This window comes from Ruegeria sp. CL3 (genome assembly GCF_056536505.1).
Genome location: NZ_JBQFPT010000010.1, coordinates 173015 through 225886, shown reverse-complemented (window position 1 = coordinate 225886; position 52872 = coordinate 173015). Strand labels below are relative to the sequence as shown.

The window sequence follows — 52872 nt, the reverse complement described above, 5'->3', positions numbered from 1 at the left end:
CACCCTTACTAATCAGCGCAATCGGAACGCTGTTATTCTCATAAAAACCGCTATCCGCGGTCTTAATGTCCAAATCCGTAAACGGTTCTTTAATCGACATCAATTTCCTCCCATTTTCATGTTTCTTGTAGACGTTGCACGCTGGAAAATCCGGTTTGCTGTCAGCCTATCTTCTTAAAGTGCCAAGACGAGACGGTCCGATTTTGCCCTGGATACACAGGTGCACAGAAAGCCGTTCGACGCTTGCTCTTCGGGTGTCAGTATGCCGTCCCGGTGGTCCACCTCACCTTCGACGACGTCCACCATGCACGACCCGCACAAGCCTTCGGAGCAACCGAAATCCACATGAACCCCATTGGTTCTTAGGACGTCGAGAATAGTTTCATCCCTCGACACCTTGTAGACGGCTCCCGTCGACTGGACCTCGACTTCAAAGCTGTCATTGGGCGCGTGCTCGATATCGGAAACAGCCGCAAAACGCTCAAAGTGGATGGCCCCACCGCGCAGAGCGCTGCCAGACTCGAGGACCGCGTTCAGCATCGGTTCCGGACCGCAAGTGTAGACATCAGCGCCCATCGGCATGGATTGCATGACAGCGGTCAAATCGAACTGCCCGTCTGTGTCGTCGCAATGCAGATGGTACCACTCATCCAGACCCAAAGCGCGAAACTTGTCATCCATCGCGGCTAGATCGTTGGATCGGACCAAGTAATAGACCCGGAAATCTTGGCCCCGATTCAGCAGCTCACGCGCCATCGCGACCATCGGGGTGGCACCAATACCGCCCGCGATAAGGGTCACGTGGCGATCATGGCTTTCCAGTTTGAAATGGTTGCGCGGACCTCCGATGGCGAGTTCGACCCCCTCTTCCAAGGCGTGCATGGCCAGCGACCCACCGCGACCACCATCCTCGCGTTTGACGGCGACGTTAAAGGTGCGACCGTCCTGGCTCCAACTCCAGAGAGAATACTGACGCACCAGATCGTCACTAAGGTGGATATCCACGTGCGCGCCGGGTTCAAGTCCGGTGAAACGCCCCTGTTCGATTTCAAAGCAGAAATCAGAAGTGTCCGAACTGAGTTCGGTTTTTCGGATCAGACGCGCTTTCTGGGTGTTCATCGGGCTACTCATCTTATCTTGCGCCGAAAAGAACCGCAGAAACGCGGTCATTGTGTCGGCCTTGGTGTTGACTACTACCTGGCTTGGGTCGGGGCGCGCCTCGTAGGGACGGCAAAGAACTGCAATACCGCCCTTCGAGAAAGGCGGAACTTCATCGGGCGCAAAACTGCAGAAAAAAAGATAGTTTTCAATTGCAATATTTTTCGCACTCAGGTGAAGGTAGCTCAATCAAAAATCTCAGAGCCACGTATCCCTCATGTCGCGACGCCACTACAATCTGCCTCCGCTTGCCTCGCTTTCTGCCTTCGAGGCAGCCGCCCGGCACCTCAGTTTCAAGGTTGCTGCAAGCGAATTGTCCGTCACGCCCGGCGCTGTCAGTCATCAGATCAAAGCATTGGAGACCGAGCTGGCATCCCCGCTTTTCATACGTAAACATCGCGGCGTTGAACTGACCGAGGATGGCGCAGAGCTGCTAGAAGCACTGGGAAGCTCTTTCCTGAAAATCTCGAAAGTTCTTGAACAGATTCGCAGCGGGGATTCCGACAATCATGTCACCGTGGGGTCCACAACAGCGGTTGCCGCCTTGTGGCTTTCCCCGTCGGTCATTCGGTTTTGGCAGGAATATCCGCACGTAAAAGTGAACCAAATGGCCGAGGACACGTTTTTCGCAGATCGCTCTGACGTGGACTTTTTCATTCGATACGGCAAAGACCCGAACGCCTCTCTGCCGCATACCAAGCTGTACCGGGATATCCTGACACCGGTTTGCAGCCCCGAACTGGCGGAAGAGCTTAAAGGGGCCAGTCTCCGGGACCTGACAGAACACCGCCTGATTCACCTTGCAACCAAACACAGCAACTGGACCACATGGACGGACTGGTTTCAGGCGTTAGGGTTTAATGAGAGTATTCAGACGCAAGCGCGTGTAAGCAGCTATGCTCTGGCCCTGCAGGTTGCCAGAAAGGGCGCTGGAGTCGCCCTCGGCTGGAAGCGTTTGCTAAAACCCATGCTGGATTCCGGGAAACTTGTGGCTTTAGAGGACTTCAACATACCTGCGCCGCATAATTTCTATCTGGTTGAACGGGAAAACGATAGCCTGTCAGAAGGGGCGCTGGCCTTGAAAGAATGGCTGCTGAATGAGCTTGAGGAGAATTCGGTTTAGCTCCCCTCATCTATCGGTTAGGATTTTTAGTATTGAATGCAGGGCCTCTGCGCTGCCAATGGAGACCCAGAAAAACGCCAATTCAAAAGTCTTAGGAGTGACCGATGAACAAGCATGCACCGCTTTCGTCTGTTCTGACCCCGGTAAACACAGCAAAGGGGCTGCCGAACGCGCATTATATCGACGCTGAAGTGTTTGCCGAGGAACGCGACTCGGTCCTGTTTGCGAACTGGTCCGGGATCGGATTCGGCAAGGACATCCCCGAGGCTGGCGACGCCTATCCGATTGATTTCCTTGGCATGCCTCTGCTGATGGTTCGTGACCGCGACGGTCAGATTGGCGTGTTCCAGAACACCTGCCGCCACCGTGGCATGATCTTAGTCGACAAGCCTCAGAAAATCCGCGGCGCGATCCGTTGCCCCTATCACAGCTGGTGCTACGGCCTGAATGGTGAGCTGCGCACCGCCCCTCATGTCGGCGGCCCCGGTCAGAATACCCACGAAGATCTGGATTTCTCGGAACTGGGTCTGATCCGCATCCGGTCTTACGTCTGGCGCGACGTGATCTTTGTTAACGTTGACGGCAACGCCCCCGAGTTCGAAGAAGTTCATGGCGAGCTGATGGAGCGTTGGAAAGAGTTCGAACAGCCCATGTATCACGGCGGCGCTGGCGCGTCGGTCCGGCTTGAGCTGGATTCGAACTGGAAACTGGCGGTCGAGAACTTCTGCGAAAGCTATCACCTGCCCTGGGTTCACCCCGGTTTGAACAGCTATTCCCGTCTGGAAGACCACTACAACATCAACGAGCTAGGCAAATACTCGGGTCAGGGCACTCTTGTTTATCGTCAGTTCGAAGGGGAAGACGGCTCGAAACTGGCTGATTTTGACGGCCTGAGCGAGAAGTGGCACGAAGGCGCGGAGTATATCGTGGTCTACCCGAATACCCTGTTGGGCGTTCAGCGTGACCACGGTTTTGCCTTCATCATCGACCCAATCACTCACGAGCGGTCGAACGAGCGAATTGAGCTGTACTATGCTCAGAAACCCGAAGACAGCCCCGAACACGAAGGCCTGCGCGCGCAAAACGCGGCGCTTTGGAAAACCGTGTTTGAAGAGGACGTCTTCGTGGTCGAAGGCATGCAGAAAGGCCGCCATGGCATCAAATTTGACGGTGGTCGCTTCTCGCCCGCAATGGACGGCCCCACCCATTGCTTCCACCACTGGGTCGCAACGCAGATCGAAAAGGCACGCGCGGAGGCATGACCACTTTTCTGAACGACGGCTTGGCCAGGAATTTCCTGGCCGGGTCGTGGGTGGAGGGCGACAAGGGCGCCTCCATCGCGGTGGAAGATCCCGGCAATCAGGATCACGTGGCGGACTGCGCGCAAGCCGGTGAGGAATCGCTGGCTAAGGCGCTTGAGGCCGCACGCACGTCGTTCGATCGCGGGGATCTGGCAGACATGAAACCGGCCGAGCGCGGCCGTTTGATGATCCGCATCGCGCAGGAAATCCGCACCCTTGCGGATGAAGGGGCAGACTTGCTGTGCCGTGAAAGCGGCAAAACCCTGGACGCGGCTTGGGATGAATTCATCGAGGCGGCTCAGTATTTCGAATATTACGGCGGCGTCGCGGACAAAATTGAGGGCAAGTCAATCCCGTTGGGCCCTGACTATGCTGATTTCACCATATTTGAACCCTACGGCGTGTCGGCGCAGATCGTGCCGTGGAACTTCCCTGTTTCGATCGCCGGTCGTTCGCTCGCACCGTCTATGGCGGCGGGAAACTCGACCATCATCAAATCGCCCGAGCTGGACCCGCTGGCGCTGGCCATGTTGGGCGTCGCGCTGGAACGCGCCGAGGTGCCTGCCGGTGCGGTATCGATCCTGAACGGGATCGGCTCGGATCTGGGCGCGAAACTGGTGGCGAGTTCGCAGGTGGACCAGATCGTCTTCACCGGATCGGTACCGACCGGCCAGCATATTCTGCGCTCGGCCGCAGACAACGTGGTGCCTTCGTTGATGGAACTGGGCGGTAAATCCGCAGCCGTCGCCTTTGACGACGCGGATCTGGATACGCTGATGTCCAGCTTGAAAAGCGGTATTTTCTATAATGCCGGTCAGGTTTGCTCTGCCATGGCCCGCGTATTGGTGCATCGTTCGATCTACGATCGGGCCGTGGAACGTGCGGCTGCGCTGGCCAATGGCCTAAGCGTCGGTCACGGGCTCGAGAACCCCGATCACACTCCGGTCGTGTCCAGCCTGCAGCTGCAGCGCGTGGAAGAGATCACCTCGACCGCTCGTCAGGACGGTGCGCGGGTCGCTGCCGGTGGCGCGCGACTGGATCGCAAGGGGTATTTCATGGCCCCGACCATTCTGGCTGATGTCGACCCTTCCAGCCGTATCGCGCAGGAGGAGGTCTTTGGCCCCGTCACCTGCTTCACGCCCTTCAATACCGAAGAGGAAGCCGTCGCCATGGCCAATGGCACCGAATTCGGGTTGGTTGCAGGCATCTTCACACGCGATCTCGCCCGCGCCCATCGGGTGGCGCGCAAATTGCGGGCGGGTCAGGTTTTTGTCAACGAATGGTTCGCCGGTGGTGTCTCAACCCCGTTCGGTGGCGTCGGCAAATCCGGCTTCGGTCGCGAAAAGGGGCTTGAGGCGCTCTACAACTATGTTCGCACCAAAAACATCGCCATTTCGCTAAAGGTATAGCCATGGATCGCGAAGCCTTAGACCGTGAACTGCTAGAGGCACATGCCAATTGCGACCAAGAGGCGCTTGTGCGCCTGTATACGATTGCCGCCGATGAACGAGAGCAGGCCCAGGACATTGATGCCGCCTGTTTCTATCTAACCCACGCCTTCGTCTTTGCGCTGGAATCCGGCCACCCGGAGGCAAGCAATCTGAACAAACGGCTGGCTGATCATGGCCGCGCCCACAGACTGGAGTTCTGAGCAATGTCGGCAAAGTCTAGGTGAATTTGTACGCGGCACCCGGCGGTGCCCCGTATCCCAAAGAAGTGAATGCAGGCTGCATCTCTGGTCAAACAGGGTTCTCAGTTGACGCGTTTAGAACAGTTATGGGTCTGAATCGCCATATTCTTAACGAAAGACCGGTTCTGACATGACACAGCAAATCAGGAAGATGAAATGCGCGAAGAAGCACAGGCGGTAGTTATCGGCGGCGGGGTGATCGGTTGCTCAATCCTTTACCATTTGGCCAAATTGGGATGGTCCGATGTGGTCCTGCTGGAGCGGGATGAGTTGACCTCTGGCTCAACCTGGCATGCGGCAGCCAACATTCACGGTCTGCATGACAGCACCAATATCAGCCGCATCCAGCACTATACTATGAACCTCTATAACTCGCTGGAGGAAGAAACCGGCCAAAGCTGCGGTGTCTTCCAGCCCGGCTCGCTGTATCTGGCCCAGACCGAAGAGCGGGAACACCAGCTGAAACTGCAGGCCGCAAAGGCCAAGCTGTATGGAATGAATTTCTACGAGATCAGCATTGAAGAGGCGCAAAAACTGAACCCGCTGGTTAACTACGAAGGCATTCGTTGTGTGATGTTCGAAACCGATGGCGGCAATGTTGACCCGTCGGGCGTGACCAACGCCTATGCGGTCGGTGCCCGCCAGCGCGGCGCCGAAATCCATCGTTTCACGCCCGTCACCGCCACCGAACAGCAGGAAGACGGCACGTGGATCGTCAAAACGCCCAAAGGTGACATCAAAACGCCTTGGGTCGTGAATGCGGCAGGCCTCTGGGGCCGCGAAGTCGCCAAGCTGGCTGGCATCGAGTTGCCGCTACAGCCCACCGAACACCAGTATTTCGTGACCGAAGCGATGTCTGACGTCGAAGGCCACGGCACCCGCCTGCCCTCTGTCTCGGACCGCGATGGCGAGTACTATCTGCGTCAGGAAGGCAATGGCCTGCTGGTCGGGGCCTATGAAAAGGACATGAAATTCTGGGCCGAGGAAGGCACTCCGCTGGACTTCGCCCATGACCTGTTCCCCGACGATCTGGAGCGGATCGAAGAAAACATGATGAACGCGATCGAACGCCTGCCCGCCGTGGCTGAGGCCGGGATCAAGCGCGTCATCAACGGCCCAATGATCTGGTCTCCGGACTCCAACGTGCTGATGGGACCGGTGCCCGAGGTTGATGGATATTTCTGCTGCAACGGCATTATCCCCGGATTCTCGCAGTCGGGCGGCATGGGCCTGATGGCGGCGCAGTGGATCATCGAAGGGGAAACCCAATACGATATGTTCGCATGGGACATGGCGCGCTTTGACACCTGGGCCACCAAGGAATTCACCATGGCCAAGGTGCAGGACCAATACGCGCACCGTTTCGCCATTCACTTCCCGAACGAAGAACGCAGCGCAGGCCGCCCTGCCCGCGTGCGCCCAATCTACGAGACGCAGAAAGCCATGGGCGCTGTCTTTGGCCTGAACGTTGGTTGGGAACACCCGCTGTGGTTCGCAGATGAGCCGGGCGTCGTCGATACAAACGGCTTCACTCGTCAGAACTGGTGGGCCCCGGTTGGCGAAGAATGCAAGATGCTGCGCGAGCGGGCGGGCATCATCGATATTTCGAACTTTGCCAAATACATCTGCAAAGGCCCCGGCGCTGCAGATTGGCTGAATGCCGTCTTCGCCAACAATATGCCCAAGGCGATCGGCCGATCCTGCCTGACCCCGCTGATCTCAAAACGCGGTGGCATTGCCGGGGACTTCACCGTCACCCGCGTCGCCGAGGATGAGTTCTGGATCATCGGATCGGGCATGGCAGAGCGCTATCACAAGCGCTTCTTCAAACAGGTCCCTCTGCCCGAAGGCACCACATTCGAAAGCCACACCGAGGCTATGTGCGGCTTCAACGTCGCCGGTCCGAAATCGCGCGAGATCCTGCAGCGGATGACCAACACGTCGCTGGCGAATGAGGACTTCCCCTTCATGCGTTCCGCCAAGGTTGAGCTGGCAGGCGTAGACCTTCTGGCCCTCCGTGTCTCCTTCACGGGCGATCTGGGGTGGGAGCTGCACTGCAAGACCGAAGATCAGGCGCGCCTCTACGATGCTCTGCTTGAGGCGGGCAGAGAGTTCGGCGCAGGCCCTGTTGGCAGCCGCGCCCTGATGTCGATGCGCGTGGAAAAGGGTTATGGCTCGTGGAGCCGTGAATACAGCCCCGAATACTGGCCGCATGAGGTGGGTCTGGACCGTTTGTGCAAATTCGAGAAGGACTTCCTCAACAAAGACACCGCCCAGAAAGTGCTGGAGAACCCTGCGCGTGAACAGCTTGTCCTGCTACATCTGGATGAGGCCGACGTGACAGCCTCCAACGCGGACGCCACTGGTGGTGAACCGATCTTCAAGGACGGCGAAGGCATCGGTCGGGTCACATCGGGCACCTATGGTTATACCGTCGGCATGTCGCTGGCCTTGGCTTACGTCAAAAACGCCCAACCCGGAGACGAGGTTGAAGTGATGGTTCTGGGCCAACCCCACAAAGCCACCATCCTGCACGAGCCGCCGTTTGATGCGGCGGGCAAAGTCCTGCGGGGCTGATCTTCAGACAAGCAAATGGCCAGCACCCCAAATGCTGGCCATTTTTTGAGTGAGTGATAGGCCCGAAAACCTCACCGGTGAATCTCTTGTCTTGGACAAGTTATCAAGCGGGGACGGATCGGTGTATTGGGGGAATCCCGTAGATCATGCAGTTTTAATCATGTCTTGCGGGCAAAGCTTCGCAACAGTTTGAAGCGAAGGGAAAAACTGGTCGGATTTTCGCACCAGTGAGAAGGACCCGCGCCACTAAGGCGCGGGTCGTTTTCTTAGCCGATGATGGCGTTCAGCGTCGCACTCGGGCGCATTACAGCCGCTGTTTTGGCAGGATCGGTGTGGTAGTAGCCACCCAGATCGGCAGCCCCACCCTGGGCCGAGGCAAGCTCACCCAAAATCTGCTCTTCCTTGTCGGCCAGAGCAGTTGCAAGCGGGGCAAATTCAGCTGCCAGTTCCGCATCATCCGACTGCGCGGCTAGCGCTTCGGCCCAATAGCGCGCGAACCAGTAGTGGCTGTCACGGTTGTCCGGCTGGCCGACCTTACGGCTAGGGGACCGGTTGTTGTCCAAAATGCCCTGCGTTGCAGCTTCGGCTGCCGCACCCAGCACACCCGCCTTGGCGTTGCCCTTGCTGTCGGCGAGGAAGTTCAGCGATTCACCCAGTGCGCAGAACTCACCCATCGAATCCCAACGCAGGTGGTTTTCTTCGACCAGCTGCTGCACGTGCTTCGGAGCGGAGCCGCCTGCGCCGGTCTCGAACAGACCACCGCCGTTCATCAGTTTGACGATCGACAGCATCTTTGCCGAGGTGCCCAGTTCGAGGATCGGGAAAAGGTCGGTCAGATAATCCCGCAGCACGTTGCCGGTGATGGCGATGCTGTCATTGCCAGCGGTGATAGTCTCCAACGACTGACGCGTTGCTTCACGCGGGGCCATGATCAGGAATTTATCAGCAACACCAGCCGCTTCCAGCGCGGGCTTAACATATTGGATCAACTCGGCATCATGGGCCCGGTTTGCGTCTAGCCAAAAGATCGCCTCGGATCCTGTCAAGCGCTGACGATCCATCGCCAGTTGGATCCAATTCTCAATGGGCGCTTTCTTCACGGTGCAGGCCCGCCAGATGTCTCCTGCCTCGACCTCATGCGAATGCAGCGTTTCACCATTGGCCAGTACCACACGGATTGTGCCATCTGCGGGTGCCTGGAACGTGGTCGGGTGCGAGCCGTACTCTTCGGCCTTTTGAGCCATCAGGCCAACGTTGGCCACCGCACCAGCAGTGGCCGGGTTCAGAGCGCCATTGGCTTTGAAGAAGTTGATGGATTCGTCATAAACCGACGCGTAGCAGCGATCAGGAATCACGCAATTGGTGTCGCCTTTGGCTCCGGTTTCATCCCAGCCTTTGCCGCCTGCGCGGATAACGGCGGGCATCGAGGCGTCGATGATCACATCGGACGGGACGTGCAGGTTGGTAACGCCACGGTCCGAGTCGACCATATACATGGACGGACGATCACCCTTGATCGCGTCGATGGCAGCCACGATCTCGGCATTGTCCTTCACGCGGTCCAGCAGATCCCCCAGACCCGAGTTCGGGTTGACACCTAGGGCTTCAAGCTCTGCGCCGAATTTTTCGAACACAGGGGCAAGCCACGCGCGTACGGCATAGCCGAAGATGATCGGGTCGCTGACCTTCATCATCGTCGCTTTCATGTGCAGCGAGAACATGGTGCCGTCTTTCTTGGTGTCTTCGATGGCATCGGCCAGGAAGGCCGACAACGCTTTGACCGACATGAAAGTCGCGTCGGCAACGGTGCCCTCTTCCAACGGCCAGCCGTCTTTCAGCACGGTCACGCTGCCATCTTTGCCGACAAATTCGATCTTCGCGTCACCGGCTTGTGCTGCGGTGATCGTCGCCGATTTCTCATTGGCATAGAAATCGTTGCCGGACATCGAAGATACTTTGGTCTTGCTGTCCGAGACCCATTCCCCCATCGAATGAGGGTTCTTCTGGGCGTAGTTCTTCACCGCCCGCGCCGCACGGCGGTCGCTGTTGCCTTCGCGCAGAACCGGGTTCACAGCCGAGCCTTTGATCGCGTCATAGCGCGCGCGGATCGCCTTTTCTTCGTCAGTCGAAGGTTCTTCGGGGTAGTTGGGTATGTCGTAGCCCTGCGACTGCAGCTCTTCGATCGCGGCGACAAGCTGAGGAACCGAGGCAGAAATGTTTGGCAGTTTGATCACGTTGGCGTCGGGCGTTTTTACCAGATCGCCCAATGCGGCCAGATCATCGGTGATGCGCTGCGCATCGGTCAGCTTTTCTGGGAAGGTCGAAATGATACGGCCTGCAAGCGAAATATCCTTGGTGCCAACGCTGACACCCGCCGCCGAGGCGAATTTGCGAATTATGGGCAGGAATGAGGCGCTGGCCAGCTCGGGCGCTTCGTCTACAATGGTATACAATATGTCGAAGTTCGATTTATCTGCCATATTCTTTCACCTTTTTTAAGCCTTTAAGGGGCAATCGCTGCAAGAGTTCGGGCCGCTTCATTGCGGCGCGGGAGGGGCGCGAATGAGATAACACCCCTGAGTGACTCTGATTTGACAGGGCTTCCCTTAAATCAGGTTTGCGTTGGGATCAATCGTCTACTGGGGGCGCAAATTGCCACGGTTGGGGAAAAACACGCCAACGGACCTATGATTGCGCGCCCTTCAGCGCCCAACGCCCCAGGTATCACTTAGCCGATATCCGCCAGGCCATGGGTCATCCGGGTCCAGCATGTGCTGATGAACGCCGGTGATCCAACCTCGGCCACTGATCTCGGGGATGATGGCCGCGCGGTCCCCGACCTTGGCTTCTTCGACAATCCGGCCGGTGAAACGCGATCCGATGATCGAAACGGCCTCGAAAGATTGACCAACCTTCATCTGGCCCTTCGCGGCCATCAGGGCCATGCGCGCCGAGACCGCCGTTCCGGTTGGCGAGCGGTCAACTTTGCCGGGCTGGATCGCAACGGCGGATTTCCCTGTCAGTCCGGTTTCGGTTGTCTTCAAAGGCCCGCAAAACGCGCAGAAAGAGATATGGTTCCAAGCCGGGTTTTGCGGGTGGGTAAAGCCAAGCTGATCATTGGCGGCATTGGTGATGGCAACGCCCAGACGGGCAATATCGCGGGCCTCTGCCTCGACAATTTCGAACCCCAAGGCCTCAGCATCGACCACCACGAAACTATCCCCTCCGTAGGCTGTATCAACGGTAAGGGCGCCTACGCCCGGCACTTCCAGAGGGACCGCGATCTTGTCGGCAAAGCTTGGCAGGTTTTGCACATAGATACGCTGGGCTTTGCCGTCCCGACACTCCGCCCGAACGCGCACCAAACCGCCCGGAGCCTCAAGTGTCATGTGCGTTTCCGGCTCTTGCATGGGTATGATGCCGCTGTCCAAAAGGACAGTGGACACACAGATCGAGTTCGACCCCGACATGGGCGGCGTGTCCTCCGGCTCCATGATAATGAACGCCGCATCCGCCTGCGGATGTTTCGGAGGGACCAGCAGGTTGACATGGCGAAAGACGCCGCCTCGGGGTTCATTCAGCACGAAATTGCGCAAGCTCTGATCCTGCGCAATGAATGTGCGTTGATCCCACAGGGTTTCTCCGGGTGGTGGTTGCACGCCACCGACGATGACGTCGCCCACCTCGCCTTCCGCATGGGCCGAGATCACGTGGACGGTTTTGACGCTGCGCATGAGACCTCTCTACTCGAAATGAGTCGGGCCGACTGGCCTCGTTTGGACCAGTTCAGAGAACGACCCCGTTTCGGTCAAGCCTAAACCTGCGCTCAAGTCACCCCGGTTGAACTTGAATCGTTGCTACCTAAACCGAACGCCAGTCTCAGGGTCGAACACCATGGCACGTTCGGGTTGGACCGTGATCCCGATCTTCTCGCCTGTAGTGCTGCGTTGGTCATCCCGTTCTTCAACGATCAGCTTGTCGCCATTCGGGGTCAGAAGATAGGAATAGGACACGCCCCCAAGCGCCTCGGTCAAATCAACGGTGCAGGTGTCGGCACTGCGGTCGATCTGGATGTGTTCGGGCCGCATGCCAAGGGTCACCTTGTTTACCCCAGCCGGAACTTGGGCCGATACCGGCAACGGCTGACCAAGGGCCGGATGCGTGACGTGGCCGTCTGCATAGTCGCATTCGAGAAAGTTCATCGCTGGCGAGCCGATAAAGCCCGCCACAAACCGGTTGTCCGGATCGCGGTACAGGTCCATAGGCGCACCCACCTGCTCGATCCGGCCATCGCGCAACACGACGATTTTGTCGGCCATTGTCATAGCTTCGACCTGATCGTGGGTTACATAGATCATGGTGGCGCCAATTTCCTGATGCAGGCGCGCGATTTCGACCCGCATTTCGACCCGAAGCTCGGCATCTAGGTTGGAGAGCGGTTCGTCGAACAGGAACACCTCGGGACCGCGCACAATAGCGCGCCCGATGGCAACTCGCTGACGTTGACCACCGGAAAGGGCCTTGGGCTTGCGTTTCAGGTATTGATCCAGTTTCAGAATACTGGAGGCGTCCTGAACCTTCTGGTCGATCTCTGCCTTGGGAACGCCGTTCATGCGCAGGCCAAAACCCATATTCTCGGCGACCGTCATATGCGGGTACAAAGCGTAAGTCTGGAACACCATCGCCACGCCGCGTTTTGCAGGATCCATGTGGGTCACTTCGCGCGCGCCAATATGAATTTGGCCTTCCGATGTTTCCTCGAGCCCCGCAATCATCCGCAGCAGCGTGGACTTGCCGCAGCCCGAGGGACCGACGAACACACAGAATTCACCATCTTCGATTTCCAGATCGATCCCGTGGATCACCTGAGTCTGGCCGTAGCGTTTGATCGCCTGATTGAGCGTTACACCTGTCATGTCGATTGCATCCTGTTGTTCTGTCCATTCGGGCGGGTTTCAGGGAACCGCCAAGCCTGCGCCTCGGTCGCGATCTGGTCGGCAACGCGCCGCACCCGAGGGACCCAGGCCTCTAGTTGATTGAAATCCATCCGCCCGGTTGAACCGGTCACGGAAATTGCGCCCAAAACGCGCCCACCCGAGGTCAAAACCGGACAGGCAACGCAGATAATGCCGGGTTCATGCTCTTCGTCGTCGATCGCGTAGCCGCGGCTGCGAATCAGTTCCAGATCCGCCCGCAAAGCCGCCTCGGAGGTCAGAGTCTTGTCCGTGAAACGGTGATAGCTTTGCTGGGATACGGCGCGGTCCAGGGCAGGCCCATCCAGAAACGCCATCATCGCCTTGCCTACGCCGGTGCAATAGGCCGGGCCGACCTTGCCGGCTTGAGAATACATCTCGACCGGCTGCGCAGCGTTGCGTTTGTCGACATACAGAACCTGATTGGAATCCAGCTGCGCCAAATGCACCGTTTCCCCCGTCTCGGAACTGAGCGTATCCAGAAACGGCCGCGCGATAGGGGCCAGAGAGCTTTGCGTCCACGCCGTATGCGCCAGACGGACCAGCCGCAAACCCGGCGAATAGGTCTGCCTGTCAGGCTCATAGGCCAGCATCCCCTGATTGGTCAGCGATTGCAGAAAGCGATAGAGCGTTGCTTTGGGAAAACTGCTGCTCTCCAGCAGTTCCGCGAACCGCACCGGGCGCTCGAACGAGGCCACGTGCTCCAGCACATCGCATGCTTTGCCTATTGTTCCGTCACCAGCCACGGGTGTGTGTTCTCCTCCGTTTAACCCCCGTTCAACCACAGTGTTTGCACGAGGGTCTTGACAAGACTAGCCGAGTCGATGTGTAGTTTTCAATATATAAAACACGGTTTCACTATTTGGAACTAAAATGGAAGCTAAGGGAGGACACCATGCATTCCATGTTCAAGCGCACCGCTGCCGCACTGGCGGCGAGTGTGGCACTAGCTGCACCCGTTGCCGCCGAACTGACCGGCGAACTGCGCATCTTTCTTGACACCTCGAACCCGGCGCCACGTGCGACGATGGAAGCAATGATCGAACAGTTTCAGGCTCAGCACCCGGATCTGGCCATCGAAACCACAGTGATCGACCGCGAGGCGTATAAGACGCAGATCCGCAACTTCCTGACGGCTGACACGCCGGATGTTGCGACATGGTATGCCGCAAACCGCATGAAGCCTTATGTTGAGGCGGGTCTGTTCGAAGACGTTTCAGACCTGTGGGCCGAGCCTGAGATCGCCGAAAATCTGGCCTCGACCAAGGGCGCGATGACCCTCGATGGCAAGCAGTGGGGCGTGCCCTATACCTACTATCAGTGGGGTGTCTACTACCGCAAAGACATCTTTGACGAACTGGGCCTGACCGAGCCGACCACCTGGGAAGAAGAGTTGGCGAACTGCCAGAAGATCGTCGACTCGGGCCGTGCCTGCTATACCATCGGGACAAAGTTCCTGTGGACCGCCGGTGGCTGGTTCGACTATCTGAACATGCGCACCAACGGGTTCGACTTCCACAACCAGCTCGCCAATGGTGAAATCAGCTGGGAAGACGACCGCGTCAAGCAGACCTTCGCCAACTGGAAGCAGCTGGTCGACATGGGTGCCTTCATCGACAACCACCAGACCTATAGCTGGCAGGAAGCCCTGCCCTTCATGGTGAACGGAGACGCGGCCGCCTATCTGATGGGTAACTTTGCCGTTGCTCCTCTGCGCGAAGCGGGTCTGAGCGACGATCAGCTGGACTTTTACCAGTTCGTTGCGATCAACCCCGATGTTGAACTGGCAGAGGACGCCCCGACCGATACGTTCCACATCCCGGCCAACGCGTCGAACAAGGAAGCCGCGCGCGAGTTCCTGCGTTTTGTTGTGTCTCCGGACGTTCAGACCGAAATCAACAATGGTTCCAACCTGGGTCAGCTTCCGGTCAACGCGCAATCCTCGGTGGATGATGACAAGTTCCTGCAGCAAGGGTTCACCATGCTGTCCTCGAACAGCCCCGGCGGTGTCGCACAGTTCTGGGACCGCGACGCGCCGGCGGAAATGGCCAAGGTCTCGATGGAAGGCTTCCAGGAGTTCATGGTCAAGCCCGACAATCTGGACAAAATCCTGGCCAAGCTGGAACGCGCTCGTAGCCGTATCTACGACAACTGATCTGGCAGGGGCCGGGTAAACTCCCGGCCTACGCCTTCTTCAATTGCAAGGCGGGCTTCAACCCGCCTTCGCCCCCAGATCCGAGATAGCCCATGTCAGCCGTCGACACACCGGAACAGGAAAGCTGGTTCCATCGCAACCAACAACGCATCGCGCCTTGGCTCTTCCTTGCGCCGGGCCTGTTGTTCTTCATGGTCTATGTGATCATCCCGGTCTTTCAGTCCTTCAACCTGTCACTCTACGAATGGGATGGGCTTGGCGCCGCAGAGTATGTAGGGTTCCGCAACTACGAGGACCTGTACTGGGAGTGGGTTGACCGCGACGCGTTCTACATCTCACTCAAGAACAACCTGATCTGGTTGATCCTGTATTTGGCAGCGATTCCGGCGGGCCTGTTCATCGCCCTGTTCCTGAACCAGACGGTCTGGGGCATTCGACTCTACAAGTCTCTGTTTTTCTTTCCGTTCGTGATCTCTCAGGTCGTTGTCGGGCTGGTTTTCACATGGTTCTACGATCCGACATTCGGGTTGCTTAACGAATTCCTCAGTTTCTTTGGCCTTGGCCCGCTGAATGTGCTGGGGGATGAAAATCTGGTCACATACGGCATCATCGTCGCCGGCCTGTGGCCGCAAACAGCCTATTGCATGATCCTGTATCTGACCGGCCTGAACGCCGTGGATCCCGAACAGATCGAGGCCGGGCGTCTGGACGGTGCAAAAGGTGGGCGAATGCTGTGGCACATCATCCTGCCGCAACTGCGCCCGGCGACGTTTATCGCCTTTGTCGTGACGATCATTGGCGCTCTGCGGTCCTTCGACCTGATCTCAATCATGACGCAGGGTGGGCCGTTCGGGTCGTCCCGCGTGCTGGCCTATTACATGTTCGAGGTTGCCCTGTCCGAATACGGCTTCCGCATGGGATATGGCGCAGCCATCGCCGTGATCCTGTTCCTCATCATGCTGTGCTTCATCGCCTACTTCCTGTGGTCGATGTACCGCGAAGAAAGGGGGCACTGAGATGTTTCCCAAACCCATCGAAAAGCAACCCCGCGCGGCGCAGATCACCTATCAGGCCATGCTGCCCATTGCCCTGCTGTTGTGGCTCGGCCCCTTGCTTGCCGTCGCCTTGTTCTCAATCAAGCCCGAGGCGGATTTCACCAACGCAAACTACTGGGGCTTGCCGTCCCGGTTTGAGGGCGCGGTCAATTACGGGCAGGTCTTCTTCAACTCGGACATGCCGCGATATCTGCTGAACTCGTTCATGATCACAATCCCAACGGTGATCGGGGCAGTTGCGCTCAGCTGCATGACAGGGTTCGCGCTGGGGATCTACAAATTCAAGTCTAACCTGTGGATCTTCTTCATGTTCGTGGCGGGCAACTTTGTCCCGTTCCAGATCCTTATGGTTCCGGTCCGCGACCTTACTTTGGAGCTTGGCCTCTACAATACCAAAACCGGGCTGGTCCTGTTCCACATCGCGTTCCAGACCGGGTTCTGCACGCTGTTCATGCGCAACTTCATCCGCGCTCTGCCTTTTGAGCTGATCGAAGCTGCAAGGGTCGAGGGCATCAGCGAGGTCCGTATCTTTTGGTACGTGGTCCTGCCCCTGATGAAACCCGCCATCGCGGCGCTAAGCGTGTTGATCTTCACCTTCATCTGGAACGACTACTTCTGGGCCGTGGTCCTGACCCAAGGGGCCGAGAGCCAACCTGTGACCGCCGGGATCACCAGCTTCAACGCGCAGTACCGCGCGGCATATCAACTGATGAGCGCGGGTTCCCTCGTTGCCGCCTTGCCGCCCGTGGCCATGTTCTTCCTGATGCAGAAACACTTCATCGCGGGTTTGACCCTTGGAGCTGTTAAATAACGCCAAACGAGAGTTTTGCAAAATGACCAAAATCACCTTTATCGGCGCGGGTTCCACGATCTTTATGCGTAATATTGTGGGCGATGCGCTGCTGACACCTGCCCTCGCCGACAGCCATTTCGCGCTCATGGATATCGACCCGCAGCGTCTGGCCGAGAGCGAAACCGTGGCGCGGGCCATGATCCGTTCGGTCGGCACCGGAGCAACGGTGACCACCCATACCGACCGCCGCGCGGCACTGGAGGGGGCCGATTTCGTCATCACCGCCTTTCAGGTCGGCGGGTACGAACCCTGCACGGTGACGGATTTCGAGGTCCCCAAGCAATACGGTTTACGCCAGACCATCGCAGACACGCTCGGGATCGGAGGGATCATGCGAGGGCTACGCACCGTCCCGGTATTGTGGAGCGTGGCGCAGGATATGATGCAGCTCTGCCCCAATGCGACACTGTTGCAATATGTGAACCCGATGGCGATCAACACCTGGGCTCTGGCCGAGCAATTCCCGGACCTGAAGCACGTCGGCCTGTGTCATTCGGTACAGAATACTGTCGAAGAGCTTGCCCACGATCTGGACCTGCCCAAGGATGAGATCCGCTACAAGGTCGCAGGCGTGAACCACGTGGCCTTCTTCCTGCGGCTGGATCATCAGGGCCGCGACCTCTACCCCGCCTTGCGCCGGGGCTATGCGCACGGTGCTCTGCCGAAGCCACCTCTGTTGATGCCACGCTGCCCCAACAAGGTTCGGTATGAGGTGATGGACCATCTGGGCTATTTCTGCACTGAGAGCTCGGAGCATCTGGCAGAATATGTGCCGTGGTTCATCAAGGACGGTCGGCCCGACCTGATCGAACAATTCTCGATCCCGCTGGATGAATACCCAACGCGCTGTGTCGAGCAGGTCGCGGATTGGAAGGAACAGGCCAAGACGCTGACAGACGGGCGCGATGTCTCGGTTTTTCGCAGCCACGAATTCGCGGCGGATCTGATGAATGCCGTCGTCACGGACACGCCCTATACGGCCTATGGAAACCTGCCCAATACGGGTCAGATCCCGCAATTGCCCTTGGGCGCTGCGGTGGAAACCCCGTGTCTGGTCGATTCAAACGGCGTTCAGCCCTCGGTCGTTACCGACATTCCGCCGCAACTGGTGGCGCTGATGCGCACCCAGATCAACGTGCAAGAGCTAACCGTCCGGGCGCTGACCGAGCAAAACGCCGAGTACATCTACCATGCCGCCATGATGGACCCGCACACTGCTGCGGAACTGGACCTGCGCCAAATCCGAAGCCTTGTCACGGACCTTCTGACCGCACATTCGGACTGGCTGCCCGACTGGTGCCGCCCGCTCCGCGCCGCATGATCTTCAATTTATCACGAACCTCAATTCCAGCCCCAGCCAAAGAACCAAAGCCAGAATGACAAAGAAACGCCGCTCATCGCATTGGTACGGAAAACTCGACAAAGACGGGTTCATCCACCGTTCCTGGATGAAAAACCAAGGCTTCCCAGATCATGCCTTTGATGGGCGGCCCATCATTGGCATCTGCAACACCTGGTCGGAACTGACGCCCTGCAACTCGGGCCTGCGTGATCTGGCCGAAGGGGTGAAACGAGGCGTGTGGGAGGCAGGAGGCTTCCCGGTCGAATTCCCGGTCATGTCGCTGGGCGAGACCCAAATGAAACCCACGGCCATGCTGTTCCGCAATCTGCTGGCCATGGATGTCGAAGAATCCATCCGCGCCTATGGCATTGACGGCGTAGTTCTGCTGGGCGGATGTGACAAGACCACGCCAGGGCAGCTGATGGGCGCGGCCTCGGTCGATCTGCCCTCGATCGTGGTCAGTTCCGGGCCCATGCTGAACGGCAAGTTCAAGGGCAAGGATATCGGATCGGGCACTGATGTCTGGAAGTTCTCGGAAGAAGTCCGCGCAGGCGAAATGACGCTGCAGGATTTCATGAACGCCGAATCCGGCATGTCGCGCAGCGCCGGAGTTTGTATGACGATGGGCACGGCCTCGACGATGGCTTCGCTGGTCGAAGCGATGGGCATGTCCCTGCCCACCAACGCCGCCCTGCCCGCCGTTGACGCCCGCCGCATGGCGCTGGCGCATCTGACCGGCAAACGGATTGTCGAGATGGTGGATGAAGACCTCAAACCCTCGGACATCCTGACCAAAGAAGCATTTGAGAACGCAATTCTGGCCAATGCCGCCGTCGGAGGCTCGACCAACGCCGTGGTCCACCTGCTGGCTCTGGCCGGTCGGGTTGGTGTCGATCTGACGCTGAAAGACTTTGAAATCGGCTCGGAAATTCCCCTGCTGGTCAACTGCATGCCGTCCGGCAAATACCTTATGGAGGATTTCTGTTACGCAGGCGGCGTGCCTGCGGTACTGAATGAACTCAAGCCCTTCATGCGCCCTGCGAAAACTGTTCTGAACAAGGATATCTCGGCCCACTACGACGGGGCAGAGTGCTACAATCGCGACGTGATCAGGCCCTTCGATGACCCGGTGAAACCCGCAGCCGGTCTGCGCGTTCTGCACGGTAACCTGGCGCCGAACGGGGCGATCGTAAAACCTTCGGCGGCTACGGATGAGTTGCTGGAAACCGAGGCCGAAGCCTTTGTTTTCGAAAGCATCGAAGACCTGAAGGCCAATATCGACCGCGAAGACCTGCCTGTGACGCCGGAGACCATTCTGGTTCTCAAAGGGTGCGGACCCAAGGGCTATCCCGGCATGCCCGAGGTCGGCAACATGCCGGTCCCGGCGAAACTGGTGAAAGAAGGCGTGCGCGACATGATCCGCATTTCGGACGCGCGCATGTCCGGCACAGCCTTCGGTACTGTCATCCTGCATGTCAGCCCCGAGGCGCAGGCCGGTGGCACTCTGGCGCTGGTCAAGACCGGCGACCGCATCCGCGTCTCCGCCAGCAAGGGAGAGCTTGAGCTGCTGGTCAATGAGGCGGAACTCGACACCCGCCGCGCGGCCTGGCAACCGGAGGCACCGCATTACACCCGCGGCTACGCCCGACTTTACATCGACCACGTACTGCAAGCCGATCAGGGCGCTGACCTTGATTTCCTTGTCGGCAAAGACACACGCCTCGTTACAAGAGAGAGCCACTAATGGACCAACCTGCTCTATTCCGGGACCTGAAAGGGGCCTCAGTCTATATCACCGGCGGCGGCTCGGGCGTTGGCGCTTCGCTGACCGACGGGTTCATGGCGCAAGGGGCCAACGTGGCCTTCATCGGCCGCTCGGACGCAAGTGCCTTCGTAGAAGAAATGCGTGCCAAACACGGTCGCGCGCCCTTGTTCATGCAAGGCGATATGACCGATACGGAACTGTTGCATGCCACCATGCAAAAGGCCGCCGAGGCCCATGGACCAATCAAAGTGCTGGTCAATAACGCCGCCAACGATCAGCGCCACTCACTGGATGAGACTACCTCTGAATTCTGGGACTGGATGATCGAGGTGAACCTCAAAGCCTATTATTTCGCCTGTCAGGAAGCCGCGCGGCAGATGGAGAATGGCGGCTCGATCATCAATTTCAGCTCGATCAGCTACATGATGGGCAACGCGGGCTATCCGATCTACACGACATCTAACGCGGGCATCACCGGGATGACCCGCTCGCTGGCGCGCGAGCTTGGACCGAAACGCATCCGCGTCAACGCACTGGCCCCCGGTTGGGTTCTGACGCAAAAACAGATGGACATGTGGGCCACGCCCGAAGACCTCGCCGCACATTTGGATCGCCAATGCCTTAAAGAACATCTAAAGCCCGACGACATGATCGGACCCACCTTGTTTCTGGCCTCAGACGCCAGCCGCGCCATGACCGGACAATGCATGGTTGCTGATGGTGGCGTCGTGGTAACGGGGTAGAACGATGAAACCAGAATGGATCGCAGCGGACTGGGGCACCTCGCACTTGCGCGTCTGGGCGATGGAGGGGCCGACCCCTATTGACCAAGCCCAGTCAGACATGGGCATGGCGCGCGTCTCCAAGGGCGGATTTGAGGACGCCCTGTTGGCATTGATCGAAGGCTGGTTGGGCAGTGCCCCTTTGGACGTCGTCGCCTGCGGCATGGTCGGTGCCCGCCAAGGATGGGTTGAAGCGCCCTATGCCGCCGTTCCAACCGCGCCTGTACAGGGCGTTCCGATCCGCGTGCCTGCCACCGATCCTCGGATCCGCGCTTTTGTCGTGCCCGGTTTGAAACAGGTGTCCCCGCCTGACGTGATGCGCGGCGAAGAAACGCAGATCGCTGGGTTTCTGGATACACATCCAAATTGGGATGGGGTAGTTTGCTTGCCCGGCACTCACACAAAATGGGTGCAGGTCAGCGCGAATGAAGTGGTCAGCTTCCGCACCTTCATGACCGGAGAGTTATTCGACCTCTTACGCGTTCAATCGGTCCTTCGGCACTCGGTGACCGAAGGTTGGGACGAGGCAGCGTTTGCTGAGGCCGTCGAGGATACTCTGTCCAAACCCGAACAGCTTGCCGCCCGCCTGTTCAGCCTGCGTGCGGCAGATCTGCTGCACGGGCAGGATGGCAGCACGGCCCGCGCGCGTCTGTCCGGGCTATTGATTGGGGCCGAACTTGCGGCCTCACGCCCCTTTTGGCTGGGTCAGCAGATCGCGATCATCGGGGCCGAGGGGCTATCGGCCGCCTACGCGCAAGCACTGCAACCGCAAGGCGCGTTTGTCGAGATGGCCGACGCCACCACATCCACTCTGGCCGGGTTGAACAAAGCCCGCAATATGACAAGAGAAACCGTATGAGCCGCCCTATCATTGCCATTCTACGAGGGTTGACCCCCTCGTACGCCGAGAAAGTCGGTCGACTTCTTATCGAAACCGGGATCGACCGGATCGAGGTGCCGCTGAACTCTCCCGATCCTCTAGAAAGCATCGGCACTCTGGTAGAGGCGTTTGGCGATCGCGCCCTGATCGGTGCGGGCACGGTGCTGACCTCCGAACAGGTTGAGGCCGTTCGAGATGTGGGCGGCAAACTGATTGTCTCGCCCAATGCCGATCCTGATGTGATCCGGCGCAGTCGCGAACTGGGGCTGCAATCCTGGCCGGGCATCTTCACCCCGACCGAGGCCTTTTCGGCCCTCAAAGCGGGTGCAACCGGTTTGAAGCTGTTCCCCGGTTCCTTGGCAGGCCCCGCAGGTCTGTCTGCTTTGCGGGCGGTCTTGCCAGAAGGCACGCAGGTCTTCGCGGTTGGCGGCGCGGGTACAGACAACTTCGACGAATGGATCGCAGCCAGCGCGGACGGGTTCGGCATCGGTTCGGCCCTATTCAAGCCGGACATGGAGATCGCAGAAATCTCGGAACGCGCCATCCGGATCGTAGCCGCCTATGACGAGGCCGTTGCATGAGCGTCACTTTCGACGACCGCCCTTGTATGCTGGGCGAAGGCCCCCTCTGGCATCCCGAGCGGAACCAGTTGTTCTGGTTTGATATCCTCGGCAAACGCCTTCTGACCCGTGAGGGCGAGGCGCAGAAAAGCTGGGATTTCGACGAATATGTCTCGGCCGCAGGCTGGATGGACCGCGATACTCTGCTGATGGCCTCGGAAACCGGGTTGTGGCGGTTTTCACTGACCACGGGCGAGAAATCACTAGTTGCGCCGCTCGAGGCTGACAACCCTGTCACCCGCTCGAACGATGGCCGCGCCGATCCGTGGGGCGGGTTCTGGATCGGAACGATGGGCAAAAGCGCGGAACCTGGTGCTGGTTCAATCTACCGGTACTACAAGGGCGAATTGCGCCGTCTGGTACCGGGTATCACCATCTCAAACGCGATCTGTTTCGCTCCGGACCGGTCCTCCGCTTACTACGCAGACACTGCGACACGACAGGTAATGCGGTGGGGTCTGAACGCCGAAACTGGCTGGCCCGAAGGAGAGCTTTCGGTCTTTCTGGATCTAAACGAAGACGGTTTGAACCCGGATGGCGCGGTGGTTGATACCGCCGGGAACGTTTGGATCGCTCAATGGGGGGCGAGCCGGGTCGCGGCCTATGATACGGCGGGCCAGTTCTTGCGCGCAGTCGCGGTAGACGCCGCCCATACATCCTGCCCCGCCTTTGGCGGAGACGACCTGACGACACTGTTCTGCACAACCGCCCGCCAAGGGCTGAGCGCGGAAACGCTTGAAACACAACCCACGAACGGAATGACCTTTGCCGAACCGAACGCAGGCCAGGGTCAACCGGAACACAGAGTCCTTCTATGACCCCCGAACTTGGCGTTTGCTACTACCCCGAACACTGGCCCGAGGCTGTTTGGGCCGAAGACGCCGCGCGCATGGTCGAAACGGGCCTGAGCTGGGTGCGCATCGGCGAATTCGCCTGGAGCCGTCTGGAACCCTCGCCCGGCGACCTGCAATTCGACTGGCTGGATCGCGCGGTCGAGGTATTGGGATCGGCTGGGTTGAAGGTGGTTATGGGGACACCCACAGCGACGCCTCCGCGTTGGATGCTGGACAAACACCCCGACATGCTGGCCGTCGACGCCCAAGGTCAGCCGCGTAAATTCGGGTCACGTCGGCACTATTGCTTCAGCCATGCGGGCTATATCGAAGAGTGCGTCCGCATCGCCCGGATCTTTGGCGAACGCTACGGCCACAATCCGCACGTGGCGGCTTGGCAAATCGACAATGAATATGGCTGCCACGACACCACGATCAGCTACAGCGCCCCAGCGCTGGCAGCATTTCGGCGGTGGTTGGCGGATCAATATGGCAGCATCGACGATCTGAACGAGGCTTGGGGCAATGTGTTCTGGTCGATGGAATACGACCACTTTGACCAGATCGACCTGCCAAACCTGACTGTGACCGAGCCGAACCCGGCCCATGTTCTGGCCTTCCGACGCTTTAGTTCAGACCAGGTGGTGGCGTTTAACAAGGCACAGGCCGATGTGTTGCGCCCACTGACTGATGCGCCGTTGTCGCACAATTACATGGGACGCGTGCTTGAGTTCGACCATTTCGATGTCGGTGCGGACCTCGATATCGCCACCTGGGACAGCTATCCGATCGGGTTTCTCTCGGACCGGTTGGAGGATGACGCCGAACACAAGGCCAAATTCCTGCAACAGGGCGATCCGGATATGCAGGGCTTTCACCACGACCTCTACCGCGCGGTTGGCCATGGTCGTTGGTGGGTGATGGAGCAACAGCCCGGCCCGGTGAACTGGGCCCCGTACAACCCCGCCCCCTTGCCCGGCATGGTCCGGCTGTGGTCGCTTGAGGCCGTGGCCCACGGGGCCGAGGTGGTCAGCTATTTCCGCTGGCGCCAAGCACCATTCGCGCAAGAGCAGATGCACGCCGGCTTGCTGACTCCAGAAAGCCGCGCGGCCCCCGGTCTGGCCGAAGCGCGCCAGACGGCGGATGAATTGAAGGCCATCGGCCCGGTTCACCAGAAACAGGCGCAGGTTGCGATCCTGTTCGACTATGCCTCGGATTGGGCGTGGACCACGCAGCCGCAGGGCGCAGGTTTTGACTACTTCCGGCTGGTATTCTCGGCCTATCGCGCTCTGCGTCGTGCCGGGCTGTCGGTGGACATCGTTTCACCTCGGGACTTGCCGAAAGGCTACGCGGTGATCCTTGCGCCGGGTCTGGCCACAATCGATGCCGAGTTGGAAACGCGTTTATCTGAGGCCTGCGAGCTCGCCATCCTTGGTCCGCGCAGCGGCGCAATCACCCGCGATTTCCAGATCCCTCCGTCGGGTCGCCCCGGCCTTGACGGTGTCGATTGCCATGTCGATCTGGTTGAAACCCTGCCGCCAAATGTCAAACGCTCGATCGTAGGAGGCGGAGCGGCGCAGCACTGGATCGACCGTCTGTCTGGAGACGGCGCGGACCTCTTGCACTTTGAGGACGGGACTCCAGCCGCGAAAATGGGGGACGGCATATGGTATCTAGCGGGTTTCCCCGACGAGGCGCTCTGGGATCGTCTCATCGGACTGGCGGCGCACCACACCGGGCTGAATTTGCAGCCGTTGCCCGAGGGCCTGAGGCTTCGGGAATCAGCCGCGCATACGTTCCTGATCAACTACAATGCCGATCCGGTGGAATGGAACGGACACACCATTGCGGGCTGCGATGTTATTGTCCTCGAAAACGCGTCACCGGAGGGTTGAGCCGGCCGCGCTACTCCTTCCAGATCGCAAGGTTGTGGGGGGCGACCGGGTCTTCTCCGACCAGAAGCGAGCGCTTTGTGTTCGCGGGCAGTGGTTGGTCTTGATCGCCAAAGTTAAAGGCAAAGCGCAGGTCCCCGCGTCGGGTGAGCCGCAAATCGTGATGCGTTTCGGAGACCTCCAGCCCAGCCCAATCCAACACGTCGCGCAAGATGTTTTGCAACAACGCGCCGCTCGGAACCATCGCAAGGTAGGTCGCCCTGTCTGAGCGTATGACCGCCGGACTGCCATTTTGATATCGGCTGACGAAATGGCCGATAGCTTGTTCACTTGTCTCGACAATTTCGCGCCAACCTGTGAAGTGCAGCGGGTTTTGCTCGCCCAACTGCACGGCTTCGTCTGCAAGGTCAGGCAAGGACTCGACCCTCAAAACGCGAACACCTGTCAAATCGCTCAACACTCCCGGTGCGAGGGTGTCAGGGCTGTGCATATCTGGCGTCTTGCTACCCGACCGCGCCCCGATCAACAGTTTCGCTGACGACGCTTGAAGTCTTGAGGCCAACCCGTCGCTGACGATCATGCTCTGCGGCAGCACGATCAAGGCATAGCCATTCAGGTCATCCTCCGGCCCGACAAAATCCAGATCGACACCGAAACCGCGCAAACCCGCGTACCAGTCTCGCAGGATGTTCGCATTTGGAAACGCATCGTCATGCGGCAGGAATTCCGCCGCCCAGATCGACGTATAGTCGATCAGCATTGCGACTTGGGCCTTCTGCCTTTTGGCCGGGGGTAATGCCGCGCGATCCTTCACCACCTGCGCCAGCTCAACCGCTGCCTGATCCGGACTACCATCCGACCGAAAAAGCGCAGTGTGGAACTGCTCCTGAGCGAACTTGGCCTGCCGCCAGCGAAAGAACATCACCGCCTGCGCGCCATGGGCATAGGCTGCCCAGGTCCATAGCCGGACCATGCCATCTGCCGGCGAAGGGTTCTTTTCCGCCCAGTCGACGGGACCGGGTTGCTGCTCTAGCACCCACATGCGCCCACGGCCTTGCGAGCGATAAAGATCGCAGTGAAACCCCTGATAGTCCGGTGCCCCGGTTCGCAAGTAGCGATGCTTGTCCTGATCAGACAGGGATGATCCCAGCAGATTGCCCAGCGGGTAGCTGTCGAAGCCTACGACATCCAAGTCGGCGGCCACCGCGTGGTGATCATACTCGAAACTGCCCGCCATGAAGTTATGCGTGATGTCCCGGCCCGGAGAATGCGCCCGAAGAATATCTACCTGAGCTTTGTTGAACAGTCGGACCCGGCCGGAGGAATAACGCGCAAAATCCAGAGATTGCGTCGGGTTCGCGGCCGCGACCAATCCGTTTGGCAGCTCAATCTGGTCAAAGCTCGCGTATTGCGTGCTCCAGAAAACCGTACCCCATCTCTGGTTCAACTCCTCGATCGTGCCATAGCTCTCTTGCAGCCATCGGCGAAACCCATTGCGAGCCGCGTCCGAGTAGCTGAGGACGGTGTCGTGGTCATTGTATTCATTGTCGATCTGCCACGCGTGAACATGCGAGTTTTGCCCATAGCGCTGGGCATATTCGGTGGCGATCCGTTTGGACTCTTCAAGGTAGACATCGCTGGAGAAGCAATAGTGCCGGCGCGATCCAAAGCCGCGCACGCGACCGTCAGGGCCCACGGGCAAAATCTCCGGGTACTCGTCGATCAGCCATTTGGGTGGCGAAGCCGTGGGCGTAGACATCATGACCCGCAGGCCAGCCTCACCCAAAATCCCGATCACCTCATCCAACCAACCCCATTTGAACTGACCGCGCCGGGGTTCGATCAGGCCCCAGGTGAACTCGGCAATCCGCACCCAATCGAGGCCCATTTCGACCATACGCGCAGCATCGTCTCGCCATTGGGACGGATCCCATTGTTCGGGGTAGTAGCAAACACCCAGTTCAAGCTTGCTCATCTGGTGTCCTTCGCGGTTCGCCGCTCGATCCATTTCAGGAAGCTGGCGCAACCCAGAGTAATCACGACATAGAGGATCGCCGCCGTGTTGAAGGGCGCAAACGGCAGGAAGCTGGAGGCTTGGAATTCGCGCATGCGTTGGGTCATGTCGCGCACCGACAGGATCGACAGCAGCGAGGTGTCCTTGATCATCGCGATGAACTCATTGCCCAGGGGCGGTGTCACGATCCGCAGGGCCTGCGGTAACACGATCAACCGCGCAGTTTGCCAGCGGGACAAACCCAGCGAGCTGCCAGCCTCAAGCTGGCCTTTCGGTATGGCTTCGATGCCAGATCGGAAGATCTCGGCCATGTAGGCGGAATACCCAACCGAAATGGCGATGATCCCGCGGGTCATGTTGGTCATATCAATCCCGCCGCCGGTGGCATCCTTGACCGCGCCCGCCAAGGGAAGGCCGATATAGAGGATGATCACCAGCATCGGAATGCCTCGGATCGTGTCCACGAAAAACTCGGCCCCGACCGCAAGTGGGTGCAGTTTGTGTTGGGACCCGCCGACCGTGAGTGTCAGCAAGAGGAAACCGAAAACGGCAAAGGCCAGCCCCGGATTTCGAAACTTGTCTGGCAGGAAGCTGGTCTGCCAGATCACCGGGTAGCCCTGCGAGTGGGCCTCAACCGGAACAAACGCACCCGAGACGCTGTCGACGGTCTCAATCTGTTCGATCGCAGATGCAGCGTCCGGGGCGCTCCGAATTCGGATTTGCTGATCGCCGCCGCCTTCGAACTCACCGAAGCGGATCACATCGGCCTGCGCCTGAGGGGTACCGCGCACAATGGCGATACGCCCCTCGGTATTGCCGACAAGGACATAGCTGACTTTGGGCTGCATAAAGAAGAAGGTGGACACTGCAAGCAACGCAAGGCTGATCGCTCCATAGACCATCGTTGTCCGGGCCTTTGGCTTGAAAGACTGCAGCCCGACCCAGATCAGGCCAAGGATCGCGGCGAAGATATAAGCAAAGATCGCCGCGCGGAACGTAATCGCGACGCCTGTTGCGAATTGCCAATGAGCCATGAACATCAGGTAGAACAGCGCGGCACCCGTCAGAATTTCAAACCCAAGCTGCACGCGCCCGCGCAGAGGTTTCGTCAAACGGCCAGAGATCAGGCACAGCGCGATGATCACAGCATAGACAGCCAGCAGGATCTGCAAGCCGCTCTGAACTTGTGCCACCACTTCGGGAAACAAAACCCACGTTTGGTTGGTGCGATCAATCAGGGTCGAGGTATTCTCGCTGAGCGCATGAAAAAAGACGGACTCGGCGAAGGGCATCAGGACATGCGGGGCGACAAAAGCCAGAATGGACAGGCCAACCGCCGCCGGAAAAGCCGTCAATGCCGAAATCCGAAGCCATGCGGGCGCTTGCGCTTCGAACCGGGTGTGCCGGGCGCAAAGATAGCCGAGGATCCCCGTCGCAAGGACAAGCAAGAACCCCACGAAAATCGGTCCTGCATTGTTGCCGATTCCCAGAATGGCGACCAGAGATCGCAAGTATTTGGATGAAGTGGCAAACAGATAGATGATAAATGGCGCGGCTGCGAGCAACACGAGGTTGCTCGGGCGGATCGAGCTGAGGCGCGACATGGGGTTCTCCGCTAAGTCAAAGCCCCGGCGGCAGAACCCGCCGGGGCTGGAGGGGGTTCAAAGGATCAGTTGGTGCCCCAGTATTTGGCTTTCAGCTCATCCAACGTCCCGTCTTGCTGAATTGCGGCCAGACCTTCGTTGATCGCATCGATGGTCGGATCACCTTCCTGAAACACGATGCCCAGAGGGTCGGATTGCAGGCCGGTAATGCCCACGGTCAGTTCGCCCGCGAACTCCTGCTCGTATGCGGTTGCCGAGGTTCCGTCGATGATCACGCCTTCGACGTCGGCATTCTGCAGCGCTAGAATGGCGGCCGAGAAGTTGTCATATAGGCTGACATTCTCACGCCCGACCAGCTCTTCCGCTAGCTGAGCGTTGGTTGTTCCGGTTTGAGCGGCCAGTTTCAGACCTCCGGCCTTGAAGTCATCCAAGGTCGTGTCGCCCTTGTCGACTTGCAACAGGATGGCCTGGCTGACCACGATATAAGGCTCTGAGAAATCCATGGTCTCTTCCCGTTCCGGCGTTATCGAAACGCCCGAGATGACCAGATCGAACTCACCTTGCTGAAGGGCTGCGAAGATGCCGTCCCACGCGGTATTGACGAAATTCGGCACGCAGTTCACGCGCTCGCAAATGGCGTTCATCACGTCGACGTCAAAGCCCACGATCTCGCCCGTTGTCTCGTCGACGGTCTCCATCGGTGGATAGGTCGCGTCCGTTCCGATCTTTAATACGCGCCCTTCCAAATCAGCGGCAAAAGCGGCCGGAACCGTCATCGTGGCAACGGCTGCAGCGGCAAGTAGATGTTTGAACATGTTTGGTTTCTCCTTTGTTGGGTCAGGTCAGATCGCCGGGTTCGGCGGAGGTGTGTCAGGTTGCCGCTCGATTAACGTGGCCCTGATCTTCTTTTGAATTTCAGACGGATCGGCCCCGTCCAGTGATTTTAACATGAACGCGCCCAGCAACCGGCTGGTCTCGTCAATCGGCACGTAATAGGCGCTGGGCGCGGGCACGAAATACTTGCTGAGTTGGAGGTCATCTGTCGAAATGACCACGACATCGCGCCCGACCCTGATGCCATCTTCGGCGGCCGCCGACAAAACGCCCAGTGTCATCGCCTCATTGGCGCAAATGATACCGGTCGGGCGGTCTTTGCGCTGCATGAGGCTGCGAAAAGCCTCTTGGCCGCTTTGCGCCGTTGTGGGGCCGTTGTAGATCAGATCGGGTTGAACGGGCACGCCCGCCGTCTGTAGCGCGGCGGCATAGCCAGTCTGACGTTGTCCGGTGTAAACCAATTCGGCGGGTGGATTGATGAGAGCAATTCGTCGATGACCTAAACGCAACAGCCGCTCTGTGGCATCACGCGCCGCACTTTCGCTATCGAAATCGACATAGGGATGAGGTTCAGAACTGTCGCTCATGCCATAGGTTACAAAGGGGAAGTTCTGACTTTGTAGATAGGCGATACGCGGGTCGTTTCGTCGGGTGCCCGAAAAGATCACCCCATCCGCCGAGCGTTCCTGTACGATCGTGCGAAGGGCGGCCATCGCGTCGTCCAGATCAGCCACACTGCACACGCTCAGCTCATAGCGTGACCCCTGCAAAGCGGTTGAGATGCCAGCCACAATTCGGGTGAACTCGACACCCTCCCACTCCTCGGTTGCGTCGGCGGAGACGCCCACCAGTACCGCGATCCGGTAGGACTTGTTCGTGCGCAATTTCAGCCCAGCAAGGTTTACTTTGTAACCCTGCTCCACGGCCACTTTCTGTATCTCTTCACGGGTTTCGCGTTTGACCGAGTCCTCCCCGCGCAACGCATTGGATACGGTCCCGACGGAGTAGCCTGTCTGCTTGGCGATAGACTTGATCGTTGCGCGGGCCATTTAGTTGCGACCTTTCAAAAGGTCGGTCAGAAAGCGCCTGCCTGTTGTCAGCGTCGTCGCCGGACTCGGCGACTCGTCATGCTCAACGAACAGATCCGAACACGCTGTACGATGCAGCGCGTCAAGAACCGCGCTCCAGTCTACGTCACCCTGCCCCAGATCTCGCCACCTAGCGTCGCCCTTTTGGCTGGGATTCACATCCTTGGCGTGGACAGAGACTACACGGTCGGCGTATCGCTCAATCATCTCAACCGGGTCCAGGTAAGCCGCCCCCAGCCAGCCGATATCGGGCTGCCAAAAGACGTTCCCCGTCTCCAGGATCATCTCCAACGGCGTCTGCGAGGGACACCCGACCAGATCGAAATCGTGGTTGTGATAGGCCAGCCGAACGCCCGAGTCTGCCAATTGCGTAGACCATTGTGATAACTGGCCCGACACAGCCTTCCATCCCTCGGCAGTGTCGGGCCGCGCCGCTGGTGCCAGCCAAGGCATGACGGCAACCGGGCATTCCAATCGTTCCAGCAGGTCCTGAATTTCGGGTAAACGCCCCTCGAATTCTTCCCAGTCGAAATGCGCCGAACGTACCCGCAAACCAGATTGCGCAACGATCCGGGCCATCTTAGGCGCTGTCAGGTCGTGCAACCCCGTCGTTTCGACATCTGCGTAGCCACAGGCCGCCGCCAATCGCAGTTGATCGCTTAGATCACCACAATTCCGAATTGTGTATAGCTGCACAGAAACCCGCATTCACCACCATTGAAACGTTTCAATAATGGTTGAACAGGGTTGAACGAGTTGTCAAGCGGCTTGAAGCCGCGCGCGCTGAATCACTTGCGCATAGACAGGCCGTCATGGAACAGATGCACTTTTTCCGGCCGTGCTGTGACCGAAACCTGCTGCCCGCGAAGGTTCCGTTGAATACCGGGCAGTTTGGCGATGACCTGATCCGCGTCGTTGGATTTGGCAAAATATAGCAGAGTCACCTCACCCAATGCTTCGGTGAAATCAACCTCACCGCTCAGGATCGGGTCGCTATCCGTCAAAGTGAAATCTTCAGGCCGGACGCCGATGTTTACCTGCTTGCCTTGGTCCTCGGGCCCGGTCGGGATCGCGGAAATCGCTGAACCTCCGCCCTCCAAGGCTATCGTCGTCATCTGCCCAGTGCCAGTGATTGTTCCGGGCAACAGGTTCATCGAAGGCGAGCCGATGAACTGGGCCACGAACTCATTATCCGGGGTTTCATACAGCTCAAGTGGGGTTCCAACTTGGGCAATGCCTTTGTTGGCCAGAACCACGATACGGCTGGCCAAGGTCATCGCCTCGACCTGATCATGTGTCACATAGATCATGGTGCTGTCGGGCATCGCCTCTTTGAGGCGTGCAATCTCAATCCGTGTGGCGACGCGTAGCGCGGCATCGAGGTTTGAAAGCGGCTCATCAAACAGATAGACCTTGGGATCCCGCACAATCGCTCGCCCAATCGCAACGCGCTGGCGTTGGCCACCAGAAAGGGCCTTGGGTAGACGATCAAGATATGGGTCCAGTTGCAGAATTTGCGCCGCGCGCTCAACAGCGGCGTCGATCTCGGCGGCGGGCCGTTTGGCGATCTTAAGCGCAAAAGACATATTCTCGCGCACGGTCAAATGCGGATAGAGGGCATAGGACTGGAACACCATCGCGATGCCGCGCTGCGCGGGCGGCACGTCATTCATGACCTGACCTTCGATCTCCAGCGTGCCACCGGTGATCTTCTCCAGCCCAGCAATCATCCGGAGCAGAGTGGATTTTCCGCATCCGGACGGACCGACAAAGACGATCAACTCGCCCTGCTCGATATCCAGATCAATGTGTTTCAGGACATCAACTGGTCCATAGGATTTCGCCACATCTGTGAGTTTGAGTTCTGACATGACTTACCCCTTGTCCCTGCGCATCAGGCAGAATTCGGCAGGTTGCAGCGTGACGCGACCTTCACCTGTGACACTGCCAATGTCCTCACCAATTGCCCGCCAGCTGCCCGAGGGCAGATCGACCTGCCCCGCTTCGCGTCCCAGATTAAAGGCACAGAACACCTCTTCACTGGCGTTTTCACGACGGAACATCAGGATCGGGCCAACTTGCACCATCTCTGATTGCGCCCCTGCAGCCAGCGCCGGATGCGCATGTCGCAGAGCAATCGCGCGGCGATAGTGTTGCAGCATGGATTGGTCGTCCGCCTCCATACGATCAACCGCACGTTCGGACTGCGTATCACTAACAGGCAACCATGGCTCGCCGGTGCTAAAGCCCGATTGTTCATCCTGAGTTGCCCAGACCATTGGCGTTCGGCATCCGTCACGGCCTTTGAACTCAGGCCAGAATTCAACGCCATAGGGGTCTTGCAAGCGTTCGAAGGGCACGTCGGCCTCAGGTAGGCCCAATTCCTCGCCCTGATACAAACAGGCCGAACCGCGCAGGCACATCATCAGAACCGCGTGTTGGCGCGTTGCTGCATCGCTGAGGTCCCAGCGAGAGGCATGGCGTTGAACATCATGGTTCGAGAACGCCCAGCAAGGCCAGGCATCTCCCGCCTTGGCCTGAAGCTGGTCAAACACCTGCTTCGCGTAAGCTGCTGTCAACGCGCGTTTTTCCAGGAATTCGAACGCATAGCACATGTGCATACGCGCATCACCCGAGGTGTATTCCCCCATGATCTCAAGCCCGCGTTGCGCGTCACCGACCTCACCCAGACAGGCGCGGCCTTCGTATTCGTTTGTCAGCGCCCTCAGTCGTTCAAGGAAGGCGATGTTTTCCGGCTGACTTTTGGAATAGAGGTGGTTCTGGTGGTTATACGGATTCACTGCGGGCGCAATCGAGGCATTGCGCTCCTCAACCGGCAGCGCGGGGTTATCGCGCAACTGCTTGTCGTGGAAATAGAAGTTGATCGTGTCCAGACGGAAGCCATCGACCCCCATCTCCAGCCAGAACCGGGCTACGTCCAGCAGCGCGTCCTGAACATGTTCACAGTGGAAGTTCAGGTCCGGCTGCGATGTCAGGAAGTTGTGCAGGTAGTATTGTAAGCGGCGCGGGTCCCATTGCCAGGCCGACCCCCCAAAGATCGACAACCAGTTGTTCGGTGGCGTCCCATCGGGTTTGGGATCGGCCCAGACATACCAATCGGACTTCAGATTGTCCGTTGAGGCACGGCTTTCGGTGAACCAAGGGTGTTGATCCGAAGTATGCGACAGCACCAGATCAATCATCACTTTCAGACCCTTGGCGTGGGCCTGATCCAGTAGCTCTTGGAAATCCTCAAGCGAGCCGAACATCGGATCGACATCGCGATAGTCGCTCACGTCATAGCCGAAATCCTTCATCGGAGACTTGAAGAAAGGCGAAATCCAGATCGCATCGACGCCGAGCGAGGCGATATAGTCGAGCCGTTGGGTGATACCCTTCAGATCACCAATCCCGTCGCCATTGCTGTCCTGAAAACTGCGCGGATAGATCTGGTAGATCACGCCGCCCCGCCACCAGTCTGACGGCGCTTTGGTTGAGTTGGATAGGTCTACAGTGTTTTGCACGTTCATCAGACGCCTCTATTTGACGGATCCGGCCAACAGGCCCCGGACCAGGTATTTTTGCATTGCGAAGAACACGACCAGCGGCACAAAGATCGACACGAAGGCCGCCGTCGCGAGAATTTCCCAGTTGCCGCCTCGCGTGCCTAAAAGCTCGACGATGCGGTTGGTCATCACAGTGGTTTGGCCGGTCGCATCGATCAGGAAGACCTTGGCGACCAGAAGGTCGTTCCATGTCCATAAGAACTGAAAGATCGCGAAAGAGGCCAGCGCTGGGAAGCTGAGCGGCAGGATCAGCTTAGTGAAGATCTGGAACTCGGTCGCGCCATCGACGCGAGCATTCTCGATCAGATCCCGCGGCAACCCGGCCATGTAGTTGCGCAGCAGGTAAATCGCCAGTGGCATACCAAAGCCAGTATGGGCCAGCCAGACGCCCAGATAGCCTTTCCCGATCCCGATGTTCAGGTGGAATTTCAACAGCGGGATCAGCGCCAATTGCAAGGGCACGACCAACAGCCCAACGACGGCCGCGATCAGCAGTGCACGGCCCGGAAACTCCATCCACGCCAGTGCATAGGCTGCGAATGCCGCAACGAGGATCGGGATGATTGTCGCGGGAATTGTCACCGTTAGCGTGTTGAAGAAGGCTTTGGCCATACTGTCGGAACTGCTCTGATCCAGCAGGACTTTTCTGTAGTTGTCCAAGGTGAATTCCGGCGGCAATTCGGCCGTGACGAACACACGCGCACCTCGGTTTCCGGAGAACTCCTCAGTGTTTTCCATCCTGTAGGCGCCGTCCGCATCAACGGTGATCGTGCCGCCCCGACGCAGCTCGGCGGTGTCGCCGGGGACAAAGGCGTCAACCTCACGGGCACTGATACCCCAGTTCGAGATCTTGACCTGCTCGTCATCCCCGAAAAGCTGGCCTTCGATCACGTAGAGGCCATTCTCTAGCACCTGTGTATCGGGTGCGGCACTGCGCAGGGTCAGGTTCTGCTCAGACGGAAAGATCGACCGCCACCAGCCACTGCCAGATATCTGATCCGCAGTCCGGAAAGATGAGATCAGCAGACCGAGGGTCGGGATCACCCAAAGCACCACCAAAAAAATGACCGAGGCATGGACGACCCAGCGCAGTGCCGGTTTGGTTCCTGCAATATCGCTCATGGCCTCACTCCATTTCCTTGCGCGCGTTGCGCACGTTCCAGATCAGAATCGGAGTGACCAGCAACATGATCACCATGGCCGAGGCCGACCCCACCCCCCAATCATTGGCGCGGAACAGTTTGTCGTACATGTAGTTGGCCAGCACCTGCGTCTCCCATTGGCCATTGGTCATGGCAAAGACGATGTCGAAGACCTTGAGGACGGTGATTGTGATCGTCGTCCAAACCACCAGAATGGTTGTTTTGATCTGAGGCACTTTGATCTTGAAGAAGATCTGGAACGGGTTAGCCCCATCCAGAATGGCGGCCTCGACCGTTTCCTCGGGGATACCGCGCAAGGCAGCCGACAGGATCACCATGGCAAATCCGGTTTGAATCCAGACCAGAACGATCATGAGGAAGAAACTGTTCCAAAACGGAACGGTCAGCCATGTTTGGGGCTCAGTGCCGCCGAAAAAGATATAGAGGGCGTTTAGGATACCGATCTGATCCTGTTCCGCCGGGCGGGCGTCATAGACCAGTTTCCAGATCACCGAGGCCCCCACGAAGGAGATCGCCATCGGCATGAAGATCAGCGATTTGGCAAAATTGCCCCAGCGGATACGATCGGTCAGCTGCGCCGCGAGTAGACCAAAACCGGTCGACATTGCGGGTACGACGATCAGCCAGAACATATTGTTGCGCATGGCTTCCCAGAATTTAGGCTCAGCCGCCATCTGGGTGTAGTTGTCCAGACCAACCCATCTGTACCCGCCGCCGGGCACGCGCTCCGTGAGTGAAAGACGCAACGTTTCAACCACCGGATAGGCCAGATAGAGGCCAAGCGCCGCCATGGCGGGGAACAGAAACAGCCAGGGCCGGATCATGTTCGCGCGGTTGATATTGCGCCCTGCGTTCGGCCCGCGCGGCGGGAACAGGACTTTGTCCAGAAACTGGTTCGAGAGATAGAAGTAGCCCACGCAACCCGACACACCGATGATGATGGTCAGCAGGCCCTGAAGTGCCGGTGTCATGATGCCCTCGTCGGTTTGGAAACGGGGCAGCCATGTAGCCGCCCCGAAGCGTCAGTTACTTCGCGGCATCCCACGAGGACTGGATTTCACCCGCAACGGTGGCCGCGTCCTTCGCGCCCGAGGAATAGTCGACCATGCCGGTCCAGAACGTCCCCGCGCCGACCGCACCCGGCATCAGGTCTGAGCCGTCAAAGCGGAACGTGGTGGCGTTGGTCAGAATCTCACCCTGACCGCGTTGCGTGTCATTGGCATAGTTCTCGGGGTTTGCCCCCAGATGCGGCGTCAGGAACCCGTCCTGAGACATCATGATCTCGTGCGCGAATGGAGTCTTTAAGAACTCCATGAAAACTTCAGTCGCAGGGCTCGGGTTCGTGATGGTGAACAGGGTACCCGCGCCTAGAACCGGTGTTCCCAGATCCTTCTCAGCATAGGCCGGGAAATAGAAGAAATCGGCATCCACGCCCAACTCTGTCCCTTCCGGGAAATAGGCCGGGATGAACGAGGCCTGGCGGTGCATCATGCAGGCAGGCGGGCTGTCAAACAGGCCCTTGGGGCTATCGCGGAAATCGATCGCAGCCGTGTCATCTGCGTTCCCAACCACATAGTCGTCATTGCGGGTAAAGCTACCATATTCCTCGATCGCGGCAATCACGCGCGGATCGTCGAACTTCATCTCATTCGATACCCACTGGTCATAAACCTCAGGTGGTTGCGTGCGCAGCATCAGGTCCTCAACCCAATCCGTCGCAGGCCAACCCGTCGCGCCACCGGATGCGAGGCCGACGCACAGCGGGGTCTCACCGTCTTCGACCATCTGATCCATAAGCGCTTTGAACTCTTCCATGGTCTCAGGGACCTCGTAGCCGAAGTCCTCGAAGTTCTCAGGGATGAACCAAACCAGAGACTTGACGTTCACGTTGAAGAAGAAGCCGTAAAAATCCTTGGCTCCGTCTGCGTTCTCAAAAGTTCCCAGATCGACCCAGGACTGACCGGCTGCGAAATTGTTCTTGATCCAGTCCGCCGATCCATCGGCAAGCGGCGTCAGATAACCGTTCTTGGCCATGTTCGCCGCAAGGCCGGGCTGCGGAAAAACCGTCAGGTTTGGCGCTGATCCGGCTGCCGCGTCGATCAAAATCTGCTGTTCCAGCGAGTCTGACCCGACATAGCTGGAATTTGCGCCCGTTGCCTCATCGAAATAAGCGACCAGATTTTCGAAGGATTGTCCTTCACCCGCAAGCCAGGGACCAAAAATAGTCAGGTCCTGACCGCTCAGATCATGAGCGTCTGCAAAGGCCTGGAACCCGTCCCAGTCAAAGCCGCCCTCTCCAACGGGGTGGATCATCTGACCCTGTGCGTGAACAGCCCCGGCAGTCAGGGCAAACGTGGCCACACCTGCGTACAGCGTGCGTTTCATGAAATCTCCTCCCAATAGTCTCCAGCGCCTTCGCTTCACGTTTTTCAAAGCGCTTTGAATGATTATTGTTATCCGCTAACATTTTTACTCTGTCAATGAGTCGTATTTTCGAATAAGTCAGAAAAACAGGCTTATTTGTTTTCACAACAGGTTGGCAGACGCACAAAACGGGACCTCACCAGTAATGCCTTCGATTTGAAGGCGCTTTGACCATCTATGAACCTCAAGCAGCTCTCTGAAACATTGGGTCTTTCGCAAACCACGGTCAGCCGGGCGCTGAACGGCTATCCTGAGGTCAACGCTGAAACACGCCTGCGGGTCGAGGCTGCAGCTGCCAAACATGGCTACCGCCCCAACAGTCGCGCCAAGGGGTTGGCGACGGGCAAGTCCATGGTCATCGGTCACGTCATCCCCAGCTCATCAAGGCATGAAATGGTGAACCCGATCTTCGGCGATTTCGTCGCCGGAGCGTCAAAAACCTATGCCGAGCATGGCTATGACATGATGTTCACCAACGCCGATGACACCTCGATCGAGGCAGCCTATCGCAATCTCTTTCAACGCGGAGCGGTCGATGGTGTCGTGCTTCAAGGCCCAAAGGTCAACGAGCCAAGGATCGAAGTTCTGACGCGGATGGCGGTGCCGTTTATCGTCCATGGCCGCTCAACCGGCGTGCAGGCTGAATATGACTGGATTGATGTGAACAATAAAAGTTCGTTCCAGCGCGCGACGCAGTTTCTGATTGATCTGGGCCACCGTCGCATCGCCCTGATCAACGGGCTTGAGGATATGGACTTTGCCCAACGCCGTCGCGCCGGATATCTGGACGCCCTGCAGCAGGCCGGGCTGACGCCGGATGCCGCCTTGATGCGCAGCGCCGAAATGACCGAGGTCTATGGCCATCGGGAAACCCATCAGATGCTGCAGATCGCGGAGCCTCCGACCGCGATTCTGGCCTCGTCGATGATCACGGCCATTGGTGTGCGCCGCGCGCTGGAAGAAGCCGGGCTACAAATGGGGCGGGATATTTCCGTGATCGCCCATGACGATGATCTTTCCTATCTGAAAAACGGACAGGATGTGCCGATCTTCACCGCAACGCGGTCCTCGGTTCGGGACGCCGGGGAAATGGCCGCAGAGATGCTGATCCAGCAGATCAAGTCTCCGGCTGCGCCGGTGCAAACGAGGTTGCTTGAGGCCGAGCTGGTTGTCGGGCGGTCAACCGGGCCTGCGCCTACTAGGGTTCGATGATGAAATACACACGCAACGACTTCCCCCGCGACTTTCTGTTCGGCGTCGCTACATCCGCCTACCAGATTGAAGGCCATGCACAGGGCGGCGCGGGTCGGACGCATTGGGACAGTTTCGCGGCCACGCCCGGAAACGTCGTCGGCGCGGAAAATGGCGCACTCGCCTGCGATCACTTGAACCGGTTCGAACAAGACTTTGATCTGGTTCAGGATGCAGGGTTTGATTGCTACCGCTTTTCGACCAGCTGGGCGCGTGTGTTGCCCGAAGGACGGGGATCGATCAACCAAGCCGGGCTCGACTATTACGACCGTCTGGCGGACGCGCTGCTTGAACGTGGCATCCGCCCCTGTGCGACGCTTTACCATTGGGAGCTGCCTTCGGCGCTTGCCGACCTAGGAGGCTGGCGCAATCGGGATATCGCCGGGTGGTTCGCCGATTTCACCCAAGTGATAATGGGCCGGATCGGAGACCGCATGTATTCGGTCGCGCCGATCAACGAGCCTTGGTGCGTCAGCTGGCTCAGCCATTTCGAAGGCCACCACGCACCGGGCTTGCGCGATATTCGCGCGGCTGCACGCGCGATGCATCATGTTCTTCTGGCCCATGGCAGCGCTATTCAAACAATGCGCAGCCTAGGCATGTCCAATCTGGGCGCTGTCTTCAACCTAGAATGGGCGGAGCCTGCGGATGATAGCGCGGCTGCACAGCAGGCGGCCGCGCTCTATGACGGGATCTACAACCGGTTTTTCTTAGGCGGCGTGTTCAAAAAAGCCTATCCCGACAACGTGCTGGAGGGACTGGAGCCTCATTTGCCCGAGGGTTGGCAAGACGATTTCGAAACCATCGGGGCACCCGTCGACTGGTGCGGCTTGAACTACTACACCCGCAAGCTGATTGCCTCGGCAGACAGTGCATGGCCAAGCCTGACCGAAGTGCCCGGCGCTCTTCCCAAAACCCAGATGGGTTGGGAAATAGACCCCGACGCCCTGACCCGATTCCTGAAAAGAACCGCAGAAGACTATACCAGTGATCTTCCGATCTATGTTACAGAGAACGGCATGGCGAGCGCCGAGCGCCAGCAGGACGATGAGCGCATCGCCTATCTGGACTCTCACTTGACGGCGGTTCAACAGGCTTTGGCTGCGGATGTGCCCGTAAAGGGCTATTTCATCTGGTCTTTGCTGGACAACTACGAATGGGCCTTTGGCTATGAAAAACGGTTTGGATTGGTAGACGTGGATTTTGAGACGCTGGACCGCAGACCCAAAGCCTCCTTCGCTGCCGTAAAGGCCGCACTTTCCGAGGGCGCCGCCGACCGGCAGGCCTATCGCCAGCCGTCCGGGTCTTTGCGCCCACATTGGACATTGGTGGCCGATATCGGCGGAACGAATACGCGTCTGGGCATTGTCGCCGATGGTAAGCTGACCGCATTGCACAAACACCCGACGGGCACCCTGCCCGATCTGCTGGACGCGTTGCATCATATACGCGATGAAATTGGCACCGCGCCACAAGCCGTTGTCGCGGCTGGGGCCGGACCGGTGCGCGACGGGCGCATCCAACTGACCAACGCAAACTTGGACCTGTCCGAGGACGCCCTGGCCAAAGCGACCGGGGCAACCAACACCTACGTCATCAACGACTTCACAGCAGCAGCGTGGTCCGTGGCTGAAGTGACAGAAGCTGAGGTATCAGTGCTGCAAGGCTCTGCCACTCCGCCGATGGGCACGCGATTGGTCGTGGGGCCTGGAACTGGTTTGGGCGTCGGTGCGCTGCTCTATTCCGAGGGGCATTTCCACACCGTTTCAGGCGAAGGCGGCCATGTGGGCCTGTCCCCGCGCACGCGGGATGAGGTCGATATCTTCGACGCCGCCCGCCATCTGGCACCCGAATGCTTTTTCGACAACAGTCTCGTACTTGAGGCCGAAATGTTCCTCAGCGGAACTGGCTTGCCAATCCTGTATCAGGCCGCAGGAATGGCGGCCGGACAGGCTCAACCTCCAGTTCGCACCGCCCGAGATATTCTGCAGGACGCACGCGACGGCAAGGACCCGATCGCCGTTCGCACCGCAGATTTGTTCATCAGCCATCTGGGTGCTTTGATGGGTGACATGGCCGTCACCGTGATGCCTGCCGGTGGCGTGTTCCTTGTAGGCGGCGTCGCCGAGAAAAACCGCTGGATGTTTGGCGAAACCTTCCGTAACGCGTTCAATGCAGGCGGGCGCTTCAGCGAGTTGCGGCAGTCGATGAACCTTTATATCTCGGAACAGGCCGAATTTGGCATTGTTGGCGCTAACAACTTCTGTAAAAATGCGCTTCAGCGATAACTGAGCGTATTTTGGAAGAGGACGTGGGATGATCCTGTGTTGTGGTGAAGCCCTGATCGACATGATTGCCGAACCGACCCTGTCAGGGTGGGACGGTTTTGTTCCCCATTCTGGCGGAGCTATATTCAATACCTCCATCGCTTTAGGCAGGTTGGGCGCGCCGGTTGGACTGCTGACCGGTCTGTCCTCGGATATGTTCGGGCAGCAATTGGCCGATGACCTGAGGGCCAGCCACGTGGACACGACACATGTGATTGCCTCGGACAGGCCAAGCACGCTGGCGTTTGTTCAACTAAAAGACGGACACGCGACATACACGTTTGTCGATGAAAACACTGCGGGTCGGATGCTACGTGCAGAGGATATGCCGCGCCAACTCCCCGCGGTTTCAGCGCTGTATTTTGGTGGCATCAGCCTTGCCTGTGAGCCCTGCGCGGATGCCTATGCCGCGATGCTGGCGCAACATGGCGCGAACTGTGCTGTGATGTTGGACCCCAATATCCGACCCGGTTTCATACAGGATCAGACGCGCTACCGCACGCGGTTGAACCAGATGATCGAACAGGCCGATATCGTCAAAGTCTCGGATGAGGATCTGGACTGGATCATCCCCGGCCCGGAAAACCACGATCAGAAAGTCCCTTTGCTGCTTCAAGCAGGCCCCTCCGCGGTCATCGTCACCCGTGGGAGTGAGGGCGCCTCGGGCTACCTGGCCAACGGTGCTGTGGTCTCAGTCCCTGTCAAACCGGTGCAAGTTGTTGATACGGTTGGCGCGGGTGACACGTTCAATGCAGGGGTTTTGGCGTCGCTGGAACGGGCTGGCCAACTGACAAAGTCCGGCTTGAAAGCACTGTCCCCGGATGCGCTACGCGACGCTTTGGCCTTGGGTGCAGAGGTGGCTTCAGTCACCGTCTCGCGCGCCGGAGCAAATCCGCCCTGGTCGCATGAATTATAGCCTTACGAAGAGTCCGAGATGAAACGATCCGAAATCAACCGTATCAAGACCGACGCCCAGGCATTCATCAGTTCATTTGGTGCCGTTCTGCCGCCTTTCGCAGATTGGACACCTGACCAGATGCGCAGCGCCGATGCCGACAGCATCCGTGCCCATGGGCTAGGTTGGGATATCACCGACTACGGTCAAGGCAAGTTCGATGAGCTTGGGTTGTTTCTGTTCACCCTGCGCAACGGTAACGTCAGCGATCTGAGCCGGGGACGCGGTATGCTCTATGCCGAAAAACTGCTGATCTCTCGCGACAAACAGCTATCGCCGATGCATCGCCATATCGTCAAAGCCGAGGACATCATCAACCGTGGGGGCGGCGATCTAGTTATGGAAATCTATGCGTCGGACCCCGATGGCGGTATCGACCGCGACAACGCGGTCACCGTTCCAAGCGATGCCTGCCCTGTCACCATACAGCCCGGAAAGCATCTGCGCCTGAAGCCAGGCCAGAGCGTGACCTTGATGCCCGGCATCTGGCACGCCTTCTGGGCGGAAGGTGGGGATTGCTTGATTGGCGAAGTCTCTACCGTGAATGACGACCGAACGGACAACGTATTCGAAGACCCGATCCCACGCTTTGCAACAATCGAAGAAGATGCAGCGCCGGATTTCCTGTTGGTTGCCGACTACTGACTTCATTGAGAATTTCGCGCTTGTACTTCCCGACTGTTTTTGTCAGTTAACAGCTGACCCAGTCAGATTTCGTTGGAATCATCGCCCGGTCCCATTTTTTGCGACCGAAAGATAACCTGACATGCGAAAATCCCTCGCAGATCTGTTGGCCATGGACGCCGTTGCCAGCCGCCATGGCTGCGCATTGAAACCAAAACTGAGGCAGGCGATCGAGGCTGATCTCAGCTTTTCCGTCCGCGCTGCATCACCGTTTCCTGAAACGCCGGTTGACCCAAACACCCTTCCGCAAAACGTCCACCCTTTGGTCGCACAAGCCCCCAAACCCAATAGGGAACGCGCATGAAACCCTCAGCATTTGACCACACATTGCCCCGCGTCGAATTTGACGGTTTCGAACGCGGTTTGCTGCCTGTCATGCGGCACTTCATCCTAAGCTTAACACAGCCGGAAACGCAGGCGTGGCAACATGCCTTCAAGGTCGCAACCGAACGCTGGGGGCGCGATCAGGGGCTGGTTCTGGCACATCTGGTCTTCAAAGTCGTCAAGGCCACGCTACACACCCGCCCTTTGGGTCTGGCCTTCAACGACCCGCTTTGTGTTGAAACACGGCACGAGCTAAAATGTGACGAAGGCGCCCTGCTGCGGATGCTGCACCACATGCGCCGCGACGAAACTCCGGCAGCGCGCGATGCCTTGAACGAATTGACCGGAGGCTACCCGGACACCCATCTGATACAGGCCGGTTTGACCCTGGCCAGCCAGTTCCCGACCGATGGTGTCGGACCGATCCGACCCGCCCGCAGGCCGACCCTGCGCGTGGTCCCATAGCGCGATTCCGGCGCTTGACAATAGGAGCTTGAGCAGACTAGCTGCTCTGGATGGTTCCCGACGGCCTGTGTCTGAGGGATGAAAATGGGAATACGGTGCGGCCCAAGGGCCAATGCCGTGACTGCCCCCGCAACTGTAAGCGGAGAGCGACGCCACAGAACCACTGGCCCTCAAGGTCGGGAAGGTTGGCCAAGCAACGACCCGCAAGTCAGGAGACCTGCCATCACAGATTAACCAGCCCGGGGCGGGGTGTCCCGGAAGGAGGCTCGATGGCACATCTGCGTGCTGATGCAACTCATGGCTTTTGCCTTCAATCGGCTTTTGTTCAAGTCGGCGATGCGTGCCATGGCTGATCATTTCGTCCTGATATGCGGCACCTGCAATGGGCCGATACCCGCGCGTGAGGCAAAAGAAGCGCTGGACGGCCAGCTGCCCGTGGGGTTCTCGACACGTCTGATCAACTGTATGGCCGGGTGCGACCGCCCGATGACGGTCGGGTTACAGGCCAAGGGCAAGGCGCAATACCTGTTCGGCGACATTCAATCCCCTGCCGATCTGAGCGCTTTGGCCGAGTTCGCCCATCAGTTCCGGGCTAGCGAGGATGGTTGGACCAGCGCCTCGACCCGTCCTTTGGCGCTCTACACCAAAACCCTGTCGCGCATGCCTTGCCTGCCACCGGAGGACACGGCATGAGCTTTCTGGTCGCTGAAAATCTGGAATACTACGCCCTGAACGGCGATGTTCTGCTGCGCGACACCTCGTTCACGCTTGAGGAAGGCGCGATATTGGCCGTTGCCGGCCCGAACGGGGCGGGCAAAACGACGCTGCTTAACCTCTTGTGTGGTGTCGCAAAATTGGCGCTAGGCGATGTGCGTATTCAGGGTCAAAGCCTGCGGAAACTGTCGTCGCTGGAGCGGGCCCGACGGATTGCCGTTGTCGGCCAGCAGGAAATACCCGACGGGCGGCTGCAACTGCGCGATTATGTGGCCCTTGGGCAAATCCCGATCAGGGCCGACAAATCCGCCGAAGCTCTTAAAACGGACCTGCAGCGCGTATTAGACACCACCGAACTGTCCCATCTGGCTGGCAAACAGATGGCAAAGCTGTCCGGCGGAGAGCGCCAGCGCGCTCATATCGCGCGGGCGTTGGCGCAGAACCCCTCGCTGCTGTTTCTGGATGAGCCGACCAACCATCTGGACCCGGATGCCAAGGGGCACATGCTGTCTCTGGTCGCCGAATTGGGCGTGACGGTTGTGATGATCGTCCACGATCTGGTCATGATCCCCGAATTCGCCAGCCACGTCGCCCTGATGAAGAACGCGCAACTGACGGCTTTCGGCCCGGTCGCCGAGGTTCTGACCCCAGACCGCGTGCGCGAGACTTTTGGTGTTGACTATTTGTGTTTCCAGCATGAAGGACGCGTGATCCCCGCGCTGGACATCCGAAAACGAAAGCTTTCATCTTAACAGGAGAGATTGATGAAACTGAAACTCTTGTCCGCTGCGGTCCTCAGCGCACTGGCGGGCGGCGCTGCTGCGCAAGAGATCACCGTCGACAATTGCGGTGAACCTCTGGTGTTCGATAGCAAGCCCGAGCGGATCGTGGTTCATGACATGAACATGACCGACATGGCCTTTGCACTGGGTCTTCAAGACAGCATCGTTGGCCTGACCGGGATCACCGGCTGGTACAAGACCAGCCCCGATTTCGACGCGCAGCGCGGTGACATCCCCGAACTCGCTCCGAAATACCCGACGGTCGAAAACCTCGTCGCGGTCGAACCCGACATGTTCTTCGCCGGTTGGTATTACGGCATGAAACCCGGCGGAGACGTTACCCCTGACACGCTGGAGCCCTTTGGCATCAAGACCATGGTGCTGACCGAAAGCTGCATTCACCTGAACAAAGACCGTCCCGAAGCCAGCATGGACCTGCTGTTTGACGACGTTCTGCGTCTGGGCACGGTCATGCATGTCGAGGACAAGGCGAACGCGCTGGTCTCGGGCTGGAAAGACCAACTGGCCGCGATCGAAGCCAAAACCGCCGATCTGGAAAAACCCCGCGTCTTCCTGCTGGACGGCCCGGCCGATGCGCCCTTTACCGCAGGCAAATATGCCATTCCCGACGCGATGATCGCAGCGGCTGGCGGCGTCAACGTCACCCATGACATGGACACTAGCTGGGGCCGCACCTCGTGGGAGGCTGTCGCCGCCTCGAACCCCGAATTCCTTGTTCTGCTGGACTACCAAACGGGCAATGGCGCGGCAGATACGTTTAAGTTCCTGCAGGAACATCCGGTGATGTCGCAGACCGATGCAGTCAAGAACGAGCGCTGGATCGGCCTGCGCTACGAAGAGCTGACACCGGGACCGGCAAACATCGAAGCGATCCAGAAGATGGCAACGGCGATGCACCGGGGTAACAGCTGAGATGACGAAGACGGGCCAGGCGGTCCTGCTGGGGGCGGTCATTCTGACCGCCCTTTTGCTGCTGTCGACGATCTATGGCACCACCCCGATCCCCTTGGCCGAGGTTTTCACCGCGATTGGGCTGGGGACTGGCGTGACTGAGGGCGACATGTCCCCTCTGCACCGGATCGTCTTTGACCTGCGCCTGCCCCGCGCGTTGTTTGCGGCGGTGATTGGAGCCGGGCTTGGTGTTGTCGGCGTCGTTTTGCAAACGACAACGCGCAATGACCTAGCGGACCCGTTTCTCTTTGGCCTTTCGTCCGGGGCCGCTGCGGGGGCCGTTCTCGTCATCACTGTAACAGGCGATGTTCTGGGCATCTGGACCCTGCCGCTGGCGGCGTTTTGCGGGGGCCTGATCGCCTCCGGCATTGTTCTGGCCCTGGTTCAAAGCCTGCGCACCAGTGCGCCGGAGAAACTGATTTTGGCAGGCCTGGCTGTGTCTTTCCTGTTTTCGGCCATCACCAACTATCTGATTTTCGCGGGCGACAGCCGCGCCGCGCATTCCGTCATTTTCTGGATGCTAGGCGGCCTTGGTCTGGCACGGTGGGAGACCTTCCCCCTCGTTGTACTGGGACTGGCCTTGATCCTGGGCTATTCCCTCTATCGCAGCCGCTGGCTCGACGCGCTTCTGACGGGGGATTTTACAGCCTCGACGCTGGGCATTCCTGTGCAAGGCCTGCGGTTTCGGATGTTTCTGGTCGCCGCCTTGGCCACGGCCAGCTTTGTGTCAGTGGCAGGCGTGATTGGCTTCGTAGGCCTTATGGTCCCGCATATTGCCCGAGGCATCGCCGGAACGCTCCACCGCAATCTCTTGATCACGTCAGCCGTCGTCGGGGCCATCCTGTTGACGCTTTCAGACATCCTGTCCCGATTGCTTCTGGCCCCGCAGGAACTGCCGGTGGGGATCGTCACAACTTCGATTGGGTCGCTATTTGTGTTCCTCTACCTGTTCAAATCCTCACGATCTGACTAGCACGGCCGTCATCCCAAGTTTTGCCGTCGTTCAAGCCAGCTTCCCAGCTCTTTTTCCGCCGAAAAGATGCTCTCACGGTTCAGTATCTGAGAGGTCATGGCCTTTGAGACCGCCCGCACGCGTTTGTTAATCGCAATATCGCTGGCATCCACCGGCAGATCGCCCACATCCAGCTTTTCATAGATCGACAGTAGCCGGTTCTGCACCGTCCTCAGGGCCAGCTTGCGACGCAGCGCGATGGTCTTGTCGGGCAGACCAAGGGCGAGATCGGATAGGATTGCCAACTCAACCTCCGTCAGCGCCTCGCCCGAGCGGCTCTGTTCGCGTTGGATCTGGTGGATTTCCCGGTCCACCATGATCTGCGCCTCGATCAGAACGGCGCGCAAGGCCAGATGCATTCGTGAGGGGCTAGCCGTCTTCAAAACATAGCCATAGGCGGCCTCTTTCGGAACGATCCGCGCAATGCCGCGCAGGTAGGCCTCGTCCGAGTAGTTGGACCAGAACAGAATGCGGGTTGCGGGGCGTTCCGACCAAATCGTACGCGCAGCCTCGATCCCGTTGCGCTCTTTCATACGCAGGTCCATGACGATGGCTTCAACACCATTCTGCCGGGCCTGCTCTTCCCCTTCCCGACCGTTCGAGGCAAGGCTCAGATCGGTCACCTCGGGCAAGGCATCCTGAACCAACTCCCGCAGGTAATTCGCGTGCATTGCGTCGTCTTCGACCAGCAGAACCTTCATGCCAACACCTCGGTTTTCGGGCATTCCGAAGCCGGTAGGCAGACCGTTATCTCGGTCCCGCCATTGTAGCGGATCTCAAACTGCGCCGCGATCAGCCGCGCGCGGGTTCGCATATGCGTCAACCCGCCTGAAGCCTGCCGGATTTCAATCGCTCCCATGCTGCTCCCATTGTCCCGCACGCGAAGGTGCAGCCCGTCCACGCATTCAATCTCGACCTCAATCCGACTGGCCGAGGCGTGCCGAACCGCGTTGTTGATGGCCTCTTGCGCGATACGGAACAAGGCGATGCGCTTGGTTTGCGGCAACTGGTCGACCATTCCGCCGGACAGGTCACGAACGTCAATCTCGACCCCTTCATCCGGATCAATCGCGCGTTCAAGATGGATCCGTACGGCGTGCTGAAAGCCGAACAGCTCCAGCAGGGACGGAATCGAGGTGTCGATAATCTCACGCAGGCCCTGAATGCAGTTCCTCATACTGCTGCGCAGGCCGTCCAGATCCTGAGGCGTTTCGCACCGTTCCAAATCCCGGCTGATCCGCGTCATATCGGCCAGAGTCTGATCGTGCAGATCCATCCCTATCCGTTGGCGTTCCAGCTCCAGCGCGTCTGTCAGGCTGAGGGCCCCAAGCCGCAGCCCCTCTTCTCGCGCCTGTACCTCGGTCCGCATGATCGCCTCACGCCGAGCCTGTTCGTTCGCACGCAGAGCATAGAAATACGGGGCCAGAATATCCGCAATATTGCGAACCTGTTCGACAGCCTGTTCATCATAGAAATCAAACTTTTGTGACGAACAGTTCAAGGACCCGATCGTGCGGCCCAGCACTTTCATCGCCACATTCACGCGGCTGCGCATGTTGTGTTTGAGGATGGGATCATAGTCCCCGCCTTCGAACACATATCGCGGGTCCTCCGGCGCGTTTCCGGTCAACATGTAGTCGCAATCTCCCCGCAGGATATCGCGCACGGGCGAGACCTCGACCGGGGCGCGGGTGCGGCTCCAACTGGTGCGCAGGCCGACCTCATAGCTTGTGTTAAGCCGCCCTTCTTCGTCGATCAGGCAGACATCCAGATGGTCAATTTCCAGAATGCGCACGATCTCGGATTTGACCGACCGCAATGCGGATTTGATATCCAGATTGCCCGCCAGATGGTTCGAAATCCGCAAGTAATAGGCAAGATCGGCCATGTGTTCTCTTTCGCAGCGCCAGCCTGCCGCAACCGGCATGGGCGAGTATATCGACCAGCGGATCGAGTGTCATGCGGGTCGCCGCAGCCTATTTGCGGGAACCCGCAAGGAATGCGCGCGTCCTACTCTTACTTTGCGCGTGTCCTTTGGGAATTTTAGGCAAGTCGGCCCCGTCAGGCTGGCACCAAAATCGTGCGGCGCTTGGGCCGCTTTGGGAGGAAAACATGACACTAAAGGCCATATTGCTCGGCGCTGCGGCCGGGATCATCACCCTGACAGCCCCGGCTGCCGAAGCGGATACATCCGACAAACGCATTGCCCTGTCGAACAACTACGCAGGTAATTCCTGGCGGCAAGCCATGCTGGAAAGCTGGCAGAAAAACGGAGATCAGGCCGTCGCGGATGGTGTTGTCGCCGCTGCTGACGCCTTTACGACCTCGGAAAATCAGGCCACTGAACAGGCGGCTCAGATCCAGAACATGATCCTGCAGGGCTATGATGCCATTGTGATCAACGCCGCCTCACCCACCGCAATCAATGGCGCGGTCAAGGCTGCGTGCGATGCGGGTATCACCGTTGTGTCCTTTGACGGCATCGTTCAGGAACCCTGCGCGTGGCGTATCGCGGTCGACTTTCAGCAGATGGGGCGCGAGCAGGTGAAATACCTCGCCGAGCGTTATCCTGATGGCGGCAACCTGCTGGAAATCCGTGGTCTGGCCGGAGTGTTCGTCGATGACGAGATCAGCGCGGGTATTCATGATGAGGTGAAGAACACCAATTTCGAGATCGTGGGCTCGGTCCATGGGGATTGGGCGCAGGATGTGGCGCAAAAGGCCGTCGCTGGTATCCTACCCAGCTTGCCCGAGATCGTGGGCGTCGTAACCCAGGGTGGCGACGGCTATGGGGCCGCGCAGGCCATCGGGGCCACGGATCGCCCGATGCCAACCATCGTGATGGGCAACCGTCAGGACGAACTTCAGTGGTGGTCAGATGAGCAGGACGCAAACGGGTATCAGACAACCTCTCTGTCGATTGCGCCGGGCGTCAGCACGCTGGCCTTTTGGGTCGCCCAGCAGATTCTGGATGGGCAAGAGGTGCCAAAAGACCTGACCGTGCCGTTCCTGAAAATCGATCAGGCCGGTTTGAAAGAAGCCTTGAAGACAACGCCCAAAGGCTCGGTCGCGAACGTCGAATACACGCAGGATCAGGCCAAAGACGTCATCGCGTCGGCCCAGTAAGCGCGTGAAGACTGACGAGAATACGGGACCCGGAGCCACCGCCGCTCCGGTTGTCTCTCTGGAGCAGGCCCATCTGTCCTATGGGCCTGTTCTTGCCCTACGCGGCGCGACGTTGAGCATCAGCGCAGGAGAATGCGTCGGACTGGTCGGCCACAATGGGGCCGGGAAATCCACGCTGGCGAATGTGATCAACGGCCGCCTGACGCAAACTCAGGGCACCGTTCACCATCGGAACGCAGATCTCGCCCTGCGCAACAGCCAAAACGCGCAGAATGCGGGCATTCGCAGCGTGTTTCAGGAGCTGTCGCTCTGCCCGAACCTGACCGTGTTGGAGAACCTGCGTATTCCCTATCGCAACATGCCGCGCAAAGGCTGGCGGCGGGTTGCGCGGCAAAAGATGCTCGACGCGCTGGACCTTGTCTTTCCGGGTCATGGCATCCACGCCCGCGCAACGGTCGGAAACCTGACTATAGCCGAGCGTCAGATGGTCGAGATCGCCATCGCCTTTGTCGACCGCGACCGAGAACCCAGCCTTGTTATTCTGGACGAGCCAACCTCATCCCTTGACGCCGCCATCGCGCAACAATTGCTGGACCATATCAAACGGTTCTGCGCCAAAGGCGGTGCGGTGCTGTTCATCTCGCACATGATGGGTGAGATTTTCGAAGTCTCGACCCGGATCATCGTCATGAAAGATGGCCAGATCGTTGATGACCAACCTGCCAGCCAATTCACCCGAGCCTCGATCGTGGATGCGATGGGGCATGTCGCGCCAGATGAAGACACCTCGGGCGCCGGGCGGGCAGATCGGACCCTCGGGGCCGAGGTTGTACGGGCGGCAAATGGGCTGAACGCCCGCGCGGGTGAGATTGTCGGGCTGGCCGGGCTTGCAGGTCACGGACAGGCCGAAGCACTAGCGCAAATCTACTTCGACCACGCCCCAAAATGGAAATCCGCGCGCCAGCCCGAGGTGGTCTTTGTCGCCGGAGACCGCGCCCGCGACGGGGTCATGCCGCTCTGGTCGATCCTGCGGAACCTCTCGCTGACTACCCTGCCCGAGTTCAGCCGAAAAGTGATGGTAGATCGCGGCAGCGAGGCGGACATGGTTCAGACCTGGAAAGACCGTATCGGCATTCGCACCGACAATCTGTTGAACCCGATCCTGTCCCTGTCGGGCGGCAACCAGCAGAAGGTTCTGTTTGCCCGTGCGCTGGCCTCCTCCGCGCCGATTGTGGTGATGGATGACCCGATGCGCGGCGTGGATGTGGGCACCAAGAAAGACGTCTATCAAATGATACAGGCAGAAGCCGCAAGAGGCCGCAGCTTCCTGTGGTACTCGACCGAGACCGACGAAATCCTCGAATGTGACCGGGTCTTCGTGTTCCGCGCCGGTCAGATTGCCGCTGAGCTGGAAGGGGACGAGATCACCGAGGAGAACATCCTGAACGCCTCTTTCCAGATGCAGGAGGCCTGAGATGACCAGCGACCGTTTGCGCCTGTTGCTCCCTGTTCTGTCTCTGGCCGTCCTGCTGGGCGCCGTGTTCTACCTGCAACCCCGCGCGATGAGCTATTTTGGCCTGAATCTGCTGTTCAATCTGGCGATCCCGGTGGCCCTGGCGACCATTGCGCAGATGATGATCATCATGGTCAACGACATCGACCTGTCCATCGGCACCTTCGTCAGTTTCTGCGCCTGTGTCACAGCCACATTCGTGCACGACACGCCTCTGCTGGGCTATGGCATTCTGGCTGCGGCGGTTCTGGCCTATGCCGCGCTGGGGGCCTTGATCCAACTGCGCGGATTGCCGGCAATCGTCGTGACCCTGGGCATGTCTTTCGTCTGGGGCGGGCTGGCGGTGCTGATCCTGCCTTCACCCGGCGGAGCATCGCCTGAATGGCTGAAAACCCTGATGAATTTCAAAACCCCGCTGGTACCGGTTGCCGTGATTGCTCCGCTGGTCGTGGCCTTTGCCGTGCATCTGTTGATCAAACGGTCCTGGGTGGGCGTGGTTCTTCAGGGTGTTGGCGGCAATGAACGCGCAATGGAGCGCGCTGGTTGGTCGGTCGTCCGCCTGCGGGCCTCTGCCTATGGATTGGCGGGCCTGTTCGGAGTGCTGGCAGGCATGTGCCTTGTCGGACTGACCACTGCGGCGGATGCCAATATCGCGCTGCGCTATACGCTGTTGTCGATTGCGGGCGTGATCCTTGGCGGAGGCGAATTTGTCGGCGGTCGTGTCTCGCCCTTCGGGGCCGTTATCGGGGCGCTGACCCTGACCCTTGCCGCCAGTTTCCTATCCTTTCTGCGCCTCTCGCCGGATTGGCAGATCGGTGCACAGGGCGCGATCCTGATCCTCGTTCTGGCCGTGCGACTGTTCTTTGTCCGCAAGGAGGTCTCGGCATGAGTGATCAAACCACCCCTGACACCGGACACAATCCCTTGCGGGCACTTTTTCAGAAACCGTGGCTCTGGGCTTATCTGGCCGCAGGGATTACCTTTGTCGCCACCAGTCTGCTGGCCGGGTCCGGGGCGGGGTCGTTACTCTATGCGACGCTGACCTTTGCCTCCTT

The 52872-nt window shown here is 58.8% G+C and carries 46 protein-coding genes, 1 pseudogene and 1 riboswitch (1 of these 48 running past the window's edge); of the genes and pseudogenes, 30 read left to right on the top strand and 17 right to left on the bottom strand.

Features of this window, described 5'->3' with window-relative positions:
* Window positions 1-174: 174 nt before the first annotated feature.
* Window positions 175-1119: a PDR/VanB family oxidoreductase gene (locus ACR0NO_RS16335; protein ID WP_480724716.1), complete on the bottom strand. Its 945-nt coding sequence runs from the start codon at window positions 1117-1119 to the stop codon at window positions 175-177.
* A 256-nt stretch (window positions 1120-1375) separates the two neighbouring features.
* Here ACR0NO_RS16335 and ACR0NO_RS16330 point away from each other — a divergent pair, with 256 nt between their 5' ends.
* The 5 genes from ACR0NO_RS16330 to ACR0NO_RS16310 all read left to right on the top strand — a co-directional run bounded on the left by ACR0NO_RS16330 (window position 1376) and on the right by ACR0NO_RS16310 (window position 7849).
* The gene (locus ACR0NO_RS16330) at window positions 1376-2281 is read left to right on the top strand and encodes a LysR substrate-binding domain-containing protein (protein ID WP_480724715.1); all 906 of its coding nucleotides are present in this window, start codon (window positions 1376-1378) and stop codon (window positions 2279-2281) included.
* A 104-nt stretch (window positions 2282-2385) separates the two neighbouring features.
* Window positions 2386-3543, top strand: coding sequence for an aromatic ring-hydroxylating oxygenase subunit alpha (locus ACR0NO_RS16325; protein WP_480724714.1), 1158 nt, complete (start codon window positions 2386-2388; stop codon window positions 3541-3543).
* Entirely contained in the window at window positions 3540-4991 is a 1452-nt protein-coding gene (locus ACR0NO_RS16320; protein WP_480724713.1) for an aldehyde dehydrogenase family protein, read from the top strand. The genes ACR0NO_RS16325 and ACR0NO_RS16320 overlap by 4 nt, the downstream gene beginning before the upstream one ends.
* 2 nt (window positions 4992-4993) lie before the next feature.
* Window positions 4994-5233, top strand: coding sequence for a hypothetical protein (locus ACR0NO_RS16315; RefSeq protein ID WP_480724712.1), 240 nt, complete (start codon window positions 4994-4996; stop codon window positions 5231-5233).
* Window positions 5234-5428: 195 nt separating this feature from the next.
* Entirely contained in the window at window positions 5429-7849 is a 2421-nt protein-coding gene (locus tag ACR0NO_RS16310) for a GcvT family protein (protein ID WP_480724711.1), read from the top strand.
* Between the two features lie 266 nt (window positions 7850-8115).
* Here the strand turns inward: ACR0NO_RS16310 and ACR0NO_RS16305 are convergent, their stop codons facing one another.
* The 4 genes from ACR0NO_RS16305 to ACR0NO_RS16290 all read right to left on the bottom strand — a co-directional run bounded on the left by ACR0NO_RS16305 (window position 8116) and on the right by ACR0NO_RS16290 (window position 13568).
* Window positions 8116-10329 (bottom strand): NADP-dependent isocitrate dehydrogenase, encoded by a 2214-nt coding sequence (locus ACR0NO_RS16305; RefSeq protein WP_480724710.1) that lies wholly within the window; start codon window positions 10327-10329, stop codon window positions 8116-8118.
* Window positions 10330-10551: 222 nt separating this feature from the next.
* Complete coding sequence (locus ACR0NO_RS16300; protein WP_480724709.1) at window positions 10552-11583, bottom strand: trans-3-hydroxy-L-proline dehydratase; 1032 nt, start codon at window positions 11581-11583, stop codon at window positions 10552-10554.
* Between the two features lie 123 nt (window positions 11584-11706).
* Window positions 11707-12765: a sn-glycerol-3-phosphate ABC transporter ATP-binding protein UgpC gene (locus ACR0NO_RS16295; RefSeq protein WP_170640064.1), complete on the bottom strand. Its 1059-nt coding sequence runs from the start codon at window positions 12763-12765 to the stop codon at window positions 11707-11709.
* A complete protein-coding gene (locus tag ACR0NO_RS16290) occupies window positions 12762-13568 on the bottom strand; it encodes an IclR family transcriptional regulator (protein ID WP_170667152.1) in 807 nt (268 codons plus the stop codon). Before ACR0NO_RS16290 ends, ACR0NO_RS16295 begins: the two co-directional genes overlap by 4 nt.
* 149 nt (window positions 13569-13717) lie before the next feature.
* Between ACR0NO_RS16290 and ACR0NO_RS16285 the strand changes: the two genes are divergently transcribed.
* The 10 genes from ACR0NO_RS16285 (at window position 13718) to ACR0NO_RS16240 (ending at window position 25002) form a co-directional block, all read left to right on the top strand.
* A complete protein-coding gene (locus tag ACR0NO_RS16285) occupies window positions 13718-14977 on the top strand; it encodes an ABC transporter substrate-binding protein (protein WP_480724708.1) in 1260 nt (419 codons plus the stop codon).
* Between the two features lie 92 nt (window positions 14978-15069).
* Complete coding sequence (locus tag ACR0NO_RS16280) at window positions 15070-15993, top strand: carbohydrate ABC transporter permease (RefSeq protein ID WP_480724707.1); 924 nt, start codon at window positions 15070-15072, stop codon at window positions 15991-15993.
* A gap of 1 nt (window position 15994) precedes the next feature.
* Window positions 15995-16843 (top strand): carbohydrate ABC transporter permease, encoded by an 849-nt coding sequence (locus ACR0NO_RS16275; protein ID WP_170377452.1) that lies wholly within the window; start codon window positions 15995-15997, stop codon window positions 16841-16843.
* 22 nt (window positions 16844-16865) lie between these two features.
* Window positions 16866-18206, top strand: coding sequence for an alpha-galactosidase (melA, locus tag ACR0NO_RS16270; protein ID WP_480724706.1), 1341 nt, complete (start codon window positions 16866-16868; stop codon window positions 18204-18206).
* 55 nt (window positions 18207-18261) lie between these two features.
* On the top strand, window positions 18262-19971 hold the full coding sequence (locus ACR0NO_RS16265; RefSeq protein ID WP_480724705.1) for an IlvD/Edd family dehydratase: 1710 nt from the start codon (window positions 18262-18264) through the stop codon (window positions 19969-19971).
* Entirely contained in the window at window positions 19971-20735 is a 765-nt protein-coding gene (locus ACR0NO_RS16260; RefSeq protein ID WP_480724704.1) for an SDR family NAD(P)-dependent oxidoreductase, read from the top strand. Before ACR0NO_RS16265 ends, ACR0NO_RS16260 begins: the two co-directional genes overlap by 1 nt.
* A 4-nt stretch (window positions 20736-20739) precedes the next feature.
* Entirely contained in the window at window positions 20740-21633 is an 894-nt protein-coding gene (locus ACR0NO_RS16255; RefSeq protein WP_480724703.1) for a 2-dehydro-3-deoxygalactonokinase, read from the top strand.
* On the top strand, window positions 21630-22235 hold the full coding sequence (locus tag ACR0NO_RS16250; protein ID WP_480724702.1) for a 2-dehydro-3-deoxy-6-phosphogalactonate aldolase: 606 nt from the start codon (window positions 21630-21632) through the stop codon (window positions 22233-22235). Before ACR0NO_RS16255 ends, ACR0NO_RS16250 begins: the two co-directional genes overlap by 4 nt.
* On the top strand, window positions 22232-23092 hold the full coding sequence (locus tag ACR0NO_RS16245; protein WP_480724701.1) for an SMP-30/gluconolactonase/LRE family protein: 861 nt from the start codon (window positions 22232-22234) through the stop codon (window positions 23090-23092). The genes ACR0NO_RS16250 and ACR0NO_RS16245 overlap by 4 nt, the downstream gene beginning before the upstream one ends.
* A complete protein-coding gene (locus ACR0NO_RS16240; protein ID WP_480724700.1) occupies window positions 23089-25002 on the top strand; it encodes a beta-galactosidase in 1914 nt (637 codons plus the stop codon). The genes ACR0NO_RS16245 and ACR0NO_RS16240 overlap by 4 nt, the downstream gene beginning before the upstream one ends.
* A gap of 10 nt (window positions 25003-25012) precedes the next feature.
* Here ACR0NO_RS16240 and ACR0NO_RS16235 read toward each other — a convergent pair whose 3' ends face one another.
* From ACR0NO_RS16235 to ACR0NO_RS16190, 10 genes are all read right to left on the bottom strand, one after another.
* Window positions 25013-26974: a beta-galactosidase gene (locus ACR0NO_RS16235; RefSeq protein ID WP_480724699.1), complete on the bottom strand. Its 1962-nt coding sequence runs from the start codon at window positions 26972-26974 to the stop codon at window positions 25013-25015.
* Window positions 26971-28617: an amino acid ABC transporter permease gene (locus ACR0NO_RS16230; protein ID WP_480724698.1), complete on the bottom strand. Its 1647-nt coding sequence runs from the start codon at window positions 28615-28617 to the stop codon at window positions 26971-26973. Before ACR0NO_RS16230 ends, ACR0NO_RS16235 begins: the two co-directional genes overlap by 4 nt.
* Before the next feature lie 65 nt (window positions 28618-28682).
* On the bottom strand, window positions 28683-29432 hold the full coding sequence (locus tag ACR0NO_RS16225) for a basic amino acid ABC transporter substrate-binding protein (protein WP_480724697.1): 750 nt from the start codon (window positions 29430-29432) through the stop codon (window positions 28683-28685).
* 27 nt (window positions 29433-29459) lie between these two features.
* The gene (locus ACR0NO_RS16220) at window positions 29460-30500 is read right to left on the bottom strand and encodes a LacI family transcriptional regulator (protein ID WP_480724696.1); all 1041 of its coding nucleotides are present in this window, start codon (window positions 30498-30500) and stop codon (window positions 29460-29462) included.
* Entirely contained in the window at window positions 30501-31235 is a 735-nt protein-coding gene (locus ACR0NO_RS16215; protein ID WP_480724695.1) for a sugar phosphate isomerase/epimerase family protein, read from the bottom strand.
* A 92-nt stretch (window positions 31236-31327) separates the two neighbouring features.
* Window positions 31328-32410: an ABC transporter ATP-binding protein gene (locus ACR0NO_RS16210; protein ID WP_480724694.1), complete on the bottom strand. Its 1083-nt coding sequence runs from the start codon at window positions 32408-32410 to the stop codon at window positions 31328-31330.
* Between the two features lie 3 nt (window positions 32411-32413).
* Window positions 32414-34069, bottom strand: coding sequence for an alpha-amylase family glycosyl hydrolase (locus tag ACR0NO_RS16205; protein WP_480724693.1), 1656 nt, complete (start codon window positions 34067-34069; stop codon window positions 32414-32416).
* Window positions 34070-34078: 9 nt separating this feature from the next.
* Window positions 34079-35227, bottom strand: coding sequence for a carbohydrate ABC transporter permease (locus tag ACR0NO_RS16200; protein WP_480724692.1), 1149 nt, complete (start codon window positions 35225-35227; stop codon window positions 34079-34081).
* Window positions 35228-35231: 4 nt separating this feature from the next.
* On the bottom strand, window positions 35232-36239 hold the full coding sequence (locus ACR0NO_RS16195; RefSeq protein ID WP_480724691.1) for a carbohydrate ABC transporter permease: 1008 nt from the start codon (window positions 36237-36239) through the stop codon (window positions 35232-35234).
* A gap of 55 nt (window positions 36240-36294) precedes the next feature.
* Window positions 36295-37653 carry an ABC transporter substrate-binding protein gene (locus ACR0NO_RS16190; RefSeq protein ID WP_170640099.1) on the bottom strand — a complete coding sequence of 453 codons (1359 nt, stop codon included), beginning with the start codon at window positions 37651-37653 and terminating at the stop codon, window positions 36295-36297.
* Between the two features lie 216 nt (window positions 37654-37869).
* Between ACR0NO_RS16190 and ACR0NO_RS16185 the strand changes: the two genes are divergently transcribed.
* From ACR0NO_RS16185 to ACR0NO_RS16135, 11 genes and pseudogenes are all read left to right on the top strand, one after another.
* Complete coding sequence (locus tag ACR0NO_RS16185) at window positions 37870-38904, top strand: LacI family DNA-binding transcriptional regulator (protein WP_480724690.1); 1035 nt, start codon at window positions 37870-37872, stop codon at window positions 38902-38904.
* Window positions 38904-40205, top strand: a pseudogene (locus ACR0NO_RS16180) (GH1 family beta-glucosidase); the annotation flags it as partial. The gene ACR0NO_RS16185 and the pseudogene ACR0NO_RS16180, both read left to right, overlap by 1 nt.
* A gap of 66 nt (window positions 40206-40271) precedes the next feature.
* Window positions 40272-41231 carry a glucokinase gene (locus ACR0NO_RS16175; protein WP_480724720.1) on the top strand — a complete coding sequence of 320 codons (960 nt, stop codon included), beginning with the start codon at window positions 40272-40274 and terminating at the stop codon, window positions 41229-41231.
* Window positions 41232-41259: 28 nt separating this feature from the next.
* The gene (locus ACR0NO_RS16170) at window positions 41260-42186 is read left to right on the top strand and encodes a carbohydrate kinase family protein (RefSeq protein WP_480724689.1); all 927 of its coding nucleotides are present in this window, start codon (window positions 41260-41262) and stop codon (window positions 42184-42186) included.
* 18 nt (window positions 42187-42204) lie between these two features.
* A complete protein-coding gene (locus tag ACR0NO_RS16165; protein WP_480724688.1) occupies window positions 42205-42870 on the top strand; it encodes a D-lyxose/D-mannose family sugar isomerase in 666 nt (221 codons plus the stop codon).
* A gap of 121 nt (window positions 42871-42991) precedes the next feature.
* The gene (locus ACR0NO_RS16160) at window positions 42992-43213 is read left to right on the top strand and encodes a hypothetical protein (RefSeq protein ID WP_480724687.1); all 222 of its coding nucleotides are present in this window, start codon (window positions 42992-42994) and stop codon (window positions 43211-43213) included.
* Complete coding sequence (locus tag ACR0NO_RS16155; protein ID WP_480724686.1) at window positions 43210-43698, top strand: hypothetical protein; 489 nt, start codon at window positions 43210-43212, stop codon at window positions 43696-43698. Before ACR0NO_RS16160 ends, ACR0NO_RS16155 begins: the two co-directional genes overlap by 4 nt.
* Window positions 43699-43733: 35 nt before the next feature.
* Window positions 43734-43937, top strand: a riboswitch (cobalamin riboswitch).
* Between the two features lie 106 nt (window positions 43938-44043).
* Window positions 44044-44391 carry a DUF1636 family protein gene (locus tag ACR0NO_RS16150; protein ID WP_480724685.1) on the top strand — a complete coding sequence of 116 codons (348 nt, stop codon included), beginning with the start codon at window positions 44044-44046 and terminating at the stop codon, window positions 44389-44391.
* The gene (locus ACR0NO_RS16145) at window positions 44388-45164 is read left to right on the top strand and encodes an ABC transporter ATP-binding protein (protein WP_170641309.1); all 777 of its coding nucleotides are present in this window, start codon (window positions 44388-44390) and stop codon (window positions 45162-45164) included. The genes ACR0NO_RS16150 and ACR0NO_RS16145 overlap by 4 nt, the downstream gene beginning before the upstream one ends.
* Window positions 45165-45176: 12 nt before the next feature.
* The gene (locus tag ACR0NO_RS16140; protein WP_480724684.1) at window positions 45177-46127 is read left to right on the top strand and encodes an ABC transporter substrate-binding protein; all 951 of its coding nucleotides are present in this window, start codon (window positions 45177-45179) and stop codon (window positions 46125-46127) included.
* Between the two features lies 1 nt (window position 46128).
* Window positions 46129-47139, top strand: a complete 1011-nt coding sequence (locus ACR0NO_RS16135; RefSeq protein WP_170472546.1) for an iron ABC transporter permease — start codon at window positions 46129-46131, stop codon at window positions 47137-47139.
* Window positions 47140-47147: 8 nt separating this feature from the next.
* Here ACR0NO_RS16135 and ACR0NO_RS16130 read toward each other — a convergent pair whose 3' ends face one another.
* On the bottom strand, window positions 47148-47903 hold the full coding sequence (locus ACR0NO_RS16130) for a response regulator transcription factor (RefSeq protein WP_480724683.1): 756 nt from the start codon (window positions 47901-47903) through the stop codon (window positions 47148-47150).
* Window positions 47876-49066 carry a GAF domain-containing sensor histidine kinase gene (locus tag ACR0NO_RS16125; RefSeq protein WP_480724682.1) on the bottom strand — a complete coding sequence of 397 codons (1191 nt, stop codon included), beginning with the start codon at window positions 49064-49066 and terminating at the stop codon, window positions 47876-47878. The genes ACR0NO_RS16130 and ACR0NO_RS16125 overlap by 28 nt, the downstream gene beginning before the upstream one ends.
* A 224-nt stretch (window positions 49067-49290) precedes the next feature.
* On the opposite strand from ACR0NO_RS16125, the gene ACR0NO_RS16120 reads away from it, so the two are divergent.
* The 4 genes in view from ACR0NO_RS16120 to ACR0NO_RS16105 are tightly spaced (at most 4 nt apart) and all read left to right on the top strand, a layout consistent with a single transcriptional unit that may run on beyond the window.
* On the top strand, window positions 49291-50304 hold the full coding sequence (locus tag ACR0NO_RS16120; protein WP_170667112.1) for a substrate-binding domain-containing protein: 1014 nt from the start codon (window positions 49291-49293) through the stop codon (window positions 50302-50304).
* A gap of 4 nt (window positions 50305-50308) precedes the next feature.
* Window positions 50309-51778, top strand: coding sequence for a sugar ABC transporter ATP-binding protein (locus tag ACR0NO_RS16115; protein ID WP_480724681.1), 1470 nt, complete (start codon window positions 50309-50311; stop codon window positions 51776-51778).
* Window position 51779: 1 nt separating this feature from the next.
* Window positions 51780-52706, top strand: coding sequence for an ABC transporter permease (locus tag ACR0NO_RS16110; RefSeq protein WP_480541652.1), 927 nt, complete (start codon window positions 51780-51782; stop codon window positions 52704-52706).
* Window positions 52703-52872: the beginning of an ABC transporter permease gene (locus ACR0NO_RS16105; RefSeq protein ID WP_480724680.1), read on the top strand. 805 nt of this gene lie beyond the right edge of the window; 170 of the gene's 975 nt are visible here — the first part of the coding sequence; the start codon lies at window positions 52703-52705; the stop codon falls past the right edge of the window. Before ACR0NO_RS16110 ends, ACR0NO_RS16105 begins: the two co-directional genes overlap by 4 nt.

Excerpts from the sequence above, each read along its gene's own strand:
- ACR0NO_RS16255 (WP_480724703.1), top strand. The coding sequence starts at position 20,740 with ATGAAACCAGAATGGATCGCAGCGGACTGGGGCACCTCGCACTTGCGC.
- ACR0NO_RS16250 (WP_480724702.1), top strand. The coding sequence starts at position 21,630 with ATGAGCCGCCCTATCATTGCCATTCTACGAGGGTTGACCCCCTCGTAC.
- ACR0NO_RS16150 (WP_480724685.1), top strand. The coding sequence starts at position 44,044 with ATGGCTGATCATTTCGTCCTGATATGCGGCACCTGCAATGGGCCGATA.
- ACR0NO_RS16260 (WP_480724704.1), top strand. The coding sequence starts at position 19,971 with ATGGACCAACCTGCTCTATTCCGGGACCTGAAAGGGGCCTCAGTCTAT.
- ACR0NO_RS16185 (WP_480724690.1), top strand. The coding sequence starts at position 37,870 with ATGAACCTCAAGCAGCTCTCTGAAACATTGGGTCTTTCGCAAACCACG.
- ACR0NO_RS16155 (WP_480724686.1), top strand. The coding sequence starts at position 43,210 with ATGAAACCCTCAGCATTTGACCACACATTGCCCCGCGTCGAATTTGAC.
- ACR0NO_RS16280 (WP_480724707.1), top strand. The coding sequence starts at position 15,070 with ATGTCAGCCGTCGACACACCGGAACAGGAAAGCTGGTTCCATCGCAAC.
- ACR0NO_RS16165 (WP_480724688.1), top strand. The coding sequence starts at position 42,205 with ATGAAACGATCCGAAATCAACCGTATCAAGACCGACGCCCAGGCATTC.
- ACR0NO_RS16145 (WP_170641309.1), top strand. The coding sequence starts at position 44,388 with ATGAGCTTTCTGGTCGCTGAAAATCTGGAATACTACGCCCTGAACGGC.
- ACR0NO_RS16195 (WP_480724691.1), bottom strand. The coding sequence starts at position 36,239 with ATGACACCGGCACTTCAGGGCCTGCTGACCATCATCATCGGTGTGTCG.
- ACR0NO_RS16160 (WP_480724687.1), top strand. The coding sequence starts at position 42,992 with ATGCGAAAATCCCTCGCAGATCTGTTGGCCATGGACGCCGTTGCCAGC.
- ACR0NO_RS16240 (WP_480724700.1), top strand. The coding sequence starts at position 23,089 with ATGACCCCCGAACTTGGCGTTTGCTACTACCCCGAACACTGGCCCGAG.
- ACR0NO_RS16335 (WP_480724716.1), bottom strand. The coding sequence starts at position 1,119 with ATGAACACCCAGAAAGCGCGTCTGATCCGAAAAACCGAACTCAGTTCG.
- ACR0NO_RS16265 (WP_480724705.1), top strand. The coding sequence starts at position 18,262 with ATGACAAAGAAACGCCGCTCATCGCATTGGTACGGAAAACTCGACAAA.
- ACR0NO_RS16325 (WP_480724714.1), top strand. The coding sequence starts at position 2,386 with ATGAACAAGCATGCACCGCTTTCGTCTGTTCTGACCCCGGTAAACACA.
- ACR0NO_RS16140 (WP_480724684.1), top strand. The coding sequence starts at position 45,177 with ATGAAACTGAAACTCTTGTCCGCTGCGGTCCTCAGCGCACTGGCGGGC.
- ACR0NO_RS16285 (WP_480724708.1), top strand. The coding sequence starts at position 13,718 with ATGCATTCCATGTTCAAGCGCACCGCTGCCGCACTGGCGGCGAGTGTG.
- ACR0NO_RS16320 (WP_480724713.1), top strand. The coding sequence starts at position 3,540 with ATGACCACTTTTCTGAACGACGGCTTGGCCAGGAATTTCCTGGCCGGG.
- ACR0NO_RS16205 (WP_480724693.1), bottom strand. The coding sequence starts at position 34,069 with ATGAACGTGCAAAACACTGTAGACCTATCCAACTCAACCAAAGCGCCG.
- ACR0NO_RS16245 (WP_480724701.1), top strand. The coding sequence starts at position 22,232 with ATGAGCGTCACTTTCGACGACCGCCCTTGTATGCTGGGCGAAGGCCCC.
- ACR0NO_RS16315 (WP_480724712.1), top strand. The coding sequence starts at position 4,994 with ATGGATCGCGAAGCCTTAGACCGTGAACTGCTAGAGGCACATGCCAAT.
- ACR0NO_RS16110 (WP_480541652.1), top strand. The coding sequence starts at position 51,780 with ATGACCAGCGACCGTTTGCGCCTGTTGCTCCCTGTTCTGTCTCTGGCC.
- ACR0NO_RS16125 (WP_480724682.1), bottom strand. The coding sequence starts at position 49,066 with ATGGCCGATCTTGCCTATTACTTGCGGATTTCGAACCATCTGGCGGGC.
- ACR0NO_RS16210 (WP_480724694.1), bottom strand. The coding sequence starts at position 32,410 with ATGTCAGAACTCAAACTCACAGATGTGGCGAAATCCTATGGACCAGTT.
- ACR0NO_RS16305 (WP_480724710.1), bottom strand. The coding sequence starts at position 10,329 with ATGGCAGATAAATCGAACTTCGACATATTGTATACCATTGTAGACGAA.
- ACR0NO_RS16170 (WP_480724689.1), top strand. The coding sequence starts at position 41,260 with ATGATCCTGTGTTGTGGTGAAGCCCTGATCGACATGATTGCCGAACCG.
- ACR0NO_RS16220 (WP_480724696.1), bottom strand. The coding sequence starts at position 30,500 with ATGGCCCGCGCAACGATCAAGTCTATCGCCAAGCAGACAGGCTACTCC.
- ACR0NO_RS16130 (WP_480724683.1), bottom strand. The coding sequence starts at position 47,903 with ATGCCCGAAAACCGAGGTGTTGGCATGAAGGTTCTGCTGGTCGAAGAC.
- ACR0NO_RS16295 (WP_170640064.1), bottom strand. The coding sequence starts at position 12,765 with ATGACAGGTGTAACGCTCAATCAGGCGATCAAACGCTACGGCCAGACT.
- ACR0NO_RS16190 (WP_170640099.1), bottom strand. The coding sequence starts at position 37,653 with ATGAAACGCACGCTGTACGCAGGTGTGGCCACGTTTGCCCTGACTGCC.
- melA (WP_480724706.1), top strand. The coding sequence starts at position 16,866 with ATGACCAAAATCACCTTTATCGGCGCGGGTTCCACGATCTTTATGCGT.
- ACR0NO_RS16275 (WP_170377452.1), top strand. The coding sequence starts at position 15,995 with ATGTTTCCCAAACCCATCGAAAAGCAACCCCGCGCGGCGCAGATCACC.
- ACR0NO_RS16225 (WP_480724697.1), bottom strand. The coding sequence starts at position 29,432 with ATGTTCAAACATCTACTTGCCGCTGCAGCCGTTGCCACGATGACGGTT.
- ACR0NO_RS16230 (WP_480724698.1), bottom strand. The coding sequence starts at position 28,617 with ATGTCGCGCCTCAGCTCGATCCGCCCGAGCAACCTCGTGTTGCTCGCA.
- ACR0NO_RS16300 (WP_480724709.1), bottom strand. The coding sequence starts at position 11,583 with ATGCGCAGCGTCAAAACCGTCCACGTGATCTCGGCCCATGCGGAAGGC.
- ACR0NO_RS16330 (WP_480724715.1), top strand. The coding sequence starts at position 1,376 with ATGTCGCGACGCCACTACAATCTGCCTCCGCTTGCCTCGCTTTCTGCC.
- ACR0NO_RS16120 (WP_170667112.1), top strand. The coding sequence starts at position 49,291 with ATGACACTAAAGGCCATATTGCTCGGCGCTGCGGCCGGGATCATCACC.
- ACR0NO_RS16200 (WP_480724692.1), bottom strand. The coding sequence starts at position 35,227 with ATGAGCGATATTGCAGGAACCAAACCGGCACTGCGCTGGGTCGTCCAT.
- ACR0NO_RS16235 (WP_480724699.1), bottom strand. The coding sequence starts at position 26,974 with ATGAGCAAGCTTGAACTGGGTGTTTGCTACTACCCCGAACAATGGGAT.
- ACR0NO_RS16135 (WP_170472546.1), top strand. The coding sequence starts at position 46,129 with ATGACGAAGACGGGCCAGGCGGTCCTGCTGGGGGCGGTCATTCTGACC.
- ACR0NO_RS16310 (WP_480724711.1), top strand. The coding sequence starts at position 5,429 with ATGCGCGAAGAAGCACAGGCGGTAGTTATCGGCGGCGGGGTGATCGGT.